At 66.8% G+C, this 57065-nt stretch carries 49 protein-coding genes and 1 tRNA gene (2 of these 50 running past the window's edge); 28 read left to right on the top strand and 22 right to left on the bottom strand.

Annotated elements, in window-relative coordinates:
- The 3 genes from G4D83_RS13255 to G4D83_RS13245 form a co-directional block, all read right to left on the bottom strand.
- On the bottom strand, positions 1-1109 hold the start of the coding sequence (locus G4D83_RS13255; protein WP_163865081.1) for a valine--tRNA ligase. It extends 2593 nt beyond the left edge of the window; 1109 of the gene's 3702 nt are visible here — the first part of the coding sequence; its start codon is at positions 1107-1109; its stop codon lies off the left edge, out of view.
- Between the two features lie 69 nt (positions 1110-1178).
- Complete coding sequence (locus tag G4D83_RS13250; protein WP_163865080.1) at positions 1179-2477, bottom strand: response regulator; 1299 nt, start codon at positions 2475-2477, stop codon at positions 1179-1181.
- Between the two features lie 117 nt (positions 2478-2594).
- Complete coding sequence (locus G4D83_RS13245; RefSeq protein WP_163865079.1) at positions 2595-3410, bottom strand: chemotaxis protein CheW; 816 nt, start codon at positions 3408-3410, stop codon at positions 2595-2597.
- A 50-nt stretch (positions 3411-3460) separates the two neighbouring features.
- Here G4D83_RS13245 and G4D83_RS13240 point away from each other — a divergent pair, with 50 nt between their 5' ends.
- On the top strand, positions 3461-4840 hold the full coding sequence (locus G4D83_RS13240; RefSeq protein WP_163865155.1) for a GGDEF domain-containing response regulator: 1380 nt from the start codon (positions 3461-3463) through the stop codon (positions 4838-4840).
- A 5-nt stretch (positions 4841-4845) separates the two neighbouring features.
- Here G4D83_RS13240 and G4D83_RS13235 read toward each other — a convergent pair whose 3' ends face one another.
- Positions 4846-5238 carry a demethoxyubiquinone hydroxylase family protein gene (locus G4D83_RS13235; protein WP_163865078.1) on the bottom strand — a complete coding sequence of 131 codons (393 nt, stop codon included), beginning with the start codon at positions 5236-5238 and terminating at the stop codon, positions 4846-4848.
- Between the two features lie 149 nt (positions 5239-5387).
- Here G4D83_RS13235 and sinK point away from each other — a divergent pair, with 149 nt between their 5' ends.
- Together sinK and sinM are read left to right on the top strand one after the other, a co-directional pair.
- A complete protein-coding gene (gene sinK / locus G4D83_RS13230; protein ID WP_163865154.1) occupies positions 5388-6899 on the top strand; it encodes a hybrid histidine protein kinase/response regulator SinK in 1512 nt (503 codons plus the stop codon).
- On the top strand, positions 6896-7996 hold the full coding sequence (sinM, locus tag G4D83_RS13225; RefSeq protein WP_163865077.1) for a signal integration modulator SinM: 1101 nt from the start codon (positions 6896-6898) through the stop codon (positions 7994-7996). The genes sinK and sinM overlap by 4 nt, the downstream gene beginning before the upstream one ends.
- Positions 7997-8125: 129 nt before the next feature.
- On the opposite strand, the gene groL is transcribed toward sinM, so the two are convergent.
- Both groL and G4D83_RS13215 read right to left on the bottom strand, forming a co-directional pair.
- Entirely contained in the window at positions 8126-9778 is a 1653-nt protein-coding gene (gene groL / locus G4D83_RS13220; protein WP_163865076.1) for a chaperonin GroEL, read from the bottom strand.
- A 168-nt stretch (positions 9779-9946) separates the two neighbouring features.
- Entirely contained in the window at positions 9947-10303 is a 357-nt protein-coding gene (locus G4D83_RS13215) for a response regulator (protein WP_176433714.1), read from the bottom strand.
- Positions 10304-10394: 91 nt separating this feature from the next.
- Here G4D83_RS13215 and G4D83_RS13210 point away from each other — a divergent pair, with 91 nt between their 5' ends.
- Positions 10395-11468, top strand: a complete 1074-nt coding sequence (locus G4D83_RS13210; RefSeq protein WP_163865075.1) for a metallopeptidase family protein — start codon at positions 10395-10397, stop codon at positions 11466-11468.
- On the opposite strand, the gene G4D83_RS13205 is transcribed toward G4D83_RS13210, so the two are convergent.
- A complete protein-coding gene (locus tag G4D83_RS13205; RefSeq protein WP_163865074.1) occupies positions 11422-12429 on the bottom strand; it encodes an NAD-dependent epimerase/dehydratase family protein in 1008 nt (335 codons plus the stop codon). The two genes, G4D83_RS13210 and G4D83_RS13205, sit on opposite strands and share 47 nt — an antisense overlap.
- A 103-nt stretch (positions 12430-12532) precedes the next feature.
- On the opposite strand from G4D83_RS13205, the gene G4D83_RS13200 reads away from it, so the two are divergent.
- The 4 genes from G4D83_RS13200 (at position 12533) to G4D83_RS13185 (ending at position 15392) form a co-directional block, all read left to right on the top strand.
- On the top strand, positions 12533-13153 hold the full coding sequence (locus G4D83_RS13200; RefSeq protein WP_163865073.1) for a TetR/AcrR family transcriptional regulator: 621 nt from the start codon (positions 12533-12535) through the stop codon (positions 13151-13153).
- A gap of 40 nt (positions 13154-13193) precedes the next feature.
- Positions 13194-13292, top strand: a tRNA-Sec gene (locus G4D83_RS13195).
- A gap of 349 nt (positions 13293-13641) precedes the next feature.
- Positions 13642-14829, top strand: coding sequence for a helix-turn-helix domain-containing protein (locus G4D83_RS13190; RefSeq protein ID WP_163865072.1), 1188 nt, complete (start codon positions 13642-13644; stop codon positions 14827-14829).
- Positions 14826-15392, top strand: a complete 567-nt coding sequence (locus G4D83_RS13185) for a hypothetical protein (RefSeq protein WP_163865071.1) — start codon at positions 14826-14828, stop codon at positions 15390-15392. The genes G4D83_RS13190 and G4D83_RS13185 overlap by 4 nt, the downstream gene beginning before the upstream one ends.
- A 339-nt stretch (positions 15393-15731) precedes the next feature.
- On the opposite strand, the gene G4D83_RS13180 is transcribed toward G4D83_RS13185, so the two are convergent.
- The 7 genes from G4D83_RS13180 to G4D83_RS13150 all read right to left on the bottom strand — a co-directional run bounded on the left by G4D83_RS13180 (position 15732) and on the right by G4D83_RS13150 (position 25561).
- Entirely contained in the window at positions 15732-16823 is a 1092-nt protein-coding gene (locus tag G4D83_RS13180; RefSeq protein ID WP_163865070.1) for an efflux RND transporter periplasmic adaptor subunit, read from the bottom strand.
- Entirely contained in the window at positions 16820-20074 is a 3255-nt protein-coding gene (locus G4D83_RS13175; RefSeq protein ID WP_163865069.1) for an efflux RND transporter permease subunit, read from the bottom strand. Before G4D83_RS13175 ends, G4D83_RS13180 begins: the two co-directional genes overlap by 4 nt.
- Positions 20075-20086: 12 nt before the next feature.
- Entirely contained in the window at positions 20087-21349 is a 1263-nt protein-coding gene (locus tag G4D83_RS13170) for a TolC family protein (protein ID WP_163865068.1), read from the bottom strand.
- Between the two features lie 424 nt (positions 21350-21773).
- A complete protein-coding gene (locus G4D83_RS13165) occupies positions 21774-23036 on the bottom strand; it encodes a hypothetical protein (RefSeq protein WP_163865067.1) in 1263 nt (420 codons plus the stop codon).
- A 289-nt stretch (positions 23037-23325) separates the two neighbouring features.
- On the bottom strand, positions 23326-23532 hold the full coding sequence (locus G4D83_RS13160) for a hypothetical protein (protein WP_163865066.1): 207 nt from the start codon (positions 23530-23532) through the stop codon (positions 23326-23328).
- Positions 23533-23761: 229 nt separating this feature from the next.
- On the bottom strand, positions 23762-24430 hold the full coding sequence (locus G4D83_RS13155; RefSeq protein WP_163865065.1) for a hypothetical protein: 669 nt from the start codon (positions 24428-24430) through the stop codon (positions 23762-23764).
- Positions 24431-24622: 192 nt separating this feature from the next.
- A complete protein-coding gene (locus tag G4D83_RS13150; protein WP_240356303.1) occupies positions 24623-25561 on the bottom strand; it encodes a phospholipase D-like domain-containing protein in 939 nt (312 codons plus the stop codon).
- A gap of 555 nt (positions 25562-26116) precedes the next feature.
- Here G4D83_RS13150 and G4D83_RS13145 point away from each other — a divergent pair.
- The 3 genes from G4D83_RS13145 to G4D83_RS13135 are packed head-to-tail and all read left to right on the top strand — an operon-like array spanning position 26117 to position 28737.
- A complete protein-coding gene (locus tag G4D83_RS13145; protein ID WP_163865064.1) occupies positions 26117-26644 on the top strand; it encodes a hypothetical protein in 528 nt (175 codons plus the stop codon).
- Positions 26595-26903: an RCC1-like domain-containing protein gene (locus G4D83_RS47205; RefSeq protein ID WP_163865152.1), complete on the top strand. Its 309-nt coding sequence runs from the start codon at positions 26595-26597 to the stop codon at positions 26901-26903. The genes G4D83_RS13145 and G4D83_RS47205 overlap by 50 nt, the downstream gene beginning before the upstream one ends.
- Before the next feature lie 4 nt (positions 26904-26907).
- Positions 26908-28737: a DEAD/DEAH box helicase gene (locus tag G4D83_RS13135; protein ID WP_205522626.1), complete on the top strand. Its 1830-nt coding sequence runs from the start codon at positions 26908-26910 to the stop codon at positions 28735-28737.
- Positions 28738-28782: 45 nt separating this feature from the next.
- On the opposite strand, the gene G4D83_RS13130 is transcribed toward G4D83_RS13135, so the two are convergent.
- From G4D83_RS13130 to G4D83_RS13115, 4 genes are all read right to left on the bottom strand, one after another.
- Positions 28783-30369, bottom strand: a complete 1587-nt coding sequence (locus tag G4D83_RS13130; protein WP_163865063.1) for a DUF6119 family protein — start codon at positions 30367-30369, stop codon at positions 28783-28785.
- Positions 30370-30898: 529 nt separating this feature from the next.
- The gene (locus G4D83_RS13125; protein WP_163865062.1) at positions 30899-31159 is read right to left on the bottom strand and encodes a DUF3892 domain-containing protein; all 261 of its coding nucleotides are present in this window, start codon (positions 31157-31159) and stop codon (positions 30899-30901) included.
- 90 nt (positions 31160-31249) lie between these two features.
- Complete coding sequence (locus G4D83_RS13120) at positions 31250-31927, bottom strand: iron-containing redox enzyme family protein (protein WP_163865150.1); 678 nt, start codon at positions 31925-31927, stop codon at positions 31250-31252.
- A gap of 84 nt (positions 31928-32011) precedes the next feature.
- Positions 32012-32818: a GNAT family N-acyltransferase gene (locus tag G4D83_RS13115; RefSeq protein WP_163865061.1), complete on the bottom strand. Its 807-nt coding sequence runs from the start codon at positions 32816-32818 to the stop codon at positions 32012-32014.
- A gap of 270 nt (positions 32819-33088) precedes the next feature.
- Here G4D83_RS13115 and G4D83_RS13110 point away from each other — a divergent pair, with 270 nt between their 5' ends.
- The 5 genes from G4D83_RS13110 (at position 33089) to G4D83_RS13090 (ending at position 38174) form a co-directional block, all read left to right on the top strand.
- Positions 33089-33673 (top strand): RNA polymerase sigma factor, encoded by a 585-nt coding sequence (locus G4D83_RS13110; RefSeq protein ID WP_163865060.1) that lies wholly within the window; start codon positions 33089-33091, stop codon positions 33671-33673.
- A 1-nt stretch (position 33674) separates the two neighbouring features.
- Complete coding sequence (locus G4D83_RS13105; RefSeq protein WP_163865059.1) at positions 33675-34040, top strand: hypothetical protein; 366 nt, start codon at positions 33675-33677, stop codon at positions 34038-34040.
- The gene (locus G4D83_RS13100; protein ID WP_163865058.1) at positions 34037-34765 is read left to right on the top strand and encodes an ImmA/IrrE family metallo-endopeptidase; all 729 of its coding nucleotides are present in this window, start codon (positions 34037-34039) and stop codon (positions 34763-34765) included. The genes G4D83_RS13105 and G4D83_RS13100 overlap by 4 nt, the downstream gene beginning before the upstream one ends.
- Positions 34766-34767: 2 nt before the next feature.
- Positions 34768-35949, top strand: a complete 1182-nt coding sequence (locus tag G4D83_RS13095) for a hypothetical protein (RefSeq protein WP_163865057.1) — start codon at positions 34768-34770, stop codon at positions 35947-35949.
- 284 nt (positions 35950-36233) lie between these two features.
- Positions 36234-38174 (top strand): ATP-binding protein, encoded by a 1941-nt coding sequence (locus tag G4D83_RS13090; protein WP_176436087.1) that lies wholly within the window; start codon positions 36234-36236, stop codon positions 38172-38174.
- A 7-nt stretch (positions 38175-38181) separates the two neighbouring features.
- Here the strand turns inward: G4D83_RS13090 and G4D83_RS13085 are convergent, their stop codons facing one another.
- On the bottom strand, positions 38182-39807 hold the full coding sequence (locus G4D83_RS13085) for a serine/threonine protein kinase (protein ID WP_163865055.1): 1626 nt from the start codon (positions 39805-39807) through the stop codon (positions 38182-38184).
- Between the two features lie 228 nt (positions 39808-40035).
- On the opposite strand from G4D83_RS13085, the gene G4D83_RS13080 reads away from it, so the two are divergent.
- A complete protein-coding gene (locus G4D83_RS13080) occupies positions 40036-43125 on the top strand; it encodes a S8 family serine peptidase (RefSeq protein WP_163865054.1) in 3090 nt (1029 codons plus the stop codon).
- A gap of 158 nt (positions 43126-43283) precedes the next feature.
- Positions 43284-44438 carry an alkaline phosphatase PhoX gene (locus G4D83_RS13075; protein WP_163865053.1) on the top strand — a complete coding sequence of 385 codons (1155 nt, stop codon included), beginning with the start codon at positions 43284-43286 and terminating at the stop codon, positions 44436-44438.
- A gap of 64 nt (positions 44439-44502) precedes the next feature.
- Here G4D83_RS13075 and G4D83_RS13070 read toward each other — a convergent pair whose 3' ends face one another.
- Entirely contained in the window at positions 44503-45165 is a 663-nt protein-coding gene (locus G4D83_RS13070; protein ID WP_163865052.1) for a hypothetical protein, read from the bottom strand.
- Positions 45166-45598: 433 nt separating this feature from the next.
- On the opposite strand from G4D83_RS13070, the gene G4D83_RS13065 reads away from it, so the two are divergent.
- The 3 genes from G4D83_RS13065 (at position 45599) to G4D83_RS13055 (ending at position 48949) form a co-directional block, all read left to right on the top strand.
- Positions 45599-47317, top strand: a complete 1719-nt coding sequence (locus tag G4D83_RS13065) for a B12-binding domain-containing radical SAM protein (protein WP_163865051.1) — start codon at positions 45599-45601, stop codon at positions 47315-47317.
- Positions 47318-47391: 74 nt separating this feature from the next.
- Positions 47392-48279, top strand: a complete 888-nt coding sequence (folD, locus tag G4D83_RS13060) for a bifunctional methylenetetrahydrofolate dehydrogenase/methenyltetrahydrofolate cyclohydrolase FolD (protein ID WP_163865050.1) — start codon at positions 47392-47394, stop codon at positions 48277-48279.
- 115 nt (positions 48280-48394) lie between these two features.
- Positions 48395-48949 carry a hypothetical protein gene (locus G4D83_RS13055; RefSeq protein ID WP_163865049.1) on the top strand — a complete coding sequence of 185 codons (555 nt, stop codon included), beginning with the start codon at positions 48395-48397 and terminating at the stop codon, positions 48947-48949.
- Between the two features lie 17 nt (positions 48950-48966).
- Here G4D83_RS13055 and G4D83_RS13050 read toward each other — a convergent pair whose 3' ends face one another.
- Complete coding sequence (locus G4D83_RS13050) at positions 48967-49974, bottom strand: zinc-binding alcohol dehydrogenase family protein (RefSeq protein ID WP_163865048.1); 1008 nt, start codon at positions 49972-49974, stop codon at positions 48967-48969.
- A gap of 268 nt (positions 49975-50242) precedes the next feature.
- Here G4D83_RS13050 and G4D83_RS13045 point away from each other — a divergent pair, with 268 nt between their 5' ends.
- Positions 50243-50659 carry a peptidase inhibitor family I36 protein gene (locus tag G4D83_RS13045; protein WP_163865047.1) on the top strand — a complete coding sequence of 139 codons (417 nt, stop codon included), beginning with the start codon at positions 50243-50245 and terminating at the stop codon, positions 50657-50659.
- Here G4D83_RS13045 and G4D83_RS13040 read toward each other — a convergent pair.
- A complete protein-coding gene (locus G4D83_RS13040) occupies positions 50653-51042 on the bottom strand; it encodes a hypothetical protein (RefSeq protein WP_163865046.1) in 390 nt (129 codons plus the stop codon). The genes G4D83_RS13045 and G4D83_RS13040 overlap by 7 nt on opposite strands.
- A 381-nt stretch (positions 51043-51423) precedes the next feature.
- On the opposite strand from G4D83_RS13040, the gene G4D83_RS13035 reads away from it, so the two are divergent.
- The 6 genes in view from G4D83_RS13035 to G4D83_RS13010 are tightly spaced (at most 49 nt apart) and all read left to right on the top strand, a layout consistent with a single transcriptional unit that may run on beyond the window.
- Positions 51424-52266 (top strand): enoyl-CoA hydratase-related protein, encoded by an 843-nt coding sequence (locus G4D83_RS13035; protein ID WP_163865045.1) that lies wholly within the window; start codon positions 51424-51426, stop codon positions 52264-52266.
- Positions 52263-52949 carry a TetR/AcrR family transcriptional regulator gene (locus tag G4D83_RS13030; protein WP_163865044.1) on the top strand — a complete coding sequence of 229 codons (687 nt, stop codon included), beginning with the start codon at positions 52263-52265 and terminating at the stop codon, positions 52947-52949. Before G4D83_RS13035 ends, G4D83_RS13030 begins: the two co-directional genes overlap by 4 nt.
- Positions 52946-53773, top strand: a complete 828-nt coding sequence (locus G4D83_RS13025) for an SDR family oxidoreductase (RefSeq protein ID WP_163865043.1) — start codon at positions 52946-52948, stop codon at positions 53771-53773. Before G4D83_RS13030 ends, G4D83_RS13025 begins: the two co-directional genes overlap by 4 nt.
- Before the next feature lie 49 nt (positions 53774-53822).
- On the top strand, positions 53823-55661 hold the full coding sequence (locus G4D83_RS13020) for an AMP-dependent synthetase/ligase (protein WP_163865042.1): 1839 nt from the start codon (positions 53823-53825) through the stop codon (positions 55659-55661).
- A gap of 32 nt (positions 55662-55693) precedes the next feature.
- Positions 55694-56833: an acyl-CoA dehydrogenase family protein gene (locus G4D83_RS13015; RefSeq protein WP_163865041.1), complete on the top strand. Its 1140-nt coding sequence runs from the start codon at positions 55694-55696 to the stop codon at positions 56831-56833.
- Positions 56834-56862: 29 nt separating this feature from the next.
- A protein-coding gene (locus tag G4D83_RS13010; RefSeq protein ID WP_163865040.1) for an acyl-CoA dehydrogenase family protein crosses the window boundary here: on the top strand, positions 56863-57065 show its 5' portion. 946 nt of this gene lie beyond the right edge of the window; 203 of the gene's 1149 nt are visible here — the first part of the coding sequence; it begins with the start codon at positions 56863-56865; its stop codon lies off the right edge, out of view.

Genomic DNA, 57065 nt, shown 5'->3' with positions numbered 1-57065 from the left:
TCGATCTTGATGAACCACTGCGGCGACAGGCGCGGCTCCACCACGGTGGTGCAGCGCTGACACGTGCCGATGGACAGCTTGTGCGGCTCTTCCTTCTCGAGCAGCCCCTGCTCCTGCAGGTCCGCCAGCACCGCCTTGCGCGCCTCGAAGCGATCCATGCCGGCGTACTTGCCGGTGTCCTTCGTCATCCGCGCCGCTTCGTCCAGGATGGACACCATCGGCAGCTTGTGACGCAGGCCCGTCTGGTAGTCGTTGAAGTCGTGCGCGGGCGTCACCTTCACCACGCCGGTGCCGAACTTCGGGTCCACCAGCTCCGCGTCCGCGATGATGGGAATCTCGCGGCCCGTCAGCGGCAGGACGACGAGCTGGCCGACCAGCCCCAGGTAGCGCTCGTCCTCGGGGTGGATGGCCACCGCCGTGTCGCCCAGCATCGTCTCCGGGCGCGTCGTCGCCACGGTGAGCGTGCGGTCGCTGTCCTTGATGGGATAGCGGATGTGCCAGATGGAGCCGTTCTTCTCCTCGTGCTCGACCTCCAGGTCGCTCAGCGCCGTGCGGCACGAGGGACACCAGTTGATGAGCTTCTGGGCCCGGTACATCAGGCCCTCTTCGTACAGCCGGACGAAGACCTCGCGGACCGCGGCGGACGACTGGTCATCCATGGTGAAGCGCTCACGGCTCCAGTCGAGCGACGCGCCCAGGAAGCGGTGCTGCTCGCCGATGCGGGCGCCGTACTTGCCCTTCCACTCCCAGACGCGCTTGAGGAACGCCTCGCGGCCCAGGTCGTGACGGCTCTTGCCCTCGGTCTTCTTCAGCTCCTTCTCCACCACCATCTGCGTGGCGATGCCGGCGTGGTCCGTTCCGGGGAGCCAGAGCGCGTTGAAGCCGCTCATCCGCTTCCAGCGCGTGAGGATGTCCTGGATGGTCGCGGTCAGCGCATGACCGATGTGCAGGCTGCCCGTGACGTTGGGCGGCGGCAGGACGATGGAGAAGGCGGGCTTGTCGGAAGTCGCCGCGGCGCGGAAGTAGCCGCGCTCGAGCCAGAGGGCATAGAGGCGAGCCTCGACCTCGGTGGGCTCGTAGGCCTTGGACAGTTCGGTCGTATCGGTCATTGAAGACGGCCAGCCCCCCTGAGGGGGGCCGGCGGGGAGGTCAGGAGGTTTGGGGCGAGAAAGTTCGCCTCAGTGCTGCGTCTCTCGGTCCTTGATCAGCCGCTCGAGCTCCTCGCGGATGATCGTCTCCGCGAGCTGCGGTACGACCTCCCAGGCAATCTTCTCGATGACCTCGCGGGACGCCTTGGACAGCGCCTCGCGCAGCAGGGCCTCGCCCCCATCCGCCGCGGGACGGGCGACTGGAGCGCCCCTCTGCGCGGGCGCGGGAGGCGCCACGGGACCCCCGATGTCGAGCGAGATCTCCTCGGCGCCGCTCGTGTCGGGCAGCGAGTCCTCGATGCTGATGGCGGGCTGCGCGGCCACCGGCGCGGGCTGCGCGGCAGGAGCTCCCAGCCCGAACGGATCCCTCGCGCGGGCCGCCGGCTGAGGCGCGCCACCCTGGATGGGAGGAAGCGGCGTGGCCCCCGGCGGACGCGGCAGCGGCATCCCCGGCCCCGGAGGAACACCCGGACGGGCCACCATGCCCGGAGCCCCAGGGCCCGGCGGCATGCCCTGACGCGGCGGCATGCCCGGCGCGGGAGCCCCCGGCGGAGGCGGTACACCCGGACGCGCGACGGCGCCCGGCGGCATCCCCGGTCCCGGAGGACGCGGAGCGCCAGGGCCCGGAGGCATGCCCGGCCCAGGAGGACGCGCACCCGGCCCCGGCGGCATGCCAGGACCCGGAGGACGCGCACCCGCCGGACCCGGAGGCATCCCCGGTCCCGGAGGACGCGGCGCCATGCCAGGACCCGGAGGCATCCCCGGTCCCGGAGGACGCGGCGCCATGCCAGGACCCGGAGGCATTCCCGGCCCAGGAGGACGCGCACCCGGCCCCGGCGGCATGCCAGGACGGGCACCCACGGGCGCGGCGACGGGCGCGGGATGCGGCGCCACCGGAGCGGCGGGCGTAGGGGAAGAACGAATCACCTGCGTGGCGATGGAGGCCGGCAGGGTGTTGGACTTCTGGCCGACCAGCGCCTTCACCTTGTCGAGCAGAATCTGGCTCTCGAAGGGCTTGGTGATGTGGTCGTCCGCGCGGGCGGCGCGGGCGCGGTTCTCGTCGAAGGCCTCGAAGGTGCCTGCCAGCAGCATCACCGGGATGGCCTGCGTGGCGGGGTCGTTCTTCAGCGCCTCGCAGACTTCGTAGCCACTCTTGCCCGGCATCACCACGTCGACGAGGACGACGTCCGGACGCGTTTCGCGCGCGCGCGCGATGGCATCCATCCCGTTGTCGACCACGGTCACCTGAAAGTCCTCGGTCGCGAAAATCATGCCGATCACCTTGCGGATGGTGAGCGAGTCATCGGCGACCAGCAGATTCTTGGGCATCGGTATCGGGCCTCGGGGGCGTCGACCCCCCTGAATTCGTTGAGAAATCCGGCCGAGAAAACCTGCTTCACGGCACGGTATCAAGCCCGGCAGCTTACGGTTCGCGCTCCGGGACGATCAAGAAAACATGCGCTGCAGGTCAAGGAACAGCACTGGCTCCGGCAATCCAGGGACCCGGAAGGTGCCCGCGGTGTCGTCCGGCTCGAAGCGCTGCAGGACTCCAAGCACCCGCGTGGCCGTCAGCCCTACGTTACGTCCGGCCAGCTCCGCCAGCAGGAAGAATGGCTCCGGCGCGGGAAGTGCCCCCAGCAACGCTGGAACCGAACAGATGGGCCATAGGACCTGGGCATGCGGAAAGATACCGGCCACCGGCCCGCTCTGCACGGGCAGGACGCTGAAGGCCTCGCCCCGCTCCACCACCTGGGACACGAAGGCCAGGGGGACGCCGAACAAGCGCCCCTGTGACTCGAAGACGAGCGCCCGTTCGGGCACGGACTCGGCCCAGTGCACGGGGCGCGGGGGAGCAGGCGCGGCCCGGGGGCCCACCCGGTGCGGCAGCGCCTCCGCGATGAGCTCCAGGTAGAGCTTGTCCTTGTGCAGCACCGCCCCCCGGCTCAACGGGGCCAGCGAGTCCGCCAGGCCCGGGGGCAACAGGAAGAACGGAGCGCGCGCGACATCCGCGACCTCCACCACCGAGCGGACCCTCACCGCGAGCGTGGGGCTCACGTCGAGCACCACCACCATGCCCACTTCCGGCTCCGGCGCGCCGCCGAGCAGCGCCGCCAGGTCCTTCACCTCGAGCACGCCCCGCAGGTTGCTTCCATGGGAGCCCGGCATCGCCACTTCCATGACGGAGGTGGCTTCCACGGCATAACGGGTCTCCCCGGCTTCGACGAGCAAGCAGAGTCGGCGACCGCTTTCGAAGGGCGACACGGGAGCGACCCTAGCAGCGTTCCGATGGATGGTGCTAAGCCATGCGGGAGATGGCGCGCATCCTCCTCGTCGACGACGAAAAGATCGCCCGCACCCTCTACGGCGACTACCTCACGGCCGTGGGGCACACCGTCACGGCGGTGGCCACGCTCCACGAGGCCCGGCAGGCGCTCGCCGCGGACCGCTTCGACGCGGTGGTGACGGACCTCATCCTCCCCGGTGGCGACGGCATGGAGGTCCTCCGGCACGTGCGGGAATACCACCCGGGCGTGGAAGTCGTCGTCATCACCGGCCTCGACAAGGTGGACCCCGCCGTGCGCGCCATCAAGAGCGGCGCCGCGGAGTACCTCGTCAAACCGGTGGCGCCCGAAGCGCTCCAGCACGCCGTGCGCCGCGCGCTCACCACGCGGGACTTGATGCAGGAGAACGCCTCCCTGCGCCGACATGTGGCGCTGTTGGAGGCTGGCCAGCGCCTGGCCACGACACTGGACCGGGAGAAGCTGGCTGCCACCACCACCAGCGCGCTCGAGTCCATGGCCTCCGCCAGCGCCATCGTCCTCCTGGAGCGCGACTCCTCGCTGGGCCTGCGCGCCCAGGGGACGCGAGGGCTTCCCACCGGCACCGAGGAGACGCTCGTCGCCTGGTTGCGAGGGCAGTTGCGGGAGGCACGGGCGCCTCGCGAGTTGGAGGTGCCGGACGTCCCGTTCGTGCGCGTCCTCTCCTTCCCCGCCGTCGAGGGCGACGCGGTGCTGGGGCACGCGGTGCTCTTCTACACGGACGAGCGGGGCACCGAGGCCAGCGCCTCCGAGGCCGCCAGCTACCTGGTGCGCAACTGGGCGCTCGCACTGCGCAACCTGGGCCGGTTCGCGGCGGTGGAGGACCTGGCGTACATCGACGACCTCACGCGCCTGTTCAACACCCGCTACCTCCACCTCATGCTGGACCGGGAGTTCCAGGACGCGCCCCAGACGCAGCGGCCCTTCAGCCTGCTGTTCCTGGACCTGGACCACTTCAAGTCCATCAACGACAACCACGGCCACCTCGTCGGCTCCAAGCTGCTGGTGGAGACGGCGCGCGTGGTGAAGGGCTGCGTGAGAGACCACGACGTCGTGGCGCGCTACGGCGGCGACGAGTACGTGGTGATGCTGCGCAACACCGACTCGGGCGGCGCGCTCAAGGTCGCCGAGCGAATCCGTCGCACCATGGAGACCCACCAGTTCCTGGCGCGCGAGGGGCTGTCACTCAAGCTCTCCACCTGCATCGGCGTGGCGAGCTTCCCGGAGCACGCGAGGGACAAGGCGACGCTCCTGGATTTGTCGGACCGGGCCATGTACCGCGGCAAGCGCGGCACCCGGAACGTCGTCTACATGGCGGCGCAGGACCTGGAGGCCCCCCCGGCGGAGCGCCGCCAGGGGAGTACCGGCTCCTAGCCCGCTCAGCGCCTCATGCTTCCGACAGTGAGGCGCTTGATGATGCTGGGCTCCGTCGCCTCGCTGCTGGCGCCCTCCTTGCCCACGGCCTCCACCGACTCGTGCGGAGCGCCGGAGATGATGAGCTTGAACTTCTCCACGGCCTCTTGCGCGTGCTGGGCCTGCTCGGGGTCCAAGCGGGCGATGAGCTGCCAGAAGAGGGCGGCGTGCTCACGCTCCTCGTCCATGACGTGGCGGAGGACGGCCTTGGCCTCCTCGTTGTCCGTGGCGTCGATGTGGGCGGCGTAGAGGTTGATGGCGTCCAGCTCCGCCTCGATGTTGAGCCGGATGGAGCGGGCAAGCTCCGAGTCGGTCATCTTCCGAGGCACCAGCGAGTGGAACGGGTCGGTCTGCGGCATGTGAGGCCCTCCGAGGCCGGGAGGCGACGTCCAGGGGATGGGGCGGCGCGGGAAGAACGCGTGGAGCATCCGCGTCCCCGGCGGGCCGGTCAACGGATTCCCTCCAGGCGCGTTGCGTGGGATGGGCCCCGTCCGTCATGCTTCCCGACATGGAGATTCCCGCGCCGCTCGCCCAACTGCTCCAGGCCCTGGACGCGGGGGACCTGCCAGCCGCGCGCACGGCCGCGGCGGCGCTCCAACGCTCCGGCCTCCACGCCACCCAGCTCGCGGCGGAGGTGCTCCACGAGCTGCGCCAACCCCTGCTCGGGGTGAAGGCCTACGCCCAGATTCTCGCCGAGGATGGCGGCCCCACCGGCCCCTTGCGCCTGCTGATGTCCCAGGTGGAGCGGATGGAGCAGATCGTCTCCGACTTCATCCGGCTCGCCAGCGAGCGCCACGCGCCCCAGCAGCGCCTGTCCCTGGCGGCGCCCATCTGGGCCGCGGCGAAGCTCTTCAGCGTCAACCCGGACTCCGCGCGCATCTCCCTGGAGGTGGAGGCCCCGGAGGACATCTCCGTGCAGGGCAACGCGCGCCTCATCGAGCAGCTCACCCTGAACCTGCTCAACAACGCGCGCGACGCCATGTCGGGACGCGGCCGGGTGAAGGTGGTGCTCACGCGCGAGGGCTCGGAGCCCGTGCTGTACGTGGCGGACTGGGGGCCCGGCATCCCCGAGGAGCTGCGCGAGCGCATCTTCGAGCCGTACGTCACCGCCAGCAAACGCGGCACGGGCCTGGGGCTCGCCGTGTGTCGGCGCATCGCCCAGGAGCACCACGCGCGCATCGACCTCGCTCCGCTGGGCGCGCTGCGGGACGTGCCGCCGCCCGCCACGGTGTTCCGGGTGCGCTTCCCCGCCTCGGACTCGGCGCCCGGACGGCGCAAGCGCCTGCTGGTGGTGGACGACGAGACCATCATCCGGATGGTGTTCCGGGACCTCATGGGCAAGGAGTGCGAGGTCATCGAGGCGGCCAGCGGCGAGGAGGCCCTCGACCTGCTGCGTGAGTCGCCCGTGGACCTCATCGTCACGGACAAGAACCTGCCGGGCCTGTCCGGGCTGGAGCTGGCGCAGCAGGCGCGCCGGCTGTCCGCCACGTCGCGGGTCATCCTGATGACGGGCTACCCCTCACTGGTGACGACGCAGCAGGCGCTGGAGCTGGGCGTGGTGGACTACCTGCTCAAGCCCTTCGACGACATCCGCGAGGTGCGCACCCTGCTGCGCTCCACGCTGGCGGCGCCGCCCACGCAGCCCGGCGCGGTGGCCCAGGTGACGCGCGTCGACGTGCTGGAGGACAACCCCGCCACGGCCGCGCAGATCGCCGAGGCGTTGGAGCTGATTGGCCTGGAGGCCCGGGTGCTGCCCACCTCGGAGCTCATCGCGCTGGAGCCGCCCGCGGGCGTCGTCGTGAGCTGGGACTTCGCGCCGGCCTACGGGAGAAAGGCGCTGGAGCTGGGCAAGGCCCTGGCCCAGGGCGCGCCCTTCGTGGTGCTGGCCGAGCACCTCACCATGGAGACCGCGCTGGAGTCGCTGCGCGCGGGGGCCACGGCCTGCCTGCCCAAGTTGCTGTCCGACACCACGGCGCTGAGCCGTGAGCTGAGCCGCGCATTCAAGAAAGGCGTCCCATGAGGCTCGCGCTCCTGTCCGTCCTGCTGCTGGGTGTGGCGTGTTCCTCGGACAAGCCCCCGGTGCAGGGCGAACCGGACGCGAGCGGCCCGGTGGACTCGGGCTCGGACGCGGGGACGGACGCGGGCCCCGAGGAGGAGGACGCGGGGAGCTGCGAGCCACCTCCGTCCGTGCGCGAGTCCGTGCTCGTGCCCGGGCTGAACAACCCCCGCCGCCTCGCCGTGGACGCGACGGACATCTACATCTCCGAGTCGCACTCGCTGCGGCCCCAGGCCGATGACGGCGATGGCCAGGTGCTGCGGCTGTCTCGCGCGGATGGAACGGTGAGCTCGCTCGCAAAGGGCTTCCGCTCGCCGGACGCCATCGCGGTGGACGCCAGGAACGTCTACGTGCTGGACCAGGGCGGGCTGTGGCGCGTGGACAAGGCCACGGGTGAGCGCGGCACGGTGCCCATCGAGGCCTCGCTGAACGGCGTCATCACGGGAGGCACCGACGTGCGCATGGGGCGCCTGTCCGGCAAGGACGTCCTCGTCGTGGCGACCGGAGCGCGGAGGCTCGTCCGCGTCGACACGACAGGAGCCTCGCCTTCGTCCCTGGTCCTCTTCGAAGGCACCGTCGACACCCAGGTCCGCGGCGCGCGCATCGACGGCACCGACGTGTGGTTCCTCGTCACGGGAGGCACCGAGCCGGGTCTCTACCGCGTCCCCCTGGACCTCGAAACGCCCGCGCAGCGCGTGGACGCGAGCATCACCACGGGCACCTCATTGGAGCTCACGCCCACGCACTTCCTCATCACCGAGGGAGGCGGAGGCACGGGCCGGCTGCTCAAGCTGCCGCGCACCGGAGGCGAAGCCCGCGTGCTCGCCGAGGGCCTGCAGGGCCCGCTGTTCCCGGTGGAGCTCAACGGCGCCGTCTACTTCAAGGACGCGGTGGCCAGGTCGTCGGCCTTCCTGCGCCGCACCCGAGGCTGCCCGCCCGGCACCTCCGACGCGGTGGGCCCCGAGGGCACCGGCCCCGGCGGTCTCCTCGTGGACGGCAACACGCTGCTCTTCACGTCCCAGGAGAGCGGCACCGGGGGCGCCGTCGGCCGGGTGCCCTGAAGTCCCCTGCCCTCTTCTCCCAGCGCCCAGAAAGACAACGGCCCCGGCGCCTCGAAAAGAGGCATCCGGGGCCGAGGCCAGCTCACCCACCATGTCCCGAGCCGCGAGGCCCGGGACGCGGAGCGTGGCTCAGTACTCCATGTCGTCGCCGCCGTAGTCCGGCATGCTGCCGCCGCCACCACCGCCGCTGCCGCCCTTGGACTTGCCCTTCTGGCGCTCGGCGACCATGGCCTCGGTCGTCAAGAGCAGCGAGGCGACGGAGGCCGCGTTCTGCAGCGCGGTGCGCTCCACCTTGGTCGGGTCGATGACGCCGGCCTTCTCCAGGTCCTCGTAGACATCCGTGCGCGCGTTGTAGCCGAAAGCGCCCTTGCCCTCGCGAACCTTGTTGATGACCACGGCGCCCTCGACACCGGCGTTGCTGGCGATCTTCCGCAGCGGCTCCTGGAGCGCGCGGCGGATGATGTCCACGCCGAAGTTCTGCTCGCCACCCGGCTTGAGCTGCTCGAGCGCCGGCAGCGTGCGCAGGTACGCCACGCCACCGCCCGGGACGATGCCCTCCTCGACGGCCGCGCGAGTCGCGTGCAGCGCGTCCTCCACGCGGGCCTTCTTCTCCTTCATCTCCGTCTCGGTGGCCGCGCCGACGTTGATGACGGCCACGCCGCCCACCAGCTTCGCCAGACGCTCCTGGAGCTTCTCGCGGTCGTAGTCGCTGGTGACGGTTTCAATCTGGCCGCGGATGAGCTTGATGCGGCCTTCAATCTCTTCCTTCTTGCCGGCGCCGTCGACGATGGTGGTGTTGTCCTTGTCCACCGTGATGCGCTTGGCGCGGCCCAGATCGCTCAGGGTCAGGTTCTCGTACTTGTGACCCAGCTCCTCGCTGACCACCATGCCGCCGGTCAGCGTGGCGATGTCCTTGAGCATCTCCTTGCGACGGTCGCCGAAGCCCGGCGCCTTCACCGCGGAGACGTTCAGCACGCCGCGAATCTTGTTCACCACGAGCGTGGCCAGCGCCTCGCCCTCGATGTCCTCCGCGATGAGCAGCAGCGGCTTACCCGAGCGAGCCACCTGCTCCAGGATGGGGACCATGTCCTGCATCGAGGCGATCTTCTTCTCGCTGATGAGGATGTACGGGTCCTCCGCGACGACTTCCATCCGGTCGCGGTTCGTCACGAAGTACGGAGAGATGTAGCCGCGGTCGAACTGCATGCCCTCCACGACTTCGAGCGTCGTCTCCAGGCCCTTGGCCTCCTCGACGGTGATGACGCCCTCCTTGCCCACCTTCTCCATCGCGTCCGCGATGATGGTGCCGATGGTCTCATCCCCGTTGGCGGAGATGGTACCGACCTGGGCAATCTCCTTCTTGTCGGAGGTGGGCTTGGAGATCTTCTTCAGCTCCGCCACCACCACCTCGACCGCCTTGTCGATGCCGCGCTTGAGGTCCATCGGGCTGTGGCCCGCGGCCACCAGCTTCAGGCCCTCCTCGTAGATGGCCCGAGCCAGCACGGTCGCCGTCGTGGTGCCGTCGCCCGCCTTGTCGGAGGTCTTGGACGCGACCTCCTTCACCATCTGCGCGCCCATGTTCTCGAACCGGTTCTCGAGGTCGATCTCCTTGGCGACGGTGACGCCGTCCTTGGTGACCGTGGGCGAACCAAAGCTCTTCTCGATGACCACGTTGCGGCCCTTGGGGCCAAGCGTCACCGCGACCGCGTCCGACAACGTCCGGACGCCTCGCAGGATGGCCTCACGCGCGGACTGGTGGAAGAAAATCTCCTTCGCTGCCATCGCAACCTCCTGATGTTACTTGGAATTTTCGTGGATACTACGCAGGTCGTTAGCACTCGACCCTGGCGAGCGCCAACATAAGGGTCAGCCCAACGATGTCAACCAGGAAGGGCGGACGTGTGGCCGAGCGGACGGCCCGACGCGTGCCGGGGAGGAGCCTTTCGAGGGCTACTCGGCGAAGCGCATCAAGGTGAGCAGCTGGCCCATGTCCAGGGGCTTGTTCAGCGTGAGGGCCACGCCCTTGCGCAGGCCGCGCTCGGTGACGCTTCCGTCCGCGCTGGCCGTCATCAGGAGCACGGGAATGGCCTGGAAGCGCGGGTCGCCCTTCAGCTGCTCGGTGAAGGCGATGCCGTCCATGTGGGGCATGATGTAGTCGGTGATGACCATGCCCACCTGGTTGCGCTCGAGGATGTCGAGCGCCTGGAGCGCGTCCGACGCCGAGTACACCGTGTACCCATGCATCTCCAGGAAGCGAGAGAGCAAGGTACACAACTCGAGGTCATCGTCGACGACAAGGATGTTCACGGGACGGAACGCCGCACCAGCACGGGCGGCTGAACGTAACAGCCGCCCCTGTCGTTGACAACGCACAGCGGGGCTTCTTATGAGCCGGGCCATGGAGAAGCGGAGTGGGAAGCGATCGGGGTCGGGGGACCCGAAGGCGCGGCTGGAGGCGGTGTCGGACGCCTTCGAGGCGGGCGACATCGAAGCGGCGCTGGCTCAGGTGGAAGGTCTGCTTTCGGACGCGCCGGAGCTGCCGGAGGCCCTGCACTACCGGGCCGCCGCGCTCGCGGAGCTGGGGCGGCTGGAGGAGGCCGGACGGGCCTATGGCCAGGCCCTCAAGGTCGCCCCGGAGGACCTGGAAATCCTCCTGGGCGCCGCGGACTGCCTGGTCTGCCGGGCCGGAGAGGACCGGGAGGCGGTGGAGGAGGGCCTGGGCCTGTGCGCCCGAGGCAAGCGCCTGGCCCAGCGCGAGGACGACGTGGAGATGCTCTACGAGTTCCTCCTCCTGGAGGGCATGGGGCTCAACCAGATGGGTGAGTCCGAGCAGGCGCTGGTGAGCCTGGATGCGGCGCTCGGGCACGTGCCTCGCTCGGTGGATGCGCGGCTGGAGCGGGGCATCGCCCTGTTCGAGCTGTGCCGCTTCGAGGATGCGCGCGCCTCGTTCGAGGCGGTGCTGAAGGACACGTCCGACGAGGCGTGGGCGCACCACTACCTGGGGCTGATGGCGGAGCGGCGGGGGGACGAGCGGGAGGCGAAGAAGCGCTTCGCGAAGGCGCAGTCACTGGCGGCCGAGGAGTTCCCGCCGCCGGTGGAGCTGGCCGAGGCGGAGTTCGACCGCGCGGTGGAGGACGCGGTGAAGGCGCTGCCCCAGCACGCCAAGCAGTACCTGGACAACGTCACCATCGCGGTGGAGGACCTGCCGTCGGAGGAGGACCTCCTGGGACAGTCCCCTCCCCTGTCACCGAGCATCCTCGGCGTCTTCCGGGGCACGCCCGTGGGCGAGCGCAGCGTGACGAACGCGTATGACCACTTCCCCGCGTCCATCGTGCTGTACCAGAAGAACCTGGAGCGCTTCGCGAAGACGCGCGAGGAGCTCATCGAGCAGATTGGAATCACCGTGATGCACGAGGTCGGTCACCTCATGGGGCTGGACGAGGACGACTTGTGGCTGCGGGGGCTCGACTGACGGCGGCGGCCGAGCGCTGCTGCTTCAGGGCGGCGAGCGTCTGGCGGATGCCCTCCGCGTAGGGCGTCTTGGGCACGTCACCGAGCAGGTGGCGCAGCCCCGAGTCATCCATCAGCACGGGCTGCGTGTGCAGGTAGTGCATCTCCGCCAGCTCGCGCATGAACGGGTCGAAGAGGCCGACGAGGCGGATCATCCCCTTCCCCATCGACATGAGCTTCGCGGGGCGGCCGACCTGTCGGTAGACCTCCTCGACGAGCTTGCGCTGGCTCGTTACGTCGGCGCCGGCGAGGTTCCAGGAGCGGCCGTAGGCGCGAGGCTCGTCCATCAGCTTCGTCACCACGGGGCCCACGTCGGGCACGAAGACGAACTCGTGCGGCGAGTCGATGGGGCCGATGAGCTGCGCGCGCTTGCCATCCACGGCGGCGACGAAGGCGCGGTACAGGAAGCTGAGCTCGACGCCCGGGCCGTAGAAGTCGGGGAGGCGGAGGATGGTGCCCTGAATCCTCCCGGCGGCGTGCTCGGCCAGGAGGAGGTCCTCCTGCTCCTTGCGCATGCGGCCCTTGAAGGTATGGGGCTCGCGCGGATGGTCGTCTTTGACGGGCGTCGTGCGCGGCAGGCCGTAGGGGTACACGGTGCCGATGAGGACCACCTGCTTGACGCCCTCGGCGATGGCGCCGTCGAGCGTCTTGCGCATCAACTGCGGGTGCAGGTGGAACTGCGCGTAGTTGACGCCGACCATGTAGACCAGGGTGTCGACGCCGTGGGCGGCAGCGCGGACCGACGCCGGGTCATCCGGGTTCCACGTCACGACTTCCGCGAGCGGGTCCGAGCCGAACTCGGACTGCAGGGAAGCCTTCGAGCGGCCCACCACCCGGTAGGCCCGTCCCTCGGCCTTCAACGCGTTGGCCACGCTCTGGCCGATGACTCCCGACGCTCCGAACAACGCCACCTTGCCGGCCATGATGCGCTCCTTTGCGAACATCGAGATATTTATGAACGCCGTTCTGTAAACACCGTTCATTTACTGGTGGCCGTTCGAATCGTCAAGTCCTAGGGTTGAGGGCATGGGGATTTCGGAGCGCAAGGAGCGGCAGCGGGCGGAGCTGCGGGAGCAGATCCTCCGGGTGGCTCGGGACATGGTGGTGAAGGAGGGATTCAGCGCGCTGTCGATGCGCAAGCTGGCGGAGGCGGTGGAGTACGCGCCCGCGACGCTGTACCTGCACTTCGAGAACCGGGAGGCGATTGCCCGGGAGCTGTGCGTGCGGGGCTTCGGGGAGCTGTTGGCGGCGCTGGAGCCGGGGGCGAAGGTGACAGAGCCGTTGGAGCGGCTGTCGGTGATGGGCGCGGCCTATGTGAAGTTCGGGCTGGAGCACCCGGAAACCTACCGACTCATCTTCATGGAAGACCCCAGGCTGTCGACCGAGCTCTTCCAGGGCGGCTCGGATGGAGCGGGGCCGCGTTCTTTCGGCCTGTTGGCCCGTGTGTTCGAGGACCTGAGGTCAGCGGGCAGGATTGCGGACACGGCGGACCCGGGACGATTGGCGGAGACCGTGTGGGCCGGGTTGCACGGCATCGTGAGCTTGAAGCTGACGTGCGCGGCGTTCCAGACGTCCGCGGAGAAGTTGCGGGAGACGTTGACGGAGACGCTGGTGCACGGGCTGCCGGGGTTGAAGCCGGCACGGTGAGCGTTGACGGAGCCGGGAGGGGCCGGCACTAATCAGCGGTGGTAGGGCCTCCGGACCTGGTGGCCGGCTCAGTCTTCAAAACTGAAGAGAGGCGTTGAAAGACGTCTCTGGCGAGTTCGATTCCCGTGCCCTACCGCCACGCAAGCTAAAGAGCATAGGCATAGCACCTCACGCACAGCAGGTGCGGACACGCGCAAAGCCGTCCATCGCACGTCGACAGTCGAATTCTTTGCGCAATGCGCAACGGGCGCCTGGAACGAGCTGGCCCCAATTCCGTGGCGCGGGTCTGCTCATCGCCCTAGCTTGACCATGCGAACTAATCCGTCAAGGAGTCGAGACTCCATCGCCTCACATAGAGCGCCCAGCTTCATAGGACTATAGCTCCCACTCAAAGCTCCGGTTTTACCAGAAACGACGATCTTGATTAACTCAAGGCATTCAAGCCTTCTCGTCGAAATCTCTTCGTAAACCGCGTCAAGGATACTCAGATGCCTCTCGACCTGGCAGAGATCAGTCGAAAACTCCTCAACATTCGACAAGACATTCTCCAACTTTCCCTGGACGAGGTCGCCAAGCGCGCCAACATTGACATCGCCGATCTAAGAAAAATGGAGGCCGGGCTCCTAGAGCCAACAGGGGACCAGATTCTAATCCTCTCCGACATCTACAATGAACCCTTTCAATACTTCATAACACACCAAAAATCCGCCACAGTCGAGACAACTACCGAACTCTACCGGATGCACGGCGACCAGTTCAAACCATCGGACCGAGCTCAAATACAAGAATTCCTATTGCTATGCAGATATGAGCAAGACCTTGAAACCATGATGGACGGCCGCCCGCGCGTTCAAGAATACAAACCGACACCTGACGAGAAATACAAGAAAGGCCACGGGCACAAAAACGCAAGAAACCTAAGGAACAAGCTCAAAATAGCAAACGCGCCGATCGACAACGTCTTTCACTTGGTACGCAGCCTAGGCTGCCACATCTTTCGCAGAAAACTTGGAAACTCTTCTATATCGGGGATCTTTATAAGGCACCCAACCATCGGCCGATGCATCCTCCTAAACTACGATGAAGACATCTATCGCCAAAAATTCTCAGCATTGCATGAGCTTGGCCATGCGATTCTAGACACAGACTACAAGACCAACCTGACGTTCAAGACGGACCTCACTTCCTCCCACAAAGGCCCTCTCCACGACAGCCATAATCTACGTGAAGTCCGAGCCAATGCCTTTGCAGGCAGATTGCTAGTTCCTGTCGAAGCCATCCAAGACATCAATATTGGCGCAACCATTCCAGAGAAGGCAACCACTACCCTCAAGATCTGTCTCCACTACAAAGTAAACTACGATGTAGGCCTAATAGCGCTCAAGGAGGCTGGGAAGATCAGTGAATCCGACCACCAAGCACTGCGCGGCACATACAAGATAGGAAAAGAGGCCAAGATAGACCCAGAAATCGAAAACGAACCAACCCAAATCCAGCAACGAAGACACTACATCCTGGATCGTGGACTCTCGCCCGACTATGTCAAAACATGCTTTGAGGCATACCACCGTCGGCTAATTTCCATCGGAAAGCTATCAGAAACACTGCGAGCCCGCATCGACGAACTCATGCCCATTGCAACTGCATATGGCGAGCAACTTTGGAGCGATCAGTGATCCCGGAAAGCTTCATCAACACCAACATCATCGACACATGCGCCATCTGGAACTTGCTTTCGTCAGAAACACTCTTTCATCGGTCACGTGCATGCAAACACACCTACATAACCACCCCAACTGTTCTTTACGAATGTCTCATCAAGCCACGTACACCACCGATCACCCAAGCCAAAGAAACGCTCCGCTCTCGACTTCAAGCCCATCTCAGGACAGGGGAACTCACCGAACTTAAAATTTCCATCGATGATCTGCACGAAGTATCACAACTCTCGAGCAGACTAGGCCAAGGCGAACTGTCCTGTGCCGCAGCCGCCAGGAAGATTCATCAGGCCGTAATGACGGATAACAGGAGGGACTTCCGCGCTATCGAGTCCCTGATTGATGGGAGGCTTCAAACAACGCCTCGATTACTCGGCTGGCTCGTACTCAATAACCACCTCGGAGATACGGAGGTACAGACGGTCATATCCGAACACAAGGAATTAGAAGGTTCTCTACACGGCGTCTACCTGATCGCATACCACGAAGCACTGGAAATTCGGCTCAAGCGGCAAACATGACATAGTGCCAACGAATCAACGAACATCCATGGTCTGCCTGGAGCCTTCGGACTACTGATTACGAGCAAGGTGCCGCGCGGGATGGGTTGGGTACACTGCTTCGGTCACGGCAGGGACGGTTCTTCACCCGCGAAGGCTGGATCCGCCCCCTGCACAGATCCCAGCGGTGAGCGTCAAGAGAGTTGTCGAGTGAGAGGGTTCAGCCAATGCGCTTTCATCTCCTCCTCCTCCTCCGGGGTGAGGCGCGGAGAGGGGGCTCATCTGGGTTGTCGTGCTGTCGCCACGCCTCGCCTTTCCGGACGGGTGCTCCGATGAAGCTCAAGGCCTCCGAGTTCGCGCCTATCGGTAGACCGGTTGGATGACCGCACCATCATCCAGCTCGGCCGGGAGGTCATTCGCGACGGCCTGGCCTGGCTTCAACCCCTCCTTCACCTGTGTGCGAGTGCCATCGCTCGTGCCTATCGTGATGGGGACGAGCCGGATCTTGTTGTTTTCGACGACTGCGGCACGGACCTGTCCCGAGCGCACGATGACGGCCGCGTCCGGCACCGTGGGGAATGGCGGGGTCGTGACGCTCACCTCGACGTGCACGAACGTCCCCGGAAGAATCCCGACGGTCTGGTTGTCGAGCCAGATCTCGCACAGCATCGTGCGGGTGCGCGGCTCCAACTGGCCCGAGACCCGCGCGACGCTCGCCTGAAGCTTTCGGTTCGGCTGGTCATCCGTCCAGACGACCGCCGGGTCTCCGACGCGAATCGACGTCGCGGCGTCCTGTCCCAGGTACACCGTAATGCGCAGCGTGCTCGTATCCGCCAGGTCGACGATGGGCTGCGCAGCCTGTGTCGAGCCCGTCGCCGCTGGAATGAGCGCGCCTGGGTCGGCATAGCGCGCCGTCACCAGGCCGGAGAAGGGCGCCTCGATCACCTGGTAGCCGTGCAGCTCACGTGTCCGCTTCAGCGTCTCTCTCGACGTCCGCAGCTGCGCGTCCGCGACCTCGTGGTCCTGGCGCGACATCACCCCCACCCGGGCCAGCTCCTCCGCTCGCTCGGCCAATCGGCGCTGCAGATTGAAGTCCGTCTCGGCCGCGCGCACGTCCCGTTCGGTCTCCGGAGACGCGAGGATCGCGAGCACGTCGCCCTTCTTCACACTCATTCCCTTGTCGGTGTTGATCTCACGCAGGAAGCCCGGAATCTTCGCGTAGAGCGTCGTGGACAAGAAGGGTCGCGCCTCGCCCGGCAGCGTGAGGCGCTGCGAGTCTCCCCCCTTCTCCACCTTCGTCACCAGGACCGTCGGGCCGATTCCCGCCGCGTGCTTGCGCTGGTCTGCCTGTGTCCGCTCGGTGTTTCTTCGATGCAGATACAGCAGCGCGACCGCTGCGATGGCAACGAGGACGAGAGCGACTCCGACCAACTGGGTCTTGCGGCGGCTCACGGCAGCGGCTCCATTTCCTTCTTCAGTCGGACGTCGTGCAGGTGCTTCGAGGGCTCCCTCTTCCGCAGGAGGGCGTAGACGAGCGGCACGACGAACAGCGTCACGAACGTGGCGACCAGCAGCCCGCCAATCACCGCCCGCCCGAGCGGCGCGTTCTGCTCACCACCCTCGCCGAGCGCGAGCGCCATCGGGAGCATGCCGAGAATCATCGCGAGCGCGGTCATCAGCACCGGGCGCAGGCGCGTCTGTCCGGCGACAACCGCCGCGTCGAACGCATTGAGGTTTTGCTCGACACGGATGTCGTTGGCGAAGTTCACGAGCAGGTTCGAGTTCGAAACGGCGATACCAATCACCATGATGGCGCCCATCAGCGACTCGACGTTGATGGTCGTGCCGGTCGCCGCGAGCATCCACACCACGCCCATCAGCGCGCCAGGAATCGCGACCATGATGATGAACGGGTCCAACCACGACTGAAGCAGCGTCGCGAGCAGCAGGTACACCAGCACGATCGCGACAATCATCCCCAGCGCCAGCGCGGAGAAGGAGTGGAACATCGCCTGGCTCTGCCCGCGCAACACCATGCTGGCACCAGGTGGCAATGTCTTGCTGACCCTGTCGATCACCCGGTTGACGTCGCGCGCGACGCCGCCCAGGTCGCGCCCTTCGACGCTGGCCTGGATGTTGAGGAGCGGCCGCGTCGTATATTGGTCGAGCCGCGCCGCGTTGGTCGTCAGCGTGGTGGTCGCGATCGAGCCGAGCGTGGGCGCGATCCCCGCCATGGACAAGGTGCCCGCATAAGTGCCTGCGTTCGACGTCTGTAGAGTCGTCGTGAAGGCCGCAGAGGACGTCAGGGGGGTGGCCGAGACACTCGCGACGTCCCGGATGTCGAGGACAGGCGTCTGCACCACCACCGGGTAGTTCACGTTGTTCTTGGGGTCGACGAAGAAGTTGGGGTTGGACAAGCTCGTGCCCGTCAGCGACGTCAGCAGGCTCGCCGCGACGTCCTCGATGGTGAGGCCGACCTGCATGGCCCGTGAGCGGTCGACGTTGACCGCGAACGAGGGGTGCTCGAGAACCTGGGGGATGCGCACATCGGCAATCCCGGGAATGGCTCGGATGTCGTTGAGCATCCCGCGTGCAACGGCATACAGGGGTTCGAGCTGCTGTCCCTGGAGCTGGACGTCGATGGTCGCAGCCGAGCCGAAGTTGAGGGCCTGGGTGATGACATCGCCCGACTGGAAATAGAGGACCGAGCCAGGGAAGCGGGGCACCACCTCGTCGCGGATGCGCTGCCGGTAGAGCGCGCTCGGGCGATGCTTCGGGGTGAGCTGGATGAGAATCTCGGCGTCCTGCTCGCCGATGCTGTCGCTCGCCACATAGGCGAGGTTGATGGGAATGGGGACGCCGATGGTGTCGTTGATCGTCGCCAGCTCCTCGGCGGGGATGACCTTGCGGAGCTCCTGGTCCAACTGGGCGACGAGCCGCTCGGTGTCCTCGATGCGGCTGCCGATGGGCGCGCGGAAATGGATCTTGAGCTGCCCGGTGTCAACCGTCGGGAAGAAGTCCAGGCCCACCATCGTGGCGAGCGCGGCCGAGGCCAGGAACAGGACGAAGAAGGTCAGCAGGATGAAGACCGGCAGGCCCAGCACTGTCTTCAACACCGAGGCGTAGCCTCGCTCCAGGCGCTCGAAGGAGCGGACGCGCCACGCGTTGAAGCGCTGCCAGAAGGAGTGCTTCTTCGACGGGTCGAGCTGTTCGGACTCGGGCGGCTCCTTGCCCAGGATGAGGTGTGACAGGGCGGGAACGAGCGTGCGCGAGAGCAGATACGAGGCGAGCATCGCGAACACGACCGATAGCGCGAGTGGCACGAAGAGGAAGCGCGCCGGCCCTGTCAACGAGATGACCGGGCAGAACACGATGCAGATCGTCAGCGTCGTCGCCAGGGCTGGCATCGCGACCTGCCGCGCGCTGTTGAGCACGGCCACCGCCAGCCTCGGTTCGTGGACGCGGTTGCGGTTGATGTTCTCTATCTCCACCGTCGCATCGTCGACCAGCATGCCAATCGCCAGGGACAGTCCCCCCAGCGTCATGAGGTTGAGCGTCTGGCCGGTGAGGAAGAGGCCGATGATGCTGGCCAGGATGGCCAGCGGGATGGATGTGCAGACGACGAGCACGCTGCGCCAGGAGCCCAGGAACCCGAGGGTCATGAGCGCGACGAGCAGCGCCGCGGTCCCTCCCTCCCGGACGACGCCCCACACCGCCGCTCGGACGAACACCGACTGGTCGAAGTCGATGCTGAGCTCCATCCCCTGCGGCGCCGCGGCCTTGAGCGCCGGCAGCATCTCACGCACCGAGTCGACCACCACCAGCGTCGACGCTGTGCTCTTCTTGAGAATCGCCAGGTAGGTCGCGCGCCGCCCGTTGACGCGCACCACGTTCTCCTGGACCGCATAGCCGGAGTGCGCGAGCGCGACATCCCCCAGGTAGACAATCGCACCGTCGACGAGCTTGATGGGGATTCTATTGAAGTCCTCGTAGCTCGACGGGCTCGAGTTGAGCAGCACGTCGAACTGCCGTTTCCCGATGCGCGCCGAGCCCGCCGGCAGGATGACGTTCGACGTCAGCACCGCGTCGACCACATCCTGCGGAGAGAGGCCCTTGGTGGCGAGCTTCACCGGGTCGATGTCGATGCTCACCTGCCGCGTGGCGCCTCCATACGGGGGCGGCACCTGGAGCCCCGGAATGGTGAACAGCCGGAGGCGCAGGAAGTTCTGCGCGTAGTCGAAGACCTCGAGCTCCGACTGGCTGGAGCTGGAGAGGGTCAGCTGCGCGACGGGGATGTTGGAGGCGTTGAACTGCAGGATGTTGGGCGTGGTGATTCCTGGCGGCATGAAGCGCAACTGCTGCTGCGTCTGCGCGGTGATCTGCGCGATCGCCGCGTTCACATTCACGTCCCGCGCGAAGTAGATCTTGATGATGCCAGTCCCGAGGATGGACTCCGCCTCCATGTGCTCGATGCCATCGACGGTCGTCGAGTAGCCGCGTTGCGCGACGAGCAGCACTCGGTTCTGCATGTCCGACGCGGTGAGGCCCGGGTAGTTGAAGACGACGATGACGACGGGGATGTTGATGGCGGGCAGGACATCCGTGAGCATGCCGCGCACGGAGATGAACCCGAGCAGCACGATGACGATGCAGAACGTCGCAACCGAGTAAGACCGCCGGAGCGCCAACAGGACCAGCCACATCGCATCGTCCCCCTATGGCAGCTGTCCGGTTGGCGGGAAGTGACCCGTGGCGTTCAAGAGGTCGAGCTGTGCCTGTCGCTCGTCGTTCTCCGCCAGCGCCGCGGAGATCTCCGCGTTGCGTGATGCCAGTTGCGCGTCGATGACCTGGAGGTCATTCGTGAGCCCGGTGCGGTAGCTCACCGTCGTGAGGCGCAAGACCTCCGTGGAGAGCCGCGCCGCCTCCCGCGCCAGCTCCAGCCCGGCTCGCGCGCGCTCGAGTTCGGCGAGCGCGGTCCGGACATCGGAGCGGACCTGCCTCAGCGTTGCGTCGAGCCGGACCCCTGCCTCGCTCTCCAGCGCGCGCCGCTCCTTGAGCAGCCCGTACCGCAGGCCGCCGTCGTAGATGGGAAACCCCATCGTCAGGAGCAGTTGCCAGCTTTCGGAGGGGAGGGTCTGCGTCGGCGGAGTCTGGTACTGGACTTCGAAGGTGGCGGACGCCGACGGCATGAAGTCCGCCCAGGAGTCCCGGCGCACCTTCGCGGTGGCGAACAGCCGCTCGCGCGCGAGGCGCAGGTCACTGCGGAGCCGGTCCGCGTCATCGAGCCCGCTCTTCAGGTCGGCGGGCGCCGCCGGGAGCTGGACCTCCGCGGAGACGTCAACGGGAGAACTCTCACCCAGCAGGACGCCGAGCTGCTCCTGCAGACGAACGAGGAGGAACCGGCTGCGCTCGAGCTGGGCACGGTCGGTGTAATAGAGCGCGGACGCGCGCTGGAAGTCGACCAGCGTGCCGTTGCCCGCGTCGAGGCGCGTGCGAGTGTAGTCGACATGCGCCTCGGCATTCCGCACGGCGTTCTCGTCGGCCTGCACCAGCTTCCGCTGGACCAGGACCGAGAGGTACACCTGACTCACAGTCACGGAGAGTTGCCGCCGCACCTCGGCGGCCCCGAGCCTCGCCAGGGTGACGTTGTCGCGCGCCTGGGACCATTGAACCCAGCGCCGAGGGTCGAGCGGCAGCCCCACGGTCCCCGAGGCGTTGAACCCGGTCTGCGGAAGAATGACGGTGCTCGGGCTGCCCGTCGTGAGGCGTGCACTGTTGAGCTGGGTGTAGGTCGCGGCCAGGCTCCCCGTTGGCAGGGACCCGGCGCGCACCTGCTCCACCACGGCACGTGCCCGAGAAATCTCCTCCACGGCGATGATTGCGTCGGGATTTCGGGTGAAGACCTTGCGCATCACCTCGGCGAAGGACAGCTGGACGGGCGCTGTCCCTGATTCTGGCCGGGCGCGTGCGGGCGCCATCAGAACAAGGCATGCCCCGACAATCGCCAGCTGCCGATGATGGCTCGCCCCGCGCCCTGGCTTGCGCATCTGCTCACGCCGCTCCAACCCGCCAGCTCACCCGCGACAGGGGCAGCCCAGCGCAACGTCTCCCGAACGGCTGACAGAATGGTCGCCCCCTGGCTTTCCGTCTGTTTCAGAGCGGAGGAGGAGGCCGCCGACATGATAGGCCTGACGGCGGGCCGAACAAGCACGCCGACGGGGCCGAGCACTGTCATCGATCGGGCATGATGCCGGCGCTGACGGTCAACCACGGGGAGACGCCGAAGAGCATGGCGACCCCAGCGAGTTCGCCGGCGAGGCCCCCTTCGTGCGGCGCGCCGCCTTCACCCGGGCGAATCGGATGGAGGCGGCTGGAGCGTGTCGACCCGGGTTCAGCTCCAGATCAGAAGCAGAGGTAGTTGTCGGCCCAGCCGTGCGGGTCCGACCCCTCGGCGATGGAGACACAGCGCTTGTTGGCGACGGGCCCCGCGGAAGACCAGACAGGCATCAGCCGGCTCTCCTGCGGCACGCAGAAGTAGTTGTCGCCCCAGCCGTGCGGGTCCGACGGTTCGTTCATCAGCGTGCAGCGCATGCCGGCGATGGGCCCCGCGTAGCTGAACCGGAAGCCGTAGTCGGTGGGTGTGCACAAGGAGTTGTCCCACCAGGTGTAGGGGTCCCCCGGCTCGTTCAACGAGATGCAATGCCCGCCTGGAACGCTCTGCCCATACGAGAAGTAGATGTCGTCGACGTCCTCGATGTCCCGGATGACCACCTTGGCATTGGCGAAGTAGCCAATCTCGATGTCCTCGGTGTACTCGCGGGCATTGTTCTTGCCGGTATAGGCCATGACATCCGCGAGGTTGAACCACCAGAAATGGTGGTCCTGGTGCCTCGGGTTGTAATTGACGGCCGTCGTGCCCTGAAGGGAGACGTTGTACCTGATGCGGACGCGCATCGTCCCCCGGCTGGCGCTGAGCACGGCCTCCACCGCGGTCAGGGGCGGCAGCTCGAGGGTAACCCCCTGGGACGAGCCCACGGTGTAGCTCTTGCTCTCGGAGCCCCCCTGGCCCCACTGGTAGGAATAGCCGAAGGAGGTCTCTCCGCCGCCTCCGGACCCCAGGAACTCCACCTTGTAGCTGACGGTCTGGGTGAACTCGACGCCGTGCGTGGAGTTCCAGTTGGTCTCCGCTGTGTTGGAGACATCCTGCGTGACATCGGCGTGGTAGGTGGCCGGGAACCGGGCGCTCTCGTTGATGAAATCGACCCGGTTCAGCACGGTGGGCTGCGAGGTGATTTCCAGAATCTGCGCACTCTTGACGGTGAGGACCGCCTTCGTCTCTTCCAGGCCATAAACGGTGTAGAGGTCGCCCCACGGCGTGGGGCCACGCACGTAGGCATCATTTGGGTTGCGCCCCATGATGGCTCCGATGGCGTTCTTGAGCGGCGCATCCGTGACGCCGAACGTCTGCCGTTCCAGGTCCGTGACCAGGTGCATGAGCGTCCCCGAGGCGGAGACGCGAGACGACTGCGCGTCCGGTCCGGCGAGGATGTTGACCGTCAAGCCCAGCTCCAGGGGCTGCTCGGCGGTGACGGTTGAAGAGGGAACTGCCTTCACCGTGTCGGGATTCGAGGCCTCGGGGGCCACGACTTCGGGACTGCAGCTCATGGCCACGAAGGAGAGGCCGAGGGCGAGCGCCCGGAGGGGTCGGGGCGCGGGGGGAACTTCGAACGAGCGGCGGGGGGAACGCGTCGAAGGACTTTTCATGTCGGCCTTGTAGTCAATTTCGAGGCCGAGTCGCCAGGGCGTCGACCCTGCGTCATGCGGTCAAAAGCGCCCCCCCCCAGCCCCAAGTCTCTGCACAAATCCTCCCAACGTGCGCGTAAGCGAGATTGTCCAGCACCAGCCGCTGGCGCAGGTGCCTGCCACCTGCGCCAGCAGGGCACGCTACGAAGGCTCAGGAGAACGGGAAACAAACACAGACATCGCCAGAGCATCGACCATAGGCGAAACCCGCCTCGATGCACTCGTTGACACAGTTGCCAGCACAATAGGAAAGCGGCTCCGCGGGCGCGGCGACCGCCAGCGTGGCACCAAACGACACAGCCGCACCCGTGACAACGGCAAGCAACACCTGAACGACCTTCTTCGCGGAACCGAGCATCGTACCCTCCCAGGTTGGCGTGACAGGGACTTCCAACTCGCGCACGGCGACAACGCGTCCAAGGATAGCAGGTCGTCCATGTCTTCTGTTTGGCCTCTCGGGTGACACCTCCGTTCCACCCGCCCAAGGCGACACCCACACACACCAGGTCAACGCACTGCGCTACAAGCCCCCGGTGATAGCCCGATGCGGCGTTGCATCACGCGCGGCGAGTCGTCACGTCATGCACTCAAAAGCGACCCCCCAGCCCCAACATCATTCCACCCTGAGACACCGCCACCGACGGGAGCACGCTGACCTCCGACGGGGCTGGTGGCGCGCTGTTCGAGGCATGAGACACCTCATACCCGATGAAGGAGCCCAGGATGGAGCCCGCCAGGGCGGCGGTCGAGGCGATGACAAGACGATCTCCCTCGTTCGCCAGAAGCAGCGCAGTCACCGCGCCGGTCCCCGCAGCCGAGCCCGCTCCAATGAGCGTTCCAGTCCACGTCCCCTTTCCACCCAGAAGGTGCGCGCCCCACATGGTGCCAATGGGCACTCCCACCGCGGCTCCCAGGAAATAGCCAGAGACCGCCTCGTCGATGCCTCCACCGATTCCCTGGGGGGGCCTGCTTGCCGCACCGGCGACGATGAGCCCGGGAAATCCCATGGCCAGGCCTGTCACCGACATGGCTCCGATTTCCGCCGCGATGCGCGCGCTCGTATGCAGGACCTCTCGCATCGGCGACTCGGACGGCGGGTCCGTCACCGGGAGCAACTTGCTCGGCTCCGTTACCGGAGGGGCCGCTTCCCCTCGCGGCGGGTCGTCAGTGGCCGCGAGCGCGAGGCCCGGGGCGAGGCACAGCAGCGAGAGCACCAGGAGCCGCATCAACAGGTTGCGAATCGTGAAGATTTTCATGTGCACGCGACAGTGCAATCAAGAGACCGGCCCCCTGCTCCCAGGAGTTTCCAGAGGATGCGTCGCACGCCGCCACGCGGAGGCCGAACTCGTGTGCAGGTCTCTGCACAAATCCTCCCAGCATGTGCGTAATCGGTTGTCCAGCGTCAGGCCTTGGCATTGCCCGTTTGATGGCAGCCACCGCCACGCGAGTCACGCGTCACCCCCGCGGCGGTACAACACCGCGCAGCACCAGTGACTCTTGAAGCAGGTGCCGCAACTCCGCCCCTTCGAGGACAGCCGATTCCGGAGCCCAACCGTATTGGAGCCGCGAGAGCACCCAGGGCTCGTTCTCGCCCAGCGCCTCCCAGGCCTCCGCACCCAGCTCCGGGGGAAGATCGTCCTGCCCCTCGGCGCGGTATGTCCTGAAGACATCGGGCAGGCGCATCCCCTGCCCCTCCGGAGAGAACCGCTCGGCGAACTCCTCCGCGGGCTCTCGTCCGCCCAGCATTGCCCCAACTCACGGACGAACCGAGCATCGTTCATGACGAGCGAGCCCTCGCCCAGCTTGTTGAGCGACAGCGAGTCCAGGTTGGTGGAGCCCACCACGGCGAGCCAGTCATCCACGAGCATCGTCTTCGCGTGAATCATCGACGGCTGGTACTCGTAGATGCCCAGCGTGCCCAAGCTCTCCACGAAGCACGCCTTGGCGCCCCCCTCATGTTCCAGATCGGGAAAGCAGCTCGGTGGCAGCAAGCCTCCGCCTGACTCCTGCCAGTAGCGGGAGAAAGCGAGCCGCATCTCACAGGCACAGGGGCCTTCGACACGGACGCTCGCGTCTCGCCACTGCTCGGGCGAGAGGCCGTCGCCATCCCAGGCCTCCCAGAAGCCGAAGCCTCCGGTGTAGGCGATGCGCCCGTCGATGATGACGAGCTTCTGGTGCGTGCGCCCCAGCAGCCGGCCCACCGCATTGACCGCCAGCATCCGGTAGTAGTGGACCTCCACGCCGGCCTCGGAGAGCACCCTCCCCACCTTCTGGTCGAAGTCCCGGTCTCCGGAAACGACTTCGCTGCCCACCGGGTCCACCACCACGCGGCAGGCGACGCCCGCGCGAGCACGCTCAACGAGCGCCTCCACTTTGCGGTCGGACACGTCGCAAGGCCGCCAGAGATAGACGAGGATGTGGATGCTCTCCCGCGCCGAGCGGAGTCCGCCTGCATGCGGTCGAAGACGGAGCCGTTCTCCAGGAGCTCCAGCCGATGTCCGGCCTGCAACGCGACGCCGATGGACTGGTAGAGCGAAAAGGAGAAGCCCTCGGGACCGGGAGGCAATTCGTAGGGGCCGTGCATCTCGTGGCGGCAACGATCAAGACCATCGCCGATGCCGTGGGCTCCGGAATTGAGCAGCCATGCGTCGCGCACTGGATGCTTTTCAACCTAGGGACGCATCCGCGCCCCGGCAGGCCAGCTCCGGCTGCCTTTCCCTCAAAGGGCGATTGAGAGAGCCTCGGGCGAGGAGAAGGACTTCAACCCGGGCGACCCGTCACTCGACATGCTGCTCGCTCTGCTCGGGTGCCATGGGGTGACAGTGATCATTCCCCCGGATGCTCGCCCGGCTGTCGCTTGGGACTCCCGCCCAATTGAAAATCAAACAGGACCCATGCTAGAGAACAGCGCCCCAGACAATAACAGACATCACGGAGCGCCCATGACGAGGAACGTGAAGCGAACCCTGGCGGTCTTTCTGCTGACCCTCGCGCCCATGAGCGGAGCCACCGAGCCGCTAGACTTCGGCTTCACTCGTGGCGAGTATGTCAGCACGCCCACGACGCAGACCGTGGAGCTTCCGGCACGACGCGGGGACTCCACCGCCGCCCCCCGAATTCTCGCCCTGACCCAGTACTACTACGTCCTGAATCTGACCGGTTCCACCGTCTGGGCGGGTGGCACCCTCATTCCTCAACTGACCAGCCCTGTTCCGAACGGCGGAATGGGCATGACGCAGCTCCCCTTCATTCCCCCTTCGACCGAGACCTACTACTACACGACCAACCTGTCTGGCCCCGCGAAGACGTGCGTCTGGCAATTCGTGGTCACCACCAGCGGCGGCCTCTGCTCGGGGACCATCAACCAGAGTTCCACCGGTATGCTGAGCGCCGTCTGCAGCATCGACGTCAGCAACTCGTATATCGACCCTGTCAGCTGCGACACCCAGGTCGTCACCGTCATCCAGTGATGACTGTCGTCGCGGGGCGCCTGGACGTTCTCAATTCTCAACCTACGCGCTGAAGAGGGACGGCGCCGTGTGGGCTTGGGGGCTCAACGACGACGGGCAGCTCGGGGATGGATTTCTCACGGGCGCGCGTGAGGTTCTCGCGAAAGCGAGACCCCATGGACGACCTTCTCTCCTGGTGCATGACCGGCGTGAAATGACGACGGGAAGACGTGCCTCCCGTCGCAGCATTCCATTTTTCCCGCGCCTGGCCCTAGCATGAGGCCATGGCGACCCTCATCCCCGCCCTGAACCAGTGCCTCCCTCGGATGCAGTCGGGCGAGAAGCGTGTGGCGAGGCGGCTCGAAGAGAAGCTCGAGGACGACTACCTCCTCTGGTACGACGTCGCCATTGGGCAGACGGGCCGCCACCCTGACTTCATCGTCCTGCATCCCCGCCGAGGCATCCTGGTCCTGGAGGTGAAGGACTGGAAGAGCGATGGCATCCACCGCATCGACAAGAACAGCGCCACCCTGATGACTCACGACGGGCTCAAGGAGGTCGCGAATCCCTTCGAGCAGGCACGGCTCTATGCCCAGGACATCGCGTCCCTGCTTCAGAAAGACCCGTCCCTGGTTCTCCCAGAGGGGCCTCACCGGGGCAGGCTGGCATTCCCCTGGAGCTATGGGGTCGTCTTCTCCAACCTGACCCGGTCGCAGTTCGAAGGCGCACGACTTGGCGAGGTCATCCCTTCACATCGGGCCATCTGCAAGGACGAGATCTCCGAGAGCGTCACACCCGAGGCCTTCCAGCAACGCCTCTGGGAGATGTTTCCTTGGGTGCCCTCCCGCCCGCTGACGCTTCCACAGCTCGACCGGATGCGCTGGCACATCTTCCCGGAGCTCCGCATCGGAGGAGCACAGCTCAGCCTCTTCGAGCCGCCAGACGCCGAAGCAACCCTGCCCGACATCATCCGCATCATGGACCTCCAGCAGGAGCAACTCGCGCGCAGCCTGGGCGAAGGCCACCGCGTCATCCATGGCGTCGCGGGCTCCGGCAAGACGATGATTCTGGGCTACCGCTGCGTGCAGCTCGCGAAGGTCCTCCAGCGACCCATCCTGGTGCTGTGCTTTGGCCGCCCCCTGGCGGAATGGCTGGAGCCCTATCTGACCGCACGGGGCATCTCCCGGCAGCAGGTGAACGTGCGCACCTTCCACGCCTGGTGCCGCGAACAGCTCGTGACCTTCCATGCCGGGCTCCCGCCTCAAGGGCTTTCCTCCTCCGAGTATGTCGAGCAGCTCGTCCAGCGCGTCATCCACGCGGCCGACCGGGGTCTCATCCCTCGTGGGCAGTATGGCGCGGTGCTGATTGACGAAGGGCATGACTTCCAGCCCGAGTGGCTCAAGCTCGTGGCCCAGATGGTCACACCGGAGACCAACTCCCTCCTCGTGCTCTATGACGACGCCCAGTCCATCTACCGGCACGGACGCTTCAGCTTCAGGAGCGTCGGCATCCAGGCGCGGGGGCGAACCACCATTCTTCGTCTGAACTATCGCAACACCTCCGAAATCCTCCAGTTCGCGTACCACTATGCCAAGGACGTGCTCACTCCCGAGGATGCGGATGAGGATGGCGTTCCACTGCTCCTTCCGCAGAGCGCGGGCCGACATGGACCGCCGCCCCAGGTCGTTCCGTTGCCCAGCCTGGGCGCGGAGCTGAACTACATCGCGGGGCACCTGCAACAGCTACACTCCGAGGGACTCCGCTGGAATGACATGGCGGTGCTCTACCGCACCGTCGATATCGGGGACGCTGCCATCCAGCAACTGCGTCGGTCGGGCATCCCCTTCCAGTGGGTGGGCAAACGCGCGCCTCAATCCGCGCTGAAGCCCACCGAAGACAGCGTCAAGGTCCTCACCTTCCATTCCAGCAAGGGCCTGGAATTTCCAGCCATCGTGATTCCCGGACTCGGACGGCCTTCGCGACATGCGACGGACGCCAAGGAGGAGGCTCGCCTTCTCTATGTGGCGATGACGCGAGCCGTGGACAGGCTGGTGCTCACGGGGAGTCCAGAAGCGTTGCGCGCCACCCTGCCCTCTCAGCGGACTCCTCCCTGAGTCGCGAGGGGTCGGTGCTTCTCCTCCAGTTCGGCGGCAACCTCGTCAGACTTCATCAATCCGAAGCAGCGAGACCCGGTACCCCATCCGTTCCAGGCGGTCGTGCGCGTAGCTCAGGTTGAGCTGGCTGAAGAACGGGAGGGAATGAGGCCACTTCGGATGGCTCTTCGTGATGACCGCGAATACGACTTCGAACGCCGCCGGATTCGGTCGCTCCTGTGGAATCAGCTTCTTCAACGTCGGATGGCTCTTCAGTACATGATTCCGGGCATGGCTCCTGAACTCTGGGTCCATCCAGAACGCGTCCGCGGAGACAACTCCCTGCGAGAAAAGGTGACTGAGCGTCGAAGACCGCGTCTTCCTCTTCACGTGCACGAACTGCCCATCCTTCGTCAGCAAGTCGCAGACCTCGATCGACGTCTTGCCCTCCACGACGTATGAGTTCTTCTTGTCCATCAAGATGAACTTTCCCGCCTTGGCCGCCATGATGTTGTAGTCGTCTTCCCGGTCCGTGCTCTTCGCGGCAGGGAGAACGAGCGTCGACCTCTTGATGCTTCCGATCTTGCCTCTCACCTCATCAGCGAAGTTCTTGGCGACCCGGAACCAATCTCCCCCAGAGAGCACGAACACCTCTCCCTTTTCCTCCGCCTCGAACACAATCGAGTCATACACGCTCCACTTGGACACGGGAGCACTCGCCGCTCCGTAGTGAACCTGGACATGGTCACGCTTGAGCTCGGCGACCGACACCTCTTCCCCATCCTTCGTCTTGAGGTAGTCCTCCATCAGCAAATCGTGGCGCGGCGCCGGGTCCTCTTCCGTCGAGAACGAGAGCCCCGGTGAATCACTCCAGTCGATGACCTCGGGAGTGGCCAGATGTAGACCATCGGCGGGGCCCGCCAGAATCTTCTCGAGCAGCTTGCGATTCAACTCCTCGATCATCGACTTGTCTCGAACCGTCCTGAGATGATCGAACCAGGGGAAGTGCTTCTTGTACTCCTGACTCTGATAGGCGGCGAGAAGCTCCTCGCACTTCGCTCCAAGCTGCTCCACCTCGACCTTGGCACTCAGCGACAGCGCATCAGAGCCGACAATCAACTTCGCAAACGCCTCACTCTTGGGCTTCCCCGCGATGACGCGGAGGATGTCCTGATTCAGGTTGAGCGCGAATGCATCCAGCGGCGAATTCCGACTCAACTGCTTTCGTGTCTGCGTCGTCAGATCTTCGACCTTGCGAGCATCGACGCTCCGCAATTGGGTGGGATCGACTGAGTTCAGAACGACCTTGAGACCAAAGTCCCGCTCGAAGCAGTCGGCACGCAGGAGGTTCCGGCCGTGCCCCAGTGTGAACGCGACGATTCGCTTCTTAAGCTGGACAAAGAACACTCCGCACACGTTCTCGTTCCTGAGTGTCGGCAGCTTCGTCGTCACGAACGTCTCCAGGAACTCCATCCATGGCGGTGACCGCGCCTTCTTGGCCTGGAGGAAGAAGTCGGCCACATAGGTAAGTCGCGGCGACAAGCCGACCCTCTCCACCCCATTGAGGTCCTTGAAACAATCCTCGGGCTTCTTGAACTCACCCTTGATCAGCAGCGCGGTCAGATGTCTGACGCGCTCCCGCTTCTTCCGCATGGTCATACTTCCCTCGTTTTGGCGCGCATCGCGTCAACGCGATGGTCCGGCTTGTCACGAGCGTTGGCTCGAACCCAGGCGCCAGTTCTCGACACACCGTACAGACGTCAGGGAAGGTCAGGACATACCTCCCGCGGAGTAGACACCCCTCCATCATTCCCAACCCGCTGAGTGAGGATGCACCCACCCGGGTAACAAATATCAAACGCATCAATCCATCTTGAGGGCGTGTATTTGTCCCAGGGGCTCCGCTAGGATCGATGCATGCACAGGCTCATCGCCAGCGCGCCTCGACTCCGCCAGGACAGGCGACGCCCGGGGCTCTCGGGCGTCCTGGACCTGGGAGGTGGGACCTCGGGCCGGAAGGGCATCTACCACTGGGGTGGTAGCGACAGCGTCCCCCTCTCCTGTCTATGGAGAGGGGAAAAGGGGATGAACATGGTTCTCGACAGGAAACCCGGCTGAGCCACCACGGACGGGGCCGGCCCTTCCTCCGGACCCGCCCGTGGCACCCAATCACCCGGCCGGCTCAGAACTCCGGCAGGGACAACAGATTGTCGACAAGACCGCCGTTCGGCACCGACCGCAGATAGGGCGGTCGCGCATTGACGACCTCTACCCGTGCATCCACGGGAAGGGCCTGGACCCTCGCGTCTCCACCGTCATCAATCCACTCCACCATCTGCTGCCGCGTACTCGTCCCCGTCATGAGTCCATCACGCCAGCGAACCCGTGAGATGTGCTCCAGTCCTCGCCCGCCCTCGAGGTGGATGTGAGTGATGTAACGCATGGCGCCCCCGCTCGCGTGGATGTCCTGCTTCGACGGGGAGAATGGCGGGGGCCAGGAGGGCTGTCTCTACCTCGCGAGGGGGATGGAGGCTCACAGCTCGCGGAAGATGGCCGGATACACGACGCGCGTCGTGCGAGCCGACAGCAGCACGGCGGACTGCTCCTCCACGTCCGTCAGCGTCCGCAGCACCGTCGTCAGCTCCTCCACGTGGTCTCCATCCAGCCCCCCGTGGGCGCGCAGGAACGTCACCGACCTGTCGATGTTGGGAATGGCCGCGACCTGGACCAACCGCTCGGATGCCTCCGTCGCCCGCGCCAGGGAGAGGTACTCCAACACATAGGACGTCCCCAGGACTGCGGTGGGGATACCCGCCCGAGAGGTGAAGAAGTTCCAGCCGGTGTAGGCCTCCACGCCGGGGCACGGCTCCATCGCATGGACCTGCTCATGCGAGCAGCCCAGGTTGTGCAGGTCGGCGAGCAGCCAGCGCTCGTGCCCGCGCTCCTCCGCGGCCTTCTGGAGCAGCAGCTCCGCCAGGCGCGGGTGCCGGCCCAGATGATTGAGCCGCTCCCCCGCGCTCTTCAGCAGCGGCGTGCTCCAGCGCGCGTAGTGATACGTCTGCACCAGGTAGTGGATGTAGCCCTCGCGGTCCAACGTGCCCGCGAACAGGCGGCTCGCGTCGGGATGCGCATCCAACGTCGCCACCAGCGCGCGTGCCTCCTGCTCCAGCAGGTCCACCCAATCCATCGACTTCGAGCACTCCAGCGTCATCTGCACGGACGTCTCCTACCCGGGGCTCGCGCTCCCGGTTGTTGCGAGTTGAAGGTGAAGGAGGAAATACGGCGGGGTCTGGGGTCAGCCGGCGCGACGCAGGATGCCGTCGAGCGCGCGGAACCGCTCCAGGGTGCTGGCGGGAATCTCGTCGAGCGCGGCGATGAGCGGCAGGGTGAAGCGGCCGAAGCTCGCGTCGTAGAGAGGCCCGGAGATGAACCGCGCGCCCATCTTCCGAGCGAACAGGCAGGGCGCCCTCGGCATCCGCAGCCCGTCCAGGCGGCCCCACCGCGCGCGCTCACGGTCCGCGGGCGTATAGAAGGGACTGCTGGGGAGCACCGGCGCCTCGCTCGGCTCCGAGTCGCGCACCCGCCAGCGCGGGCTCGTCCATCCCCGGTGCGCCGCGACCTGGGCGCTCAGACGCGCGTCCTCCCACGAGTCCGTCTCCAGGTTCGCCGCCGCAATCCAGTGCGTCACGCCGCGCCGCCGGCTCTCCGCATGGATGCCCGCCTGCAGGTGCGCCACCGCCTCGGAGTGCCGCCAGCGCTCGAGCACGCAGAAGCGCGCCGTCTCCGCGAACACCTGGCCCGGCCCCCCCACGCCCGACAGGTCCAGCCGCTGCTCCAGTTCGATTCCCAGCCGCCCGCCCGTGGCGAGCGCCACCTCGGGGTTCACCATCAACATCCGCAGCGTCGCCACCGGCTCGCGGTCCGCATAGACGACCAGATGCACCGTGGTCTCCAGCGTGTCGAAGCAGCTCACCTCGCGCCTCGACGGCGAGGACTTCGCGGTCATCAACTTCAGCTCTCCCCCGAAAACAGCCCAGCGGACGCGAAGCGCGTCATCGAGCTCTTTCTGGGTGGTGGCAACTCGGCAGTGCATGGACGTCATGGGTTCCCTCACGAACTCGGGTCGGTCGCGGCGGCTCGCCGTCTCCCATCCATTCATTCGTTGCTGGAATCCCAAGTGCGCACGGGGCTCATTTTTCCGGCGCAAGCCCGGCGGCATACCACCTGGGAGGTACAGACAGAGGGACTGGCCTCCAGCAACCTTTCATGGAGATGCACAAACCCACCTCCGTCGAACTCGCCAGGGTGGGAACGAACATACATGTCGCAGTCAACCCGAGAGCGGGCAGGAGTTTCCCGGCGAGGAGTGGGGATGAGGTTTCCATCACAAGCGGAGGAACAGGCACTTCATGAGCGCGTCCTCAAAAAGAATGAGTCACTGGCCTCCGAGGATGTCTTCAGGGTCTTCATGGACCCCATCATCGGAGTGCTTCGCAGCAACCCCGGAAGAACCAAAGACGAAGCGCACGACGCGGCCTGCGATGTCCTCCTGGAGTATTTGGAGCATCCCGAACGGTACCAGGCCCACAGGAGCCGCCTGTCCACGTATCTGATGCGGGCCGCCGCAATGCAGGCCCTGGATATGTACCGCTCCCAGGTGGCCCGTGAGCGCAGAGAAAGGGAATTCGGGGGCGTAATCGAACTTCGCGCGACGGCTCCGAATGAAAGCCTGGAGATCATCGTGGAGGCGCGACACCTCGTGGGACGACTCGAACAGGCCATGCAGGAGAAGGACCAGGCCGTCCTCGGGCTCATCCTCCAAGGTGAGCGCTCCACCCACGCCCTGGCCAAGGCCATGAACCTGCCGCCGCAGTCGGAGAAAGACCTCCGTCGCGAGGTGAAACGGAACCGGGACCGCCTCATGAAAATCCTGGGACGGTTCGGAAAGGAGGAATGAGATGTCTAACCCTGATTGGCTCGAGCGGGCCGCCTTGCGTGCCCAGAGCGCAACCTGGACGCTTGCCCATACTTTCGAAAGGTATCGCCAACTGGAGGCACGGACCGAGGCCGAACTCGCGCGGGAGCTGGGCTGCACGAGGGAGGCGCTCCACTGGCTGTGCCTGTGCCGCAAACCCGAGGGCCCGGACTTCGATACCCAGGTCATCGCCATCACCGAACGTCATGAAGTGGATCTCCGAACGCTGGTCGACGTGATTCGACACGTCGAAATCGTGGGTGCCCTGACCAGGGACACCGGCGTCGCGGAGCATCCCCTCCAGATGGCTGCGAGGGACCGCGTTCCGGGGGAAAAGACGAACTCATGACCCCGCTCTGGCTCGAGGAGACCGTGGAGGAATGTGGCTTCACGGCCCCCTCGCGCTTCCCACGAAATCTGTCGGCGGATATCCCGACGCGGCTCTCCGTCAAGGTGGTGGCCCTGCCCCACCTGACGCCGCAAGCCGTGCGGGACTGGCTCTTGCGCCGGGGTATCCGTCAACCCGTCGAGGGTGACGCCAGTGACTTCCATGGCTGCATGGTGGCGAGGGCCGGACACGGCTTCCTGTTCGTGGACACGTCCGAGGGAAACGCCGAGCAACGCTTCACCATCGCGCACGAGCTGTCGCACTTCATCCTGGACCAATGGCTTCCACGCCAGCGGGCCCTGCGGGTGTTTGGCGATCAGATACTGCCGGTGCTCGACGGCCTGCGTGAGCCCACGCCAGACGAGGCCATGACGGCCCTCTTCGAGAAGCTCTCGTTGGGGCCTCCGGTGAACCTCATGGCGCGCGATGCCTCCGGGCACTACGCCCGTCGCGCGGTGATGGACTCCGAGTGGCGCGCGGACCTGCTGGCCCTGGAGCTGCTGGCTCCGGCGAAGCTCGTGGTGCCACTGGTGATGGACATCCCCGCCGAAGAGGCCACGGGTCTGCTGTTCTTCCGGTACGGACTTCCCCGGGAGATGGCCGACACCTACGTCCAGGAGTTGCGCCGCCGCCAGCGCACTCCGCGATTTTCCATCGAGAAGTTCCTGGGAGTGGAGGGAGGGTAGACATGTCGAGCAGGCTTCCACCGGAAGAGACAGGTGAGTTGTTTGGGGATGACGACTATCAGGAGGCGTTCGGGGAGGACATGTCCTCCACATTGGACCTCGACCGATGGTCCACGGGGCTCGACCTGGACAAGGTCATGGAGCGCTTCCGGAGCGAGATTGCCGGCGCCATGCACAAGGAAGGGCGGCTGCGCACCCTCGTCCGCAACGAGATTCTCCCCCGACTGTCCACTCGCAGCGGCATGCTCCCCGAGGCAGGGGTCTACAAAGTCACGCCAGAAGAGCTGACGCTCGTCCACGAGCGGCTGCTCTTCCAAGGCAAGGTCGACGCCATCGCCGGCAGCTCCGCGAACCACGACAGTCTGCCCATCGGCATCTCCCAGATTGGGGTGGGGGTCGCCGGCTACCAGGGGAACTCCGGCGCCTTTTCGAAGCGCCTGTTTCGCAAGGAGATGGCCACGCGGAACACGAATCCCGCCCAGGAGGCGATGGACTACATCAACATGCGCCAGAACCGCTTCCAGGGGCACAAAGACACCCTGTCCCGGATGGCGCGTCGAGGCATCCGGACCTATGCGGAGCGGGCCGCGCTCTTGAGCAAGTCCTCCGCGGAGTGGCGGATGGGCATCGGGAATCCCTGTGCGCACGAGTTGCTCTCCGGCTCCGGCTACATGACCCTGCTGGAGCGCTCGCTGTCCGTGCTCCAGCGGGTCATCCATGAACACAAGAAGTTCGTCTTCGTCTCCGGCTCACTCCATGACCGGGGCTTCCTGACGATGGGCTTCGCGCTCGACGCGGGCGAGTACGCGCTCCTCGAAACGCTCGAAAGCGATGGCGAGCACATCGTCAGGGGTTGGGAATATGGAGGACGGAGCAAGCGCATGGCCTGGGACTTCGTGCGCGACTCGAGTTCCTGCGTCGTGAAGGGACTGTTCCGCATTTCGGACCACTCCCCGCCCCGGCTGTTCTATGCGCACCGCGAGCACGTGCATGAAGCCGCCTGGGTGGCCATGGCCGACAGCGTGCTGCGTCCGGAGCGGGGCTTCCCCCTGCTGCTCGACGTCGCGGAGATGTCCTGCCGCAGCGCCTTTGGCGAAGACGGCTTCCTGGGGTTGGTCCATGACGCCTACGCCCAGGCGGGAGCCAACCTCCAGTTCTTCAGTGAGCGAAGCATGCGCCGGTAGGGGGAGACACCATGTCCAATGATGGCAAGGGTCCGAGGTCACCAGGTCCAGGGCTGTTCGACAACACTCCGAGTCGTCCACCGCATGGCCTGAACGGCCACCCGGCGCCACTCCATGCCCTCGGAGGAGTACGCGGTGAGCCGCCACGCCAGGGGCCGCCGCTCTCGGGGGGTGAGCCTCGCAGGCAGTCGCCCCCGGTACCGCCGTCGCGCTCGGCACCGTCGCCGTCGAGCAGACCCTCGCCACCGCCCGCGGAACCACCCACTGCGGCAGCATCGCCGCCGATGACCGCGCGCGAGGGGCGCGGCGACGTCGTCCGTTCGATGCCACCGGAGGCCCGCGCCGCGATCGAGGAGCTGAGGAACGACACGACGGCGGCCCCGCTCGACCCCGAACTGGAGCTGGCCGCAGGCTTCACCCACTTCGACACCACGTCGAGCGAGGACAACCTCCTCACCGTCCTGCTCGCTCGCGATGACATCCACCTGCTCGCCTCGCAGACACTGGTGCGGGTGAAGTCGCGCGAGGACAAGCGCACCTACCTGGGTGTCGTCGTCCGAGGCCCCTTCGCGGAACCCAACGCCGTCCCCGCCAACTCGACGATGGCCATTGGCGTGGTGACGCATGGCAAGAAGCTCACCTACACGTTCGACTACCACGGCCGCGCGGAGGTGGAGCTCCTGGGCGAAGAGGTGGAGGGGACGCTGAAGCCTCCCCGCTTCCGGCCTCGCCCCCAGAGCCCCGTGTTCGTGCTGGATGAAAAGGAGAGCGAGCGCGTGCTCGGCGTGGGCGGCGACCTGTGTCTGGGCGTCGTCGTGGGCTACGAGCGCATGGAGGCCCGCCTCAACGCGCGCGACAAATCCGTCTTGCCCCGCCACACCGGCATCATCGGAACCACGGGCGGTGGCAAGTCCACCACCGTGGCCACGCTCATCCACCGCGCCCAGGCGGAGGGCATCGCCACCGTCATCTTCGACGTGGAGGGCGAGTACACGCATGTGGATGAACCCACGGACCACGTCGCCATGCTGGAGGCCCTCAAGCGCAGGGGCCAGCGGCCTCAAGGCGTCAGGGACCTGCACCTCCATCACCTGACGGGCCGCTCCAGCCGCAACCCGCGCCACAAGAACCTGCACCGCTTCGCCCTGAACTTCTCCAGCCTGTCGCCCTATGCCCTGGCCGAAATCCTGGATATGTCGGACGCACAGCAGGAGCGCTTCCTCAAGGCCTACGACGTCACCAAGCTGCTCCTGGAGGACTTCAAGATCTTCCCGCTGAGCGACCAGGAGAAACAACAGGCGCTGGACGTGGACGAGCTGTCGACCGGCTACCCCCGGATGACCATCCAGCACGTGCTGGACGTCGTGAGCGCCTACATCTACAGCCTCAGTGACGAGGGCCGCGCGGAGGCCAAGCCTCGTCCTCGTGCCGCGTCACGACGCAAGGAGCCTCTGCTGGAGGCACTCGAGGGACTGGACGCCCCGGCGCCCGAGGAAGCCACACCTCCGCCAGGACACACGCTCTCGCTCCACAGCGAGTTCAAGAGCAACCCCGGGATGGTCATGCGCCGGGTGATGGCCCAGAGCAGCAGGGCCGAAATCAGTTGGAAGGCCCTGGCCAGCAAGCTCCACCGCCTGCGGCGACTCAACATCTTCGACGTGGGGTCCGCGCCGGGCGTGGCCTACAACTCGATGCTCGCGCCGGGGCGCGTTTCGGTCATCGACCTGTCGGACACGGACTCGCCCCAGCTCAACAACCTGGTCATCGCGGACATCCTGCGGGGACTCCAGGAAGCGCAGGAGGCGCGCTACGAGAAGGCGAACAATCAGGACCAGGCCGTCACCCCGGTGCTCATCATCATCGAGGAGGCACACGAGTTCCTGTCCGCCAGCCGCATCAGCCAGATGCCCGTGCTCTTCGAGCAGGTCGCCCGCATCGCCAAACGCGGACGCAAGCGCTGGCTCGGGCTCGTCTTCGTCACGCAGCTCCCTCAACACCTTCCCAATGAGGTGCTGGGCCTGCTCAACAACTTCATCATCCACAAGATGACCGACAGCTCCGTCATCTCCCGCATGCAACGCACCGTCGGAAGCATCGACGAGAGCCTCTGGAACCGGGTGACCCGGCTCGCGCCAGGACAGGCCCTGGTCTCCTTCAGCAACTTCGCCCGTCCGCTGATGGTGGCGGTCGACCCCGCTCCCGTGAAGCGCCTGCTCGTCGACTGAGCGGGAGTCACTGCTCACCCAATGCGCGCAATTCGTCGTAGCGCTTGACCAGCGTCGCGACCGTTGCGTGCATCGGGTGGTTCATGGGGGCCGCCGCGAGAAATTGCCTGAAATGCCCGATTGCCGCCTGCCGCATGTGGAGTCGATCGTAGGCGATTCCACTCAGCACATGACAGTCGGCATCATCAGGTGCCGTCCTCAAGCACTGGGCGGTGACAACCAACGCACCCCGGTTCTCGTTGTGATTGAGCAGGGCCCTGGCCTGGCGAACCATCTCACTCACAGGAGTAGGGGAAACAGCGGCGTCGGAGGCGACCGGGGAGTCGCCGGGTGCTCGCTCCGTCTTCGAGTCGGCTTTCGTGTCTCGTGTCACCACGAGCGTGTCTTGAACGTTCTTTCCGTTCTCATCCCGCAGAAACGCATAGGCGCCCAAACCCAATCCCACCGCCAGCATCACGACCAGGGCGAACCCCAGGAACGAACTCGAGGACTTGCTCCGTGGCTCGGGGACCACCACCGCGGGCAACACCTTGCGCTTCGTCCGCTGTGGCAACGACTTCGGCGCCCCGTCCTCGCTCAAGCCCTCTTCCTTCGCCAACCGAGGCGGTGTCGAAGGTGGCGCTGGCGGCGGCTGCCGCCACAGGGTCAGCTCATCGAGGAATGAGGCGGGCACGGACAACTCCCGTCCCTCTTGCGCCACGTCTTCGCGGAACAATGACCGCGTCAGATAGGCCAGGTTCATCGCCGAGAACCGTGGCGCATACGAATACAGGAACCCCGCCAGCGCATCCCCAAAGGCATTCGCGGAGTCGAAACGCCCCGAGACGTCCACTGACAATGCCTTCATGACCAGCGCGTCGAGTTCCTCCGGAAGCTCCGGGAACACCGCCCGGGGCGAGGGGAACTCGCCGTGCGCCATGCGCATCAGCACCGCGGCCTGGGTGCCCGTCACCGGCACCTGGCCACAGAGCATCTCGTACAGCACCAGTCCCGTGGCCCAGACATCCGTGCGCGCATCCACCTCCAGCCCCCGGGCCTGCTCCGGGGAGAAGAACATGTACTTCCCCTTCACCACCCCGGGCTCCGTCTGGAAGTTGCGAACCAGGCGGGCCTTGGCGATGCCGAAGTCGACAATCTTCACCTGGCCCTCGTAGCTGATGAGGACATTGTCGGGGGAGATGTCGCGATGGACGATGCCCAGGGGTTTGCCCTTGTCGTCCGTCCGCGTATGCGCGTAGTGCAGACCTCGGCACATCTCCAGGGCGACGTACGTCGCGAGGGGGATGGGCAACCGTGGCAGTCCCGTCCTCACCGCGCGCTTCATGATGTGGTGCAGCGGTTGGCCGTCCACCAACTCCATCGCCAGATAGTACTGACCCTCCACGCGGCCGAAGTCGAGGACCTGCGCGATGTTGCCGTGGGACAACGTGGCGGAGATGCGCGCTTCGTTGATGAACATCGACACGAAGGCTTCGTCCGCCACGAACTCCGGAAGCACCTTCTTGATGAGGACGGCCTTCGTCACACCAGCGTCGCCCGTCCACCGGGCTCGCCACGTCTCCGCCATTCCACCCCGACCAAGCCAGGACACCAGCTCGTATCGGCCAAACCTGTCGCCGGGTTGCAAGGCCATGTCAGTCCGAAGCCTACCGCATATTCCTGGGAGGCAGAATTTCCGGGGACGTCCTCGTGCCCATCCGGAACCGCGGCCCTTCTGAGCGCCGAGAATTGGAGTGCCCATCAACCAGCGCGCCGCCAGCGACCGTAAGAGGCATCGGAACTCGAAGTCTTCCGAAATCGCTGTCATCCCCAGGAAACGCCTGTGCACTCATCCCGTTTTTTGTACTGCCTTCAAGCCTGCTTGTTCCTGGTCCTCTGGGCCAACTGCGGAGAACCGCCCGCTCCGGACCCAAGGCCCGCGCCCGCGCTCCAGTCCTCCTCGAAGCTGGAGGAGCCCCGGGCGGCCCTCCCGCGTTTCGTCCCGGGCCGGGTCATCGTGAAGTTCCGGCCGGCCGCCCAGGGCAAGGCCTCCACCGTCAGCGCGCCCATGACCCTCAATGGCCTGACGTTCCAGCAGGCGGACGTGCTTCCCGTGGGCGCGGAGATCTGGACCCTCTCTTCCACGGAATCGCTGACGAACAAATCCGTGGACGAACAGGAGGCCCTTACCCTGGCCGCCGTGGAGGCACTGCGCCTGCGCTCCGACGTCGAGTACGCGCACGAAGACCTCTACCTGCACTACTTCTCCGTACCGACCGACCCCTACTACAGCTTGCAATGGCACTACCCCGCCATCCACCTGCCCGAGGCGTGGCAGACCGTCACCGGCAACGTGAAGATCGCCGTCCTGGACTCCGGGAAGCTCGCGCACCCGGACCTCGCGGACCGGTGGGGCGTGGGTCATGACTTCGGCTACGAAACACCGGGAGCCTCGGACGCGGACCCGACGTCGGATGGCCGGTGGCACCACGGCCTGCATGTCGCCGGAATCCTCGGCGCGAAGTGGGACACCTACGGCGTCGCGGGCGTCTGCAAGGACTGCACGCTGTTGCCCGTGAAGGTCTCCTCGACGGACGACGCGCCCATCCTGAGCAACGTGGGCCGAGCCATCGACTGGTCCGTCCAGAACGGCGCCAGGGTCATCAACATGAGCTTCGGCACGGGGGCGCCCCATGTGGCGAGCTGCCTCGACTACCCGTCGATTCAGCAGGCCATCACCAACGCCATCAACGCCGGAGTCGTGGTGGTCGCCGCCGCGGGCAATGACAGCCGGGACCCGGGCGTGGTCGTCCCCGCCTCCTGCCATGGGGTCATCGCCGTGGCCGCGACGATGCCAAACGGGCAACTGGCGCCGTACAGCAACAGGGGCCCGTCGGTGACGCTCACCGCGCCAGGTGGCGGCCCGGAGTTCTTCGGCGATGGGCTGGCCTGCAATGACCTCACCCCCATGGCGCCGTACAACGGGACGGGCGGAAGCGTCTCCGCGTGGGCCGTGTCCAAGCCCGGCCCCACGGTGTTCGGTCAGGACTTCTGCCACCGCTACCTGTCCGGCACCTCGCTGGCCGCGCCGCATGTCGCCGGCGTCGCCGCGCTCCTCATGACCCAGCGTCCCCATTGGACCTCGGCCCAAATCACCCAACGGCTCCTCCAGGCCGTCATCACCGTCCCGGGCTGCGTGCCCGGAACCTGCGGCGCCGGCATGCTGGATGCCTCCAAGGCCGTCATCACCGCCCTGCACCTCCCCGCCCCCACGTGCGGCCCGGGCGCGGGCCCGGGGACCTTCAGCTGCGCCAGCACCCTGGCCTCGGGCGGAGTCAGCCCCTACCACCAGACCTGGTCCTCCCTCGCGAACGCCACCCTCACCGCATCCTCGGAGCTTTCCGCGCAAGGCACCTGCACGGCGGGCACCGACGCCACGCTGAGGCTCGCCGTCGTCGACGACGAGGGAAGCGGCCTGTCTCGCGACCTCACCTTCCGATGCCCCGGCCCGGCGCATGACGCGAGCTTCTGGTTCCAGGAGGTCCTCACCTTCATGCAGGCGGACAGGGTCTACAGCGTCAGCGTGACGATGCGGAACACGGGCACGGAGCCCTGGACGGCCGCCTCGGGCTTCAGGCTCCAGTCCATCGCCCCCGCGGGCAACACGGCCTTCTGGGGAACGGACCGCGTGGAGCTGGCGCCCGGCGAGAGCATCGCGCCCCAGACGAACAAGACGTTCCTGTTCACCGTCACCACGCCGTACGCGCTGGGCACCTACCCCTTCCGGTGGCAGATGATGAAGGAGGGACACGGCCTGTTCGGCGCGCCCACGCCCGAGCGACAGATCGACGTCACGGTGCCCATCCGCGACTCGGTCTTCGTCCGGCAGTCCGTCCCCACCACGGTGGTGGTCGGAAGCACGTTCCAGGCGACCTTCACGATGAAGAACACGGGCAGCGACACCTGGACGCTGGCCCATTTCTATCGGCTCGGCTCCCAGCCCGTGGCGAGCAGCACGTGGGGGCGGCAGCGCATCTACCTCAACCCGACGGACTCGGCGGCTCGCGGTCAGGAGCTGACCTTCTCCGACACGCTCACCGCGCCCACCACGCCCGGCGTCTACACCATGTCCTGGCGGATGGTTCAGGACACCTTCGAACAGCCGGTCTACTTCGGCGCGTTCACCGAACCCGTCACCATCACCGTCACGCTCCCTCCGCGCGACGCCGCCTTCGTCCGGCAGTCCGGCCCCACCACGGTGATGGGGGGCAACGCCTTCACCTACCACGTGACGATGCGGAACACGGGCACCCAGGCCTGGCGCGCGGACACCGGCTTCTCCCTGCGCAACCTGTCCTCCGCGTGGAGCAGCTCGAACGGAGCGCTCGCCCCCGGAGAAGAAGTCGCGCCGGGCGCGGAGAAGACCTTCTCCGTCACCGTCAACGCGCCCCTCACCTCGGGCCCCCAGGCGCTCCAGTGGCGCATGTGGCAGACCCAGACCGGGGCCTTCGGCCAGGCCACGCAGAGCACGACGGTCCAGGTCATCCCCAGGGCCCACGCGACCTTCGTGAGCCAGACGGTGCCCACGCGCGTGGAGCCGGGACAGAGCTTCCCCGTCACCCTTCGAATGAGGAACTCGGGTGACACGACGTGGGGAGAACTCCCGGGCGTCCAGCTCGCGCCACTGCCCGAGTTCCGGGGCAACAACTGGGGCCACGCGTCCATCCCCCTGGAGCTGGGGGACCGCGTCAAACCCGGCGCCGAGCGGACCTTCAGCTTCACCGCCACCGCGCCCACCACCCAGGGCCCGCATGCCTTCCAGTGGCGGATGCGGGTGCGAGTCGACGCGACAACGGCCATCGACTTCGGTGAGGCCTCGTCCCTGGTGAACATCCTCGTGGCGGACCGCTGCTACTGCCCGCCAGGGGAACTCTGCCCGGACGTCGACTGCACGCCGCCGGTGGAGATGTAGCCCCGAGCCCGAAGAACTCCGCCGCGCGCGTCCTGTCGTCCAGGGGCGCGCGCGGTGTCGTGTCCCCGGGTGGACAGGCCCCCGCCCTCGGAGCGCGATGGGCGCGGGGCGTCACACGAACCAGTCTCCAGGGCTTGTCCACGCACTGGAGCACGCCCATGCAGCGCAGGAACTTCCTTCGACTCACCGCGATGAGCAGCGGACTGCTCGTCCTGGGGCCCGGCTTCTGGCGCGAGGCCTATGCGGCCCCTTCCCGACCGGGACCCGGCCCCTATGGTGCCCTCTCGGGAACGCCGGATGCGCATGGCCTGCGACTGCCCGCGGGCTTCACCTCTCGCGTCGTCGCGCGCACGAATGAGGTCGTCCCTGGCACGAGCTACTCCTGGCACGGGAGCCCCGATGGCGGCACGTGCTTCGCCACGGGCGACGGCGGATGGGTCTACACGTCCAACAGCGAGTTGCCCCTCCTCGGCGGGGCCTCCGCGCTGCGCTTCGATGGTGGAGGCGGCGTGGTGGGCGCCTATCGCATCCTCGGCGGAACCATCGCCAACTGCGCGGGAGGGCCGACGCCGTGGGGCACGTGGCTGTCCTGTGAGGAATGGGACGGCGGACATGTGTGGGAGTGCAATCCGATGAGTCCCTCGCAGGGCGTGCGTCGCGCCGCGCTGGGCACCTACGCCCACGAGGCCGTCGCGGTGGACCCGGCGGGACGACGGCTGTACCTGACGGAGGACCGCCCCCACGGGCGCTTCTACCGCTTCACGCCGGCCCAGTGGCCTTCACTCGCCTCGGGCACGCTCGAGGCCGCGCGACTGTCAGGCAATGCGCTGGAGGGCACCGCGAGCTTCAGCTGGGTGAAGGTCTCCGCGTCGAGCCCCGCCTGGCTCCAGCCCGCGCGGTTCGTGACCACCGCGTTCGATGGCGGAGAGGGCTGCTGGTACGACAGCGGCACCGTCTACTTCACCACCAAGGGCGACAACCGCGTCTGGGCCCACACGCCGGCCACCGGCCGGGTGGAGATCCTCTACGACGACGACCTCTTCCCGGACTCGCCCCTGCACGGCGTGGACAACGTCACCGTGTCGCGCTCGGGAGACCTCTACGTGGCCGAGGACGGAGGAGACCTCCAGCTCTGCCTCATCACCCCGCGGCCGGAGCGGGTTGTCTCACCGTTCCTCCAACTCGAAGGCCATGCGGGCTCGGAGCTCACCGGCCCCGCGTTCAGTCCAGACGGGCACCGGCTGTACTTCAGCTCACAGCGCGGAACGGACGGCCAGGGCGTCACCTTCGAGGTGAGCGGTCCCTTCCGCTGAAACAACCACGCCCCCGCGCGGCGCAATCACACCTCGCCGCGCGGGGCCCATCACAGCGGGTTTCTCAGGGCGAGTAGTAGAACGCCGAGCCCCAGAAGAAGCCTGACTTCCCGCTGGGCGCCGTGCCGAGATAGCAGTTGGCGCCGTCGAACCAGCCCGCCTCACACGCGTTGTTCGGGCCGCGCGTCACGTAGTAGTTGTTGTTGTGCATGAAGGGTGAGCCGTCCCCCGCCGGCAGCGCGGCCACGTAGCAGTTGGCGCCATCGAAGGTCGCGTCGACCGTGCTCCCGTTGAAGACGACATCGGCCGGGCACGCGTCACCGGCCACCGACACCACGAAGCTGGAGGAGCAGACCGTCTGGCCCAGGGTGTTGGTGACACTCAGGTTGACGGTCGAATTGCGGCCCGGGAGCGCGCCGGGGGCCATGATGAAGCTCAGATACATCGTCGTCGCGGAGCCGATGAAGCCCTTCGTGCCATTGCTCCAGGACACGCCCGGCGCGGCGCTGAACGCCAGGTTGATGAGCCCCGCGCTGCCGGAGAAGGACGCGGTGATGATGTACGTCCCGTAGGCCAGCCCCGAGACATTGATGGTGTCGGAGAACGGCGCGCCAGGGTTCACGGTGGTGTTGGTCGGCCAGCTCGTACACTGGGCATCCGCGCGGCCCGGAGAAGCGACGACGAGCGCCATGGCGACGGCCGCCGCACACAGCCAACCGCGAGACATACCGATACGAGAAGAAGATGTCGAAGACGAGATGCGCATGCAGCCCCCTGATGAGTGAGAACCGCACTTTGCTGTGATTGAAGGTCTACACACAAGCCTGAATGCGAATCATTTACATCCATCTCACCTCCCACTGTGACATCTCTCGCTACAAGTCTGGCATCCGCGTCAGGAACGATGAGAAAACGGGCTGTCTTTGTAGCGCCCGTTGCTACAGCCGTGGCGAGCCTGTCAGACATGGCGCTTCCCGCCGCATCGAAGTGAAGGCATCCGCGATACGCGTCCGGAAGCCGCCGGATGCCGAAGGCGCCGTGGACACAGCCGGCCCCGGCGCCGCTCGGACGCCCGCCCGGTGGGGGGGTCACCATTCCCGCGCCGACGGAGGCCCGAATCGTCTACTGTGCCCCTTCTCGGAAAGGTCGGTGCTTGTCGCATGGGTGGTGGTCGTGAGCTCTCGCCAGTTCTCCTCGTGGGCGCCGGTACGGGCGAGGCCACGTGCGGCATCCTCTACCTGGCGAGCTACCTGCGGCGTGGCGGCATCGAGGCCTTCGTGCGGCTGTACGACGGCGACGAGACGGAAGCGGAGGTGGTTCGCTCGTTCGAGAAACTCGTCGCCCGCGTCCGGCCGCGCCTCGTGGGCATCAGCCTCAAGTGGTTCCACCACGTGGACCGCGCGCTGCTCATCGCCCGGACGCTGCGGCGGATAGACCCCGGGATTCGCATCGTCGTGGGCGGCAACTCCGCGTCGTACTGGTGGAGGGAGCTGCACGCGTTCGACTTCATCGACCACATCGTGCTGGGTGACGGCGAGGTGCCGCTGCTGGCCATCTGCCGAGGCGAGGAGTCCCCGCCCAACTGCGTGTCGCGCTCGCCCTCCGGCGCCTCCCGGCGACTGCCGCTGTCCTACATCCAGGGCGCCACCAACACCGAGGACATCTACTACTCCCACTTCAACGACCTGTTCCTGAGCCAGTTGGACCGCAACTCGTTCTCCGGCTGGGTGGCTCCGGGCAAGGGGTGTGGCGAGAACTGCCTCTATTGCGGAGGGGCCCGGGGCAACCAGAAGGCGGCCTTCGGGCGCGCGAAGCCGTTCCTGCGCTCGGAGCAGAGCGTGCGGAGGGACCACCAGGAGATCGCCGGACAGACGTGGCAGATGCGCTACGACTTCGCCGGAAGCACCGCGGAGTTCCTGGGGAGCACCTGGGCGGGCGTGGACCTCTCGAAGCACTGCTGCACGTACTTCCTGTGGGGCGTGCCGCGCCTGGAGCTCGTCGCCGAGCTGGCCCGGACGTTCAAGCGCGTCTACATGGTCATCGACATCGGCTGCTTCTCGGAGGAGCAGCGCCTGGACCAGATGGGCAAGGGCCTGCTCAAGCCCTGCGCCAGGGACAGCGAGCTGCTCGAGGTCATCGACGCCTGTCGCCGCCATCCGAACCTGGACATGGAGATCTCCGGCATCGGCGGCCTGCCGTTCACGAGCACGGCCCGGCTGGCGGAGGAGCTGCGCCTGGTGGAGCGCGTCATCAGCCTGGACTGCGTGGTGGGCTATCAGCGGCTCGAAGCGCAGCCCGGCGCCCTGGTCACCGAGCACCCCGCCCGCTTCGACATGGTGAGCGAGGCGAAGACGTTCAAGGAGTTCGTCGACTACTTCGAGCAGCGTGAGCCCGGCGACGTGTCGGTGCCGATGATTCGCTTCCGCGACGCGGCGCTCGAGGCGGCCGTGCAGCGCAACTCCGACCAGGTGGATGCGCTCGCCTGGAAGCACCGGGACACCCGGCGCGGCGTCACTGTCGATGGCCGCACGCGGCTGTTGAACACCGCGCCGTCGACCCGGCGATTCACGCTGGGGGAGTGGCTGGGCCACCACCGGGCCCCGGCGAAGGTGGCCCAGGAGCCCGTGACGGTCCTCCGCTCGGTCGACGGCATCACCCTGACGTGCGCGCCCACGGTCAGCCCTCGCAAGTTCTCCGACCCGACGCTGGTGCAGGGGCAGGACGGAGCCATCCTCCTCGCCGCCCTGGCCGCCTTCGAGCGACCCGCGACGGTCTCCAGCGCCGTGAGCCAGTTGGGGACGAAGGCGCGGTTGGATCCACACTCCGCGCGCGAAGTGATTGACCACCTGGTGGACGGCCGCTTCCTCCAGCCGGCGTAGCGTCAGTCTCCAGGGGTCGACAGCCCGGCCAGAAAGGGCGCGGCAACGCCGGGAATCTGGCGTATGGAGCCCCCATGGCGCGGAACATCGATGGAACCGAACTCAGCCGGGTGATGCGGGCCGAGATGGCTCAACAGGTGGCGGAGCTTCAAGCCGCCGGAGTCACGCCAGGGCTCTCCGTGGTGCTGGTGGGCAACAACCCCGCGAGCCAGGCCTATGTCGCGAGCAAGACACGCGCCTGCGAGGCCCTGGGGATGAAGGGCCAGACGCTGAACCTGCCCGAGGACGTGTCCAAGGAAGAGCTGTTCGCCGTCATCGACCGGCTGAACTCGGACGACACGGTCCACGGCATCCTCGTCCAGCTCCCCCTCCCCGCGCACCTTCCCTACAAAGCCGTCCTGGAGCACATCCACCCGGACAAGGACGTGGATGGCTTCCATCCGCAGAACGCCGGGCTCGCCTTCGTGGGGGACCCGCGCGCCTTCATCCCCTGCACCCCCGCGGGCATCCTGGAGATGCTGCGCCGGGAGAACATCCCGACGCGGGGCAAGCACGTGGTCATCGTGGGGCGCAGCCTCATCGTCAGCAAGCCGCTGGCCTCGCTGCTGATGGCCCCCGGCCCGGACGCCACCGTCACCATCACCCACCGACACACCCCCGACCTCGCCTCGTTCACCCGGCAGGCCGACATCCTCATCGTCGCGGTGGGCAAGCAGAACCTCATCACCGCGGACATGGTGAAGCCCGGCGTGGTGGTCATCGACGTGGGCCAGAACCGCGTCGAAGACCCCGGCTCCGCGCGCGGCTTCAAGATGGTGGGCGACGTGGACTTCGACGCCGTCAGCCAGGTCGCCGAGGCCATCACCCCCGTGCCCGGGGGCGTCGGCCCGATGACCATCACCATGCTGCTCGCCAACACCCTCCAGGCCGCCCGGGCCCGCGTGACGCGCGGTCAGCCGTAGAGGGGGCATGGCCTCCGGGTGAATATCTCCCTGGGCCTTTCGTCGGGAAGCGCACAAAGCTCGCTCGCTGGCACACCAGGCCGGCCTGTGCCTCCCCGTGAACGTCCCCCACATCATGAAGAACCCTGTCCTCGCCACTGTCGGGCTGTGCCTCTGGCTTGCTGCTCCTGGCACCGTCCTCGCCGCGCCCCGCGCCTTCGACTTCTCATCCCGTGCGCCGTCCACGCGAGTGATGGAGTCCCGGACCTTCTTCGGCCAAGGCCGCATGGCGGAGGGCAACCGCCTTCGCGCCCTCTCCGTCGATGGCCATGCGGCGACCAGCGACAGCATCCCCACCCACATCTGGCTGGTGCCCTTGATTCTCACCGGCGTGGGGCTCACCGCCGGCATCGCCGTCTGCGCGGGCTACGACAAGGGCGGCGAGGGCTGTGGAACCAGCCTCCTGACGGGCATCATGCTGGGGCTGTCACTTGGGGCGGGCTATCTCAGACTCGTCACTGGCTCTGATTGGGATTGGGAGGACGACGAGGACGGGGCATGGCAGGCCCGGTCGTCCAGCAAGGCTCGACTCGCATCCTCCCGCTCCCGGCCCGGCATCCCCCTGGGGCTCATGCCTTCACTGGGTATCGTCAATGACAGAGCGGTGCTCGGGCTCGGGGCGCATTTCTGACGTCCGAGCCCGACGGCTCAGAAGCCTTCCAGCACCAGCTTGCCCTTGGCCTTGTGTGACTCCAGGAGCTGGTGGGCGCGCCGCAGGTTCGCGGCGTCGATGCGGCCGAAGTGCTCGCCCACCGTGGTCTTCAGCGTGCCCGCGTCCACCAGCTTTGACACCCGCTCCAGCATGTCGTGCTGCGCCTGCATGTCCGGGGTGCCAAACATCGAGCGGGTGAACATCAGCTCCCAGTGAAGCGACGCGCTCTTGCGCTTCAGCTCGCGCACGTCGATGGGGCCCGGGTCGTCGATGATGCCGAGCCGGCCCTGCGGCGCCAGCGCCTCCACCAACTGCGCGTAGTGCCGGTCCGTGTGCGTCAGGCTGGCGATGAACTCCACCTGCGGCACGCCGATGCGCTTGAGCTCCTGCGTCAGCGGCTGCTGGTGGTCGATGACGTGATGCGCCCCCCGCTCGCGAACCCAGTCCTGCGTCTCCGGGCGCGAGGCCGTGCCAATCACCGTCAGCCCCGTGAGCCGCCGCGCGAGCTGCACCAGGATGGAACCCACGCCACCCGCCGCGCCCACCACGAGCAACGCGCCGGCCCCCTTCCCCTCCGGCACCTGGAGCCGGTCGAAGAGCAGCTCCCACGCGGTGACGGCCGTCAGTGGCAACGCCGCCGCATCGGCGAAGCCCAGCGACGTCGGCATGTGGCCCACGATTCGCTCGTCCACCACGTGAAGCTCGCTGTCGGTGCCGGGCCGGGTGATGGTGCCCGCGTACCAGACGCGCTCCCCGGGCTTGAAGAGCTTCACCCCGGACCCCACCGCGCGCACCACTCCCGCCGCATCCCAGCCCAGCACCTTCACCTCCCCGGCGGGCGGTGACGCGCTCGCGCGCACCTTCACGTCCACCGGGTTGACGGAGATGGCGCGCACCTCCACCAGCAAATCCCTCTCACCCGGGACAGGGTCTGGCAGCTCCACGTCGAGCAGCGCGTTGGGGTCCGACGCGGGGAGAGGCTGGCGATATCCGACGGCTCGCATGAGGGGCTCCTGAAGGCTTGTCGAACAATTCAACATCATTGAACGCACGGCGTCCGCGACAAACCCAGTCAGAACTCGCGCGGACAGCCTTCGCGTCCAATCAAAGACACTCCTTCCAGGGGCATGGAACTTCTCCTGACATGCGAACGCAAACAGTCCGCCAGCGGATAGACGTCCCTTGGGGAATCCGTCTCCAGGGCACCCTGCCCGTCGCAATGCCACCATTTCCACGCAGCCCACCCCCGGGTTGCACAGAGGAGACACCCACATGAATTGGCACACGTTTGGTCGGAATCCCCGTCGCTTCATCCGCTCTGGTCTGCTGGGCCTGGGCTCCTTGGCGTTGCTCGGACTTTCGGCGGCGACGGTGCTGCTGACTCCCGCCCCGGCCTCGGCCGAGGAGACCTCTCCGTGTCCCTGGTCGGGCGTCCTCTGCCTGTTCGACGGACCTGGCTACACGGGCGCCGTCTGGAATGTCATGGCCTGGCCACCGGGTGGCTCGGGGACGTGCGTAGGGTTGCCCGAGCACGGCTGGGAGGACCGGGCCGTCTCCGCCATCAACACGAATGACGAGGCCGCGGCGCTGTACCCCGACGAGGACTGCCAGGGCTATCCCCAGATTGTCGGCCCGAACGAGCAGGTGAGCCCACTGGACTTCGCTCCCAAGAGCGTCTGGGTCTACTGACGTACCAGGTCCGCCGCGAGCCACACCTTCGGCTCGCGGCGCACCGGGCCCGCGTGGTGCCAGGGAGTTTTCACGAACAGCCCGATGCGGCTACTGCTGCTCGGTGCACTCGACGACGCGTTGGCCTGCTCCTCCCGCTCGATGGACATCAGCTCCTCTTCGATGTCCTCGCGGGCGCCCGCAGCGCACGTCCCCGCCTCCCACTCTTCGAACCACTCGCCGCACGTGACGACCGTCGTGTTCCAGGGAAGCGCACAGACCACCCAGCACGGCGTGGTGGACAGACAGCGTTCATCACAATCGCGAGGAAGCGCCGACGCGGACGTCGGGGACAGCGCCAGCGCGGCGACACCCACGAGCAGCGATTTCGAGAAGAGCTTCATGAGGGGGCTCCACGACAACGGGGTGAACGGGCCGCGTATCGCGACCCGCGTCCCGGACTATCGAGCGTGAGCATTGAAACACCAACAAGCAGTGAGCCCGGGTCGACCCATACACCCGGATGATGCCACTGCCGGCTCACACCTCTCGCATAGACAGACGCCCCACGTGCCTCCTCCCCTGTTGCAAGTCTTCAGAGAGAGTGCATTGGCCCCAGCCCGGCCCTAGGCTCGAGCCCACGTGGACCCTCTTCGCACCGCAAGGACAGCTTCCGGATGACGCATCACGTCGAAAGGCACGCAGGACTTCGCAGGCCCCTTGTTGTTGACACCCCGCCAACAAGTTCCCATCATCCCCCTCACAGGACCCATGAGGCCCCAGCCATGAGCTACCAACACATCCGGTTCTCGGTCGCGGATCGGATCGCCACCCTCGAGCTGAACCGACCTGAATCGCGCAACGGCTTCACGGTGACGATGGCGGACGAGCTGGCGGACGCGCTGTCCCAGGCGGACGCGAACGAGGCCGTGCGCGTCGTCATCCTCACGGGGGCCGGCAAGGACTTCTGCGTGGGAGCGGACCTGAGCGGGCTGTCGTTCGAGGTCGCCAACAGCGCCCCGCCGGGGCCCGACTGGGTGGAGCCGGCGACGCGGGTGACGCGCCAGCTGTTCGCGCTGCGCAAGCCGGTCATCGCCGCGGTGAGGGGCGCCGCGGTGGGCGTGGGCTCCACCATGTTGCTGCCGGCGGACTTCCGCCTGGCCTCCAAGGACAGCCGCTTCGGCTTCGTGTTCAGCCGCCGGGGCATCTATCCGGAGGCGGGCTCCAGCTGGTTTCTGCCCCGGCTGGTGGGCATGGGTCGCGCGCTCGACTGGATGGTGAGCGGCCGCCTCATCCCCGCCGAGGAGGCGCTGAGCGCGGGGCTGGTGCGCTCGCTGCATGAGCCCGACGCGGTGCTGGACGCCGCGTACACGCTGGCGCGAGAGCTGGTGGAGACCACCGCCCCGGTGTCCGTGGCCGTCATCCGTCAGTCCCTCTATCGCATGAGCGCCCTGCCCTCTCCCGAGCAGGCCTTCGCGCTGGACAGCCAGCTCATCGCGACGCTGGGCCAGAGCCCGGACGCCGTGGAGGGTGTCATGGCCTTCCTCCAGAAGCGGCCGCCGTCCTTCGCGCGCACCGTGGAGCAAGACCTGCCCGCGTTCCTGCCCTGGCGGGAGCGTGAGTCATGAGCCCCGCGCCCGCGCCTCGTTGGAAGCGCCTGGAACCGGATGCGCGCAGGGAGCAGATCCTCGAGTGCGCGATGCGCCTGTTCGGCGAGCGCCCCTACGCCCAGGTCTCCACCACGGACATCGCCAAGGAAGCCGGCGTCGCCCGGGGGCTGCTCAACCACTACTTCGGGCAGAAGCGGGACCTCTACCTGAAGGTCGTGAAGAGGATGCTGCTCATGCCCGGCCTCGAAGAGAAAGTCAGCCCGACGGGAACCCTGCGCCAACGCGTGGAGCGCAGCGTCGAGTGGTACCTCGACACGGTGGCGACGCACGGAAAGACGTACGTCGCCGTCACCGGCGCGGGCAGCATCGCGGACCCGGAAGTCGAACGCATCATCTCCGCGGCGGACGACGTGGCCGCGGCGAAGACGCTCGAGTTCCTCGGCATGAAGGTGGAGGTCGGCAGCGACGCCCGGCACCGCGCGATGATGCGCTCCTACGCCGGCATGGTGAAGGCCACCATCCGCGAATGGATTCGCGGGGGCACCCTCTCCCGCGAGGAGGCGCACCTGCTCCTGAGCGAGGCGCTCATCACCATCGTCCAGGACGTCCTCCCCCAACTCACTCCACCCCAAGGTCGCGCCGAGCGGGGTGACGCGCCCGCCGTCAAGCAGGGAGCGCCGCGCGAAAAGGACGAAGGATGACCTCGAAGCCACTCGCGGGACGCACGCTGCTGATGTCCGGAGGAAGCCGTGGAATCGGGCTGGCCATCGGCATCGCCGCGGGCCGGCTGGGAGCCAATGTCGTGCTCCTGGCGAAGACCGACACGCCGGACCCTCGGCTGCCGGGCACCGTGCACACGGCCGCGGACGAGATTCGCGCCGCGGGTGGCCACGCGCTCGCCATTGTCGGCGACGTGCGAGAGGAGGCCGACGTGCAGCGCGCCGTGGACGAAGCCGTGGCGCGCTTCGGCGGCATCGACTTCTGCGTGAACAACGCGAGCGCGCTGGCGCCCCTGAAGACAGACGAGCTGCCGCTCAAGCGGTTCGATTTGATGCAGCAGATCCAGGTCCGGGGCACGTTCCTCCTGACGCGCACCGCGCTGCCGCACCTGCGCCGCTCTCCGCACCCGCACATCCTCTCGCTGTCGCCCCCCATCAACCTGGCGCCGCACTGGCTGGGCAAACACCCGGCATACACCATGGCCAAGTACGGCATGACGCTGCTCACGCTCGGCTGGGCGGCGGAGTTCGCGGAAGCCGGCATCGCCGCCAATGCGCTCTGGCCCAAGACGCTCATCGCCACCGCCGCCGTGAAGAACCTGCTCGGGGGAGACGCGTCCATGCAGCGGGCCCGCGCGCCGGAAATCATGGCGGACGCGGCCGTGGCCATCCTCCAGCGCCGGCCCCGGGACTGCACCGGGCACACGTTCATCGACGAGGACGTCCTGCGCGCCGAAGGCATCCATGACTTCAGCCGCTACGGCGGCGGCCCCGACGTGATGTTGGACCTGTACGTCGACCCCTGAAGTGAAAGCCCGCTGAGAGTCGTTGGCCATCACAGTGCTGGAGGTGCCCATGGGTACGTCGCTCGCAGACCTGGAGGCGCAGTGCCAATCCCTGGCGAACAAGCTCACCCTGCCGCTGCTCCTCAAGCGCAACGCGGAGGAGTACGCGGACGCCCCCGCGCTCAGCGCTGGTGACTCGACGCACACGTGGGTCCAGCTTCGCGCGCGCACCGCCGCGCTGTCTCGCGGCCTGGGCGCGCTCGGCCTCCAGCGCGGCGAGCGGATGATGATCATGATGTCGAGCCGGCCGGAGCACTGGCTCATCGACTATGCCGCCGTGCACCTGGGCGCCATCCCCTGTACCGCGTACCAGACGCTGAGCACCGAGCAGGTAGGCTACGTCGCCCAACACAGCGCGGCCACCGTCGTGGTGCTGGAGGGCGCGGAGGAGGTGGCCCGCTGGCGGCCCATCCTCAAGGCGCTCTTCTCCCTCAAGCGCATCATCGTCGTCGACGCGGCGGCGGTTCCCGCGGGGGACTCGCGCTACGTCTCCTTCGCGCAGGTGGAGGCGGACGGAGGAAAGCTGCACCAGGAGTCCCCGGACGTCTTCGAGGAGGGCTGGAAGAGCATCCGCCCCGAGGACCCCATCGCGATGATGTACACCTCCGGCACCACCGGAGACCCCAAGGGCGTGGTGCTCAGCCACCGCAACGCCTTCTATGAGGCCATCGCCGTGGACGCCGCGGTGCCCACGCCGAACCAGGTGCCGTCCATCGCCTACCTGCCGCTGGCGCACATCGCGGAGCGTGAGCTGGGCCTGTACCGCCTGCTCTACAAGGCGATGCACGTGCACATCTGCGCGGACCCCGCGGGCGTGGTGCCGCTGATGGCCAAGGTGCGGCCTCCTGCCTTCTTCGGCGTGCCGCGCGTCTGGGAGAAGCTGGCCGGCGGCCTCAAGGCGAAGATCTCCAGCCTGGAGGCCCCCCGGCGCGACGCCATCCTCGCCGCGCACGCCACGGCGCTGGAGGCTTTCCGGTTGGAGGGCTCCGGCAAGAGCGTGCCGGCGGAGCTGGCCCAGAAGGTCGCCGCGGTGGAGGAGATGATTCTCAAGCCCCTGCGCGCGACGCTGGGCCTGGACGCGCTGACGTGGGCGAGCAGCGGCTCGGCGCCCATCCCCGTGGAGGTGCTGGAGTACCTGGGCGGCTTCGGCATCAAGGTGCTGGAGGTCTGGGGGATGAGTGAAACGACGGGCTGCGCCACCATCAACACGCCCACGGAGTTCCGCGTGGGCGCGGTGGGCCGGCCCATCCCCGGCCTCCAGCTCCGGCTGGCGGCGGACGGTGAAATCTTCGTGCGCGGGCCCGTGCTGTTCCTGGGCTACCTGGGCGCGGACGGCAGGATTGAGAGCCCGGTGGACGCGGACGGCTGGCTCGCCACGGGCGACATCGGCACCGTGGACGACGAGGGCTACCTCACCATCACCGACCGCAAGAAGGAGCTCATCATCACCTCGAGCGGGAAGAACATCGCCCCGTCCCGCATCGAGGGAATGCTGCGCGCCCACCCGCTCGTCGGACAGGCCATCGCGATTGGCGACGGCTGGCCGTTCGTGACGGCGCTCATCTGCCTGGACGCGGACGTCGCCCCCGCGTGGGCCAAGGCGCGCGGGCTGCCGCCCCAGTCGCTCCTGGAGCTCACGCGCGAGCCGGCGGTCCGCTCCGAGCTGGAAGCGCTCGTGGCCTCCATCAACGCGCGGCTCTCCCGCGCCGAGCAGATCAAGCGCTTCGAGGTCGTCACGGAGACGTGGTCTCCCGCGACGGGCGAGCTCACCCCGACGCTCAAGCTCAAGCGCCGCGTGATTCTCAAGCAGTACGAGGAGCGCATCGCCTCGTTCTACGAGAACGCCTGACCTCCCCCCCGCCTCCTCCCTCACGAGTCCCCATGCATCCGAGAACTCCGGAGCAAGCGTCCTTCGCTGCCTCCATCGACGCGTTCTGTCGCGCCAAGACGGGCACCCGCGCGCAGCGCGACGCGCTGACCCAGCACGGCGTCGAGGCCCACAACCCCCGGCTCTATGCCGAGATGGCCGAGCTGGGCTGGCTCGGCGTGGGCATCTCTCCGAAGTACGGCGGCTCCGACGGAGGCATGGCGGAGATGTGCCTGTTCGCCGAGCGCACCTCCTACGGGCTCGCTCCGGTGGGCGGATACATCACCACGGCCGTCGCCGCGAGCCCCTACGCGAAGTTCGGCAGCGAGGCACAGAAGCAGAAGGTCCTCACCGGCATCACCCGGGGCCGCGTGGAGGCCATCTCCATCTCGGAGCCCGACGCGGGCTCGGACGCCGCCGCGATTACCTGCCGCGCGACGCGCACGAGCGGAGGCTTCCTCGTCAACGGCCAGAAGACGTGGTGCTCCAACGCGCACTTCGCCGACCACCTGCTGCTCGTCGCGCGCACCCAGTCCTCGGGCTCCCGGCACGAGGGGCTCACCATGTTCTGCGTCCCCACGGGCACGCCGGGCGTGGAGATTCGCGGCATCCCCACGCTCAACGGCAAGGAGGTCAACGACGTCTTCTTCACCGACTGCTTCCTGCCGGAGAACTCCGTCGTGGGCAAGGTGGACCAGGCCTGGCCGCAGCTCATGTCGGGGCTCAACAGCGAGCGGCTCCTGCTCGCCGCGTCCATGCTGGGCCGGGGCCGGCGCGCGTTCGACGACGCCGTGGCGTACGTGAAGGAGCGCAAGCAGTTCGGCAAGCCCATCGGCTCCTTCCAGGCGCTCAAGCACCGCATCGCGGACCTGGCCACGGAGCTGGAGTGCTGCGAGCTGCTCATCTACCGCGTGGCACAACTGGCGGATGAAGCGCCCGACCGGATGCTCCCCCGCGAGGCGTCCATGGCCAAGCTGAAGACGACGGAGACCGCCAAGCGCGTGGCGCTCGAGGGGGTTCAGATGATGGGCGGCTACGGCTACGCGACCGAATACGACATGGAGTCGCACCTGCGCGCCACGGTCATCTCCACCGTCTACGGCGGCACCAGCGAAATCCAGCGCGACATCATCGGCAAGACGTTCGGACTGTAAGAGCGACTCACGACGGAGCGAGACAGACAATGACGGCACGTCCTCGATGGAGCTCTGACGAGCTCGAGCAGGTGCGTGGCCTCGCGGCCACCTACTTCACCAAGGAAGTCCTCCCCAACGTCCCCAAGCACGTGGCCCAGGGCCACCCGGACAAGGCGCTCTACCGCCGGGCAGGCGAGCTGGGCCTCTTGTGCATGTCCATTCCGGAGGCATACGGCGGAGGCGGCGGCAC

The sequence above is a fragment of the Myxococcus eversor genome (genome assembly GCF_010894455.1).
Lineage (GTDB): Bacteria > Myxococcota > Myxococcia > Myxococcales > Myxococcaceae > Myxococcus > Myxococcus eversor.
The sequence above is the reverse complement of the archived record's forward strand: the minus strand, read 5'-3'. Positions and strand labels throughout refer to the sequence as shown.

Bases quoted from the DNA above. Each gene is read 5' to 3' on its own strand.
- G4D83_RS13095 (WP_163865057.1), top strand. From the start codon at position 34,768: ATGTCGAGCAGGCTTCCACCGGAAGAGACAGGTGAGTTGTTTGGGGAT.
- G4D83_RS13030 (WP_163865044.1), top strand. From the start codon at position 52,263: ATGAGCCCCGCGCCCGCGCCTCGTTGGAAGCGCCTGGAACCGGATGCG.
- G4D83_RS13210 (WP_163865075.1), top strand. From the start codon at position 10,395: ATGGAGAAGCGGAGTGGGAAGCGATCGGGGTCGGGGGACCCGAAGGCG.
- G4D83_RS13055 (WP_163865049.1), top strand. From the start codon at position 48,395: ATGAAGAACCCTGTCCTCGCCACTGTCGGGCTGTGCCTCTGGCTTGCT.
- G4D83_RS13170 (WP_163865068.1), bottom strand. From the start codon at position 21,349: ATGGCGCCCGCACGCGCCCGGCCAGAATCAGGGACAGCGCCCGTCCAG.
- G4D83_RS13040 (WP_163865046.1), bottom strand. From the start codon at position 51,042: ATGAAGCTCTTCTCGAAATCGCTGCTCGTGGGTGTCGCCGCGCTGGCG.
- G4D83_RS13145 (WP_163865064.1), top strand. From the start codon at position 26,117: ATGACGAGGAACGTGAAGCGAACCCTGGCGGTCTTTCTGCTGACCCTC.
- G4D83_RS13135 (WP_205522626.1), top strand. From the start codon at position 26,908: ATGGCGACCCTCATCCCCGCCCTGAACCAGTGCCTCCCTCGGATGCAG.
- G4D83_RS13155 (WP_163865065.1), bottom strand. From the start codon at position 24,430: ATGAAAATCTTCACGATTCGCAACCTGTTGATGCGGCTCCTGGTGCTC.
- G4D83_RS13085 (WP_163865055.1), bottom strand. From the start codon at position 39,807: ATGGCCTTGCAACCCGGCGACAGGTTTGGCCGATACGAGCTGGTGTCC.
- G4D83_RS13065 (WP_163865051.1), top strand. From the start codon at position 45,599: ATGGGTGGTGGTCGTGAGCTCTCGCCAGTTCTCCTCGTGGGCGCCGGT.
- G4D83_RS13015 (WP_163865041.1), top strand. From the start codon at position 55,694: ATGCATCCGAGAACTCCGGAGCAAGCGTCCTTCGCTGCCTCCATCGAC.
- G4D83_RS13250 (WP_163865080.1), bottom strand. From the start codon at position 2,477: ATGCCCAAGAATCTGCTGGTCGCCGATGACTCGCTCACCATCCGCAAG.
- G4D83_RS13070 (WP_163865052.1), bottom strand. From the start codon at position 45,165: ATGTCTCGCGGTTGGCTGTGTGCGGCGGCCGTCGCCATGGCGCTCGTC.
- sinM (WP_163865077.1), top strand. From the start codon at position 6,896: ATGAGGCTCGCGCTCCTGTCCGTCCTGCTGCTGGGTGTGGCGTGTTCC.
- G4D83_RS13205 (WP_163865074.1), bottom strand. From the start codon at position 12,429: ATGGCCGGCAAGGTGGCGTTGTTCGGAGCGTCGGGAGTCATCGGCCAG.
- G4D83_RS13240 (WP_163865155.1), top strand. From the start codon at position 3,461: ATGGCGCGCATCCTCCTCGTCGACGACGAAAAGATCGCCCGCACCCTC.
- G4D83_RS13165 (WP_163865067.1), bottom strand. From the start codon at position 23,036: ATGAGCTGCAGTCCCGAAGTCGTGGCCCCCGAGGCCTCGAATCCCGAC.
- G4D83_RS13100 (WP_163865058.1), top strand. From the start codon at position 34,037: ATGACCCCGCTCTGGCTCGAGGAGACCGTGGAGGAATGTGGCTTCACG.
- G4D83_RS13130 (WP_163865063.1), bottom strand. From the start codon at position 30,369: ATGCGGAAGAAGCGGGAGCGCGTCAGACATCTGACCGCGCTGCTGATC.
- G4D83_RS13050 (WP_163865048.1), bottom strand. From the start codon at position 49,974: ATGCGAGCCGTCGGATATCGCCAGCCTCTCCCCGCGTCGGACCCCAAC.
- folD (WP_163865050.1), top strand. From the start codon at position 47,392: ATGGCGCGGAACATCGATGGAACCGAACTCAGCCGGGTGATGCGGGCC.
- sinK (WP_163865154.1), top strand. From the start codon at position 5,388: ATGGAGATTCCCGCGCCGCTCGCCCAACTGCTCCAGGCCCTGGACGCG.
- G4D83_RS13160 (WP_163865066.1), bottom strand. From the start codon at position 23,532: ATGCTCGGTTCCGCGAAGAAGGTCGTTCAGGTGTTGCTTGCCGTTGTC.
- G4D83_RS13090 (WP_176436087.1), top strand. From the start codon at position 36,234: ATGACCGCGCGCGAGGGGCGCGGCGACGTCGTCCGTTCGATGCCACCG.
- G4D83_RS13110 (WP_163865060.1), top strand. From the start codon at position 33,089: ATGAGGTTTCCATCACAAGCGGAGGAACAGGCACTTCATGAGCGCGTC.
- G4D83_RS13045 (WP_163865047.1), top strand. From the start codon at position 50,243: ATGAATTGGCACACGTTTGGTCGGAATCCCCGTCGCTTCATCCGCTCT.
- G4D83_RS13120 (WP_163865150.1), bottom strand. From the start codon at position 31,927: ATGACGCTGGAGTGCTCGAAGTCGATGGATTGGGTGGACCTGCTGGAG.
- G4D83_RS13190 (WP_163865072.1), top strand. From the start codon at position 13,642: ATGCCTCTCGACCTGGCAGAGATCAGTCGAAAACTCCTCAACATTCGA.
- G4D83_RS13115 (WP_163865061.1), bottom strand. From the start codon at position 32,818: ATGACGTCCATGCACTGCCGAGTTGCCACCACCCAGAAAGAGCTCGAT.
- G4D83_RS13175 (WP_163865069.1), bottom strand. From the start codon at position 20,074: ATGTGGCTGGTCCTGTTGGCGCTCCGGCGGTCTTACTCGGTTGCGACG.
- G4D83_RS13105 (WP_163865059.1), top strand. From the start codon at position 33,675: ATGTCTAACCCTGATTGGCTCGAGCGGGCCGCCTTGCGTGCCCAGAGC.
- G4D83_RS13235 (WP_163865078.1), bottom strand. From the start codon at position 5,238: ATGCCGCAGACCGACCCGTTCCACTCGCTGGTGCCTCGGAAGATGACC.
- G4D83_RS13125 (WP_163865062.1), bottom strand. From the start codon at position 31,159: ATGCGTTACATCACTCACATCCACCTCGAGGGCGGGCGAGGACTGGAG.
- G4D83_RS13200 (WP_163865073.1), top strand. From the start codon at position 12,533: ATGGGGATTTCGGAGCGCAAGGAGCGGCAGCGGGCGGAGCTGCGGGAG.
- groL (WP_163865076.1), bottom strand. From the start codon at position 9,778: ATGGCAGCGAAGGAGATTTTCTTCCACCAGTCCGCGCGTGAGGCCATC.
- G4D83_RS13020 (WP_163865042.1), top strand. From the start codon at position 53,823: ATGGGTACGTCGCTCGCAGACCTGGAGGCGCAGTGCCAATCCCTGGCG.
- G4D83_RS13025 (WP_163865043.1), top strand. From the start codon at position 52,946: ATGACCTCGAAGCCACTCGCGGGACGCACGCTGCTGATGTCCGGAGGA.
- G4D83_RS13035 (WP_163865045.1), top strand. From the start codon at position 51,424: ATGAGCTACCAACACATCCGGTTCTCGGTCGCGGATCGGATCGCCACC.
- G4D83_RS13075 (WP_163865053.1), top strand. From the start codon at position 43,284: ATGCAGCGCAGGAACTTCCTTCGACTCACCGCGATGAGCAGCGGACTG.